The organism is Corallococcus sp. Z5C101001, from assembly GCF_007352635.1.
Lineage (GTDB): Bacteria > Myxococcota > Myxococcia > Myxococcales > Myxococcaceae > Corallococcus > Corallococcus silvisoli.
This window is the reverse complement of the sequence record NZ_VKLU01000010.1, coordinates 344,928-402,309: the sequence shown is the minus strand read 5'-3', so window position 1 is coordinate 402,309 and position 57,382 is coordinate 344,928. Positions and strand designations below refer to the sequence as shown.

General features: G+C 71.1%; 47 protein-coding genes (2 of these 47 only partly in view). 21 read left to right on the top strand and 26 right to left on the bottom strand.

Translation table 11 applies throughout. The features are described 5' to 3' along the window. The 5 genes from FOF48_RS24000 to FOF48_RS23980 form a co-directional block, all read right to left on the bottom strand. Positions 1–836, bottom strand: partial view of an ABC transporter permease gene (locus tag FOF48_RS24000; protein WP_235685835.1) — the 5' portion only. The gene continues 325 nt to the left of window position 1, outside the view; only the first 836 of its 1,161 coding nucleotides appear in the window; its start codon is at positions 834–836; its stop codon lies off the left edge, out of view. A gap of 74 nt (positions 837–910) precedes the next feature. Next, entirely contained in the window at positions 911–1,669 is a 759-nt protein-coding gene (locus FOF48_RS23995) for an ABC transporter ATP-binding protein (RefSeq protein ID WP_143905093.1), read from the bottom strand. Next, entirely contained in the window at positions 1,666–2,919 is a 1,254-nt protein-coding gene (locus FOF48_RS23990) for an efflux RND transporter periplasmic adaptor subunit (protein ID WP_143905092.1), read from the bottom strand. The genes FOF48_RS23995 and FOF48_RS23990 overlap by 4 nt, the downstream gene beginning before the upstream one ends. Beyond that, positions 2,916–4,241 carry a TolC family protein gene (locus tag FOF48_RS23985; protein ID WP_143905091.1) on the bottom strand — a complete coding sequence of 442 codons (1,326 nt, stop codon included), beginning with the start codon at positions 4,239–4,241 and terminating at the stop codon, positions 2,916–2,918. Before FOF48_RS23985 ends, FOF48_RS23990 begins: the two co-directional genes overlap by 4 nt. After that, the gene (locus FOF48_RS23980) at positions 4,238–4,936 is read right to left on the bottom strand and encodes a YIP1 family protein (RefSeq protein ID WP_143905090.1); all 699 of its coding nucleotides are present in this window, start codon (positions 4,934–4,936) and stop codon (positions 4,238–4,240) included. Before FOF48_RS23980 ends, FOF48_RS23985 begins: the two co-directional genes overlap by 4 nt. Positions 4,937–5,152: 216 nt before the next feature. On the opposite strand from FOF48_RS23980, the gene FOF48_RS23975 reads away from it, so the two are divergent. Further along, entirely contained in the window at positions 5,153–7,723 is a 2,571-nt protein-coding gene (locus tag FOF48_RS23975) for an AAA family ATPase (RefSeq protein WP_143905089.1), read from the top strand. Continuing rightward, on the top strand, positions 7,720–8,667 hold the full coding sequence (locus FOF48_RS23970; RefSeq protein ID WP_255442595.1) for a Rossmann-like and DUF2520 domain-containing protein: 948 nt from the start codon (positions 7,720–7,722) through the stop codon (positions 8,665–8,667). Before FOF48_RS23975 ends, FOF48_RS23970 begins: the two co-directional genes overlap by 4 nt. A gap of 46 nt (positions 8,668–8,713) precedes the next feature. Here the strand turns inward: FOF48_RS23970 and FOF48_RS23965 are convergent, their stop codons facing one another. Then, on the bottom strand, positions 8,714–10,036 hold the full coding sequence (locus FOF48_RS23965) for a hypothetical protein (protein WP_143905087.1): 1,323 nt from the start codon (positions 10,034–10,036) through the stop codon (positions 8,714–8,716). A 218-nt stretch (positions 10,037–10,254) separates the two neighbouring features. On the opposite strand from FOF48_RS23965, the gene FOF48_RS23960 reads away from it, so the two are divergent. Further along, the gene (locus FOF48_RS23960) at positions 10,255–13,434 is read left to right on the top strand and encodes a hypothetical protein (protein ID WP_255442590.1); all 3,180 of its coding nucleotides are present in this window, start codon (positions 10,255–10,257) and stop codon (positions 13,432–13,434) included. Here FOF48_RS23960 and nadD read toward each other — a convergent pair. From nadD to FOF48_RS23935, 5 genes are all read right to left on the bottom strand, one after another. Further along, the gene (gene nadD / locus FOF48_RS23955) at positions 13,431–14,003 is read right to left on the bottom strand and encodes a nicotinate (nicotinamide) nucleotide adenylyltransferase (protein WP_143905085.1); all 573 of its coding nucleotides are present in this window, start codon (positions 14,001–14,003) and stop codon (positions 13,431–13,433) included. The two genes, FOF48_RS23960 and nadD, sit on opposite strands and share 4 nt — an antisense overlap. A 10-nt stretch (positions 14,004–14,013) precedes the next feature. Then, the gene (locus FOF48_RS23950; RefSeq protein ID WP_143905084.1) at positions 14,014–14,688 is read right to left on the bottom strand and encodes a hypothetical protein; all 675 of its coding nucleotides are present in this window, start codon (positions 14,686–14,688) and stop codon (positions 14,014–14,016) included. 7 nt (positions 14,689–14,695) lie between these two features. Further along, complete coding sequence (locus FOF48_RS23945; RefSeq protein ID WP_143905083.1) at positions 14,696–15,886, bottom strand: exo-beta-N-acetylmuramidase NamZ domain-containing protein; 1,191 nt, start codon at positions 15,884–15,886, stop codon at positions 14,696–14,698. Positions 15,887–15,928: 42 nt separating this feature from the next. After that, positions 15,929–17,254, bottom strand: a complete 1,326-nt coding sequence (locus tag FOF48_RS23940; RefSeq protein ID WP_143905082.1) for an adenylate/guanylate cyclase domain-containing protein — start codon at positions 17,252–17,254, stop codon at positions 15,929–15,931. A gap of 67 nt (positions 17,255–17,321) precedes the next feature. After that, positions 17,322–18,050, bottom strand: coding sequence for a lipopolysaccharide assembly protein LapB (locus tag FOF48_RS23935; protein WP_143905081.1), 729 nt, complete (start codon positions 18,048–18,050; stop codon positions 17,322–17,324). A 75-nt stretch (positions 18,051–18,125) separates the two neighbouring features. Between FOF48_RS23935 and FOF48_RS23930 the strand changes: the two genes are divergently transcribed. The 3 genes from FOF48_RS23930 (at position 18,126) to FOF48_RS23920 (ending at position 26,669) form a co-directional block, all read left to right on the top strand. Then, positions 18,126–20,531, top strand: coding sequence for an endonuclease MutS2 (locus tag FOF48_RS23930; protein ID WP_143905131.1), 2,406 nt, complete (start codon positions 18,126–18,128; stop codon positions 20,529–20,531). Positions 20,532–20,605: 74 nt separating this feature from the next. Next, positions 20,606–22,810: a putative metal-binding motif-containing protein gene (locus FOF48_RS23925; RefSeq protein ID WP_143905080.1), complete on the top strand. Its 2,205-nt coding sequence runs from the start codon at positions 20,606–20,608 to the stop codon at positions 22,808–22,810. A gap of 481 nt (positions 22,811–23,291) precedes the next feature. Further along, a complete protein-coding gene (locus FOF48_RS23920; protein ID WP_143905079.1) occupies positions 23,292–26,669 on the top strand; it encodes an ATP-binding protein in 3,378 nt (1,125 codons plus the stop codon). A gap of 429 nt (positions 26,670–27,098) precedes the next feature. Here the strand turns inward: FOF48_RS23920 and FOF48_RS37225 are convergent, their stop codons facing one another. After that, positions 27,099–27,230, bottom strand: a complete 132-nt coding sequence (locus tag FOF48_RS37225; protein WP_255442588.1) for a hypothetical protein — start codon at positions 27,228–27,230, stop codon at positions 27,099–27,101. A 271-nt stretch (positions 27,231–27,501) separates the two neighbouring features. On the opposite strand from FOF48_RS37225, the gene FOF48_RS23910 reads away from it, so the two are divergent. From FOF48_RS23910 to FOF48_RS23895, 4 genes are all read left to right on the top strand, one after another. After that, a complete protein-coding gene (locus tag FOF48_RS23910) occupies positions 27,502–28,182 on the top strand; it encodes a class I SAM-dependent methyltransferase (protein WP_255442587.1) in 681 nt (226 codons plus the stop codon). Between the two features lie 14 nt (positions 28,183–28,196). Continuing rightward, positions 28,197–28,655, top strand: coding sequence for a YdeI/OmpD-associated family protein (locus FOF48_RS23905; RefSeq protein ID WP_143905077.1), 459 nt, complete (start codon positions 28,197–28,199; stop codon positions 28,653–28,655). Positions 28,656–28,717: 62 nt separating this feature from the next. After that, positions 28,718–29,179 carry a hypothetical protein gene (locus FOF48_RS23900; RefSeq protein WP_143905076.1) on the top strand — a complete coding sequence of 154 codons (462 nt, stop codon included), beginning with the start codon at positions 28,718–28,720 and terminating at the stop codon, positions 29,177–29,179. Positions 29,180–29,207: 28 nt separating this feature from the next. Then, positions 29,208–29,726 carry a hypothetical protein gene (locus tag FOF48_RS23895; RefSeq protein ID WP_143905075.1) on the top strand — a complete coding sequence of 173 codons (519 nt, stop codon included), beginning with the start codon at positions 29,208–29,210 and terminating at the stop codon, positions 29,724–29,726. Between the two features lies 1 nt (position 29,727). Here the strand turns inward: FOF48_RS23895 and FOF48_RS23890 are convergent, their stop codons facing one another. Further along, positions 29,728–30,681 (bottom strand): bifunctional 2-polyprenyl-6-hydroxyphenol methylase/3-demethylubiquinol 3-O-methyltransferase UbiG, encoded by a 954-nt coding sequence (locus tag FOF48_RS23890; RefSeq protein WP_143905074.1) that lies wholly within the window; start codon positions 30,679–30,681, stop codon positions 29,728–29,730. A 34-nt stretch (positions 30,682–30,715) separates the two neighbouring features. Then, a complete protein-coding gene (locus FOF48_RS23885; RefSeq protein WP_143905073.1) occupies positions 30,716–31,729 on the bottom strand; it encodes an NAD(P)-dependent alcohol dehydrogenase in 1,014 nt (337 codons plus the stop codon). Positions 31,730–31,854: 125 nt separating this feature from the next. Between FOF48_RS23885 and FOF48_RS23880 the strand changes: the two genes are divergently transcribed. Then, positions 31,855–32,766 (top strand): LysR family transcriptional regulator, encoded by a 912-nt coding sequence (locus FOF48_RS23880; protein WP_143905072.1) that lies wholly within the window; start codon positions 31,855–31,857, stop codon positions 32,764–32,766. A gap of 12 nt (positions 32,767–32,778) precedes the next feature. On the opposite strand, the gene FOF48_RS23875 is transcribed toward FOF48_RS23880, so the two are convergent. Then, positions 32,779–33,999: an MFS transporter gene (locus FOF48_RS23875; protein ID WP_143905071.1), complete on the bottom strand. Its 1,221-nt coding sequence runs from the start codon at positions 33,997–33,999 to the stop codon at positions 32,779–32,781. Between the two features lie 77 nt (positions 34,000–34,076). Between FOF48_RS23875 and FOF48_RS23870 the strand changes: the two genes are divergently transcribed. Then, positions 34,077–34,970 carry a LysR substrate-binding domain-containing protein gene (locus tag FOF48_RS23870; protein WP_161665930.1) on the top strand — a complete coding sequence of 298 codons (894 nt, stop codon included), beginning with the start codon at positions 34,077–34,079 and terminating at the stop codon, positions 34,968–34,970. A gap of 3 nt (positions 34,971–34,973) precedes the next feature. Here FOF48_RS23870 and FOF48_RS23865 read toward each other — a convergent pair whose 3' ends face one another. Next, positions 34,974–35,852 carry a sigma-70 family RNA polymerase sigma factor gene (locus tag FOF48_RS23865; protein ID WP_143905069.1) on the bottom strand — a complete coding sequence of 293 codons (879 nt, stop codon included), beginning with the start codon at positions 35,850–35,852 and terminating at the stop codon, positions 34,974–34,976. After that, positions 35,839–36,300, bottom strand: coding sequence for a carboxymuconolactone decarboxylase family protein (locus FOF48_RS23860; RefSeq protein ID WP_143905068.1), 462 nt, complete (start codon positions 36,298–36,300; stop codon positions 35,839–35,841). Before FOF48_RS23860 ends, FOF48_RS23865 begins: the two co-directional genes overlap by 14 nt. Positions 36,301–36,420: 120 nt before the next feature. Between FOF48_RS23860 and FOF48_RS23855 the strand changes: the two genes are divergently transcribed. Continuing rightward, a complete protein-coding gene (locus FOF48_RS23855) occupies positions 36,421–37,032 on the top strand; it encodes a pyridoxamine 5'-phosphate oxidase family protein (protein WP_143905067.1) in 612 nt (203 codons plus the stop codon). Positions 37,033–37,035: 3 nt separating this feature from the next. Here the strand turns inward: FOF48_RS23855 and FOF48_RS23850 are convergent, their stop codons facing one another. From FOF48_RS23850 to FOF48_RS23840, 3 genes are read right to left on the bottom strand one after another with little or no spacing between them, the layout of a single operon-like run. After that, a complete protein-coding gene (locus FOF48_RS23850) occupies positions 37,036–38,076 on the bottom strand; it encodes an ABC transporter ATP-binding protein (protein ID WP_186002050.1) in 1,041 nt (346 codons plus the stop codon). Further along, the gene (locus FOF48_RS23845; protein WP_143905065.1) at positions 38,076–39,746 is read right to left on the bottom strand and encodes an iron ABC transporter permease; all 1,671 of its coding nucleotides are present in this window, start codon (positions 39,744–39,746) and stop codon (positions 38,076–38,078) included. Before FOF48_RS23845 ends, FOF48_RS23850 begins: the two co-directional genes overlap by 1 nt. Continuing rightward, positions 39,743–40,783 carry an ABC transporter substrate-binding protein gene (locus tag FOF48_RS23840; protein ID WP_143905064.1) on the bottom strand — a complete coding sequence of 347 codons (1,041 nt, stop codon included), beginning with the start codon at positions 40,781–40,783 and terminating at the stop codon, positions 39,743–39,745. The genes FOF48_RS23845 and FOF48_RS23840 overlap by 4 nt, the downstream gene beginning before the upstream one ends. Before the next feature lie 161 nt (positions 40,784–40,944). Here FOF48_RS23840 and FOF48_RS23835 point away from each other — a divergent pair, with 161 nt between their 5' ends. Continuing rightward, complete coding sequence (locus tag FOF48_RS23835) at positions 40,945–42,303, top strand: family 16 glycosylhydrolase (RefSeq protein ID WP_143905063.1); 1,359 nt, start codon at positions 40,945–40,947, stop codon at positions 42,301–42,303. Positions 42,304–42,364: 61 nt separating this feature from the next. Here the strand turns inward: FOF48_RS23835 and FOF48_RS23830 are convergent, their stop codons facing one another. Beyond that, positions 42,365–43,483 (bottom strand): polysaccharide deacetylase family protein, encoded by a 1,119-nt coding sequence (locus tag FOF48_RS23830; protein WP_255442585.1) that lies wholly within the window; start codon positions 43,481–43,483, stop codon positions 42,365–42,367. A 204-nt stretch (positions 43,484–43,687) separates the two neighbouring features. Here FOF48_RS23830 and FOF48_RS23825 point away from each other — a divergent pair, with 204 nt between their 5' ends. From FOF48_RS23825 to FOF48_RS23810, 4 genes are all read left to right on the top strand, one after another. Then, positions 43,688–44,557 carry an ABC transporter substrate-binding protein gene (locus FOF48_RS23825; protein WP_143905061.1) on the top strand — a complete coding sequence of 290 codons (870 nt, stop codon included), beginning with the start codon at positions 43,688–43,690 and terminating at the stop codon, positions 44,555–44,557. Beyond that, positions 44,554–45,348, top strand: coding sequence for an ABC transporter ATP-binding protein (locus FOF48_RS23820; protein WP_143905060.1), 795 nt, complete (start codon positions 44,554–44,556; stop codon positions 45,346–45,348). The genes FOF48_RS23825 and FOF48_RS23820 overlap by 4 nt, the downstream gene beginning before the upstream one ends. Further along, positions 45,345–46,283 carry an iron ABC transporter permease gene (locus FOF48_RS23815; protein ID WP_143905059.1) on the top strand — a complete coding sequence of 313 codons (939 nt, stop codon included), beginning with the start codon at positions 45,345–45,347 and terminating at the stop codon, positions 46,281–46,283. Before FOF48_RS23820 ends, FOF48_RS23815 begins: the two co-directional genes overlap by 4 nt. A 143-nt stretch (positions 46,284–46,426) precedes the next feature. Continuing rightward, positions 46,427–47,260 carry a tetratricopeptide repeat protein gene (locus FOF48_RS23810; RefSeq protein WP_143905058.1) on the top strand — a complete coding sequence of 278 codons (834 nt, stop codon included), beginning with the start codon at positions 46,427–46,429 and terminating at the stop codon, positions 47,258–47,260. 26 nt (positions 47,261–47,286) lie between these two features. Here the strand turns inward: FOF48_RS23810 and FOF48_RS23805 are convergent, their stop codons facing one another. From FOF48_RS23805 to FOF48_RS23795, 3 genes are all read right to left on the bottom strand, one after another. Then, positions 47,287–47,505, bottom strand: a complete 219-nt coding sequence (locus FOF48_RS23805) for a DUF3185 family protein (protein ID WP_186002049.1) — start codon at positions 47,503–47,505, stop codon at positions 47,287–47,289. A 51-nt stretch (positions 47,506–47,556) separates the two neighbouring features. Beyond that, positions 47,557–50,982, bottom strand: coding sequence for a ribonuclease R (gene rnr, locus FOF48_RS23800; RefSeq protein ID WP_143905057.1), 3,426 nt, complete (start codon positions 50,980–50,982; stop codon positions 47,557–47,559). Between the two features lie 127 nt (positions 50,983–51,109). After that, the gene (locus FOF48_RS23795) at positions 51,110–52,516 is read right to left on the bottom strand and encodes a protease inhibitor I42 family protein (RefSeq protein ID WP_143905056.1); all 1,407 of its coding nucleotides are present in this window, start codon (positions 52,514–52,516) and stop codon (positions 51,110–51,112) included. A gap of 197 nt (positions 52,517–52,713) precedes the next feature. On the opposite strand from FOF48_RS23795, the gene glp reads away from it, so the two are divergent. From glp to FOF48_RS23780, 3 genes are all read left to right on the top strand, one after another. Then, on the top strand, positions 52,714–53,943 hold the full coding sequence (gene glp, locus FOF48_RS23790) for a gephyrin-like molybdotransferase Glp (RefSeq protein WP_143905055.1): 1,230 nt from the start codon (positions 52,714–52,716) through the stop codon (positions 53,941–53,943). Between the two features lie 122 nt (positions 53,944–54,065). Then, positions 54,066–54,740, top strand: coding sequence for a GTP cyclohydrolase II (gene ribA / locus FOF48_RS23785; RefSeq protein ID WP_143905054.1), 675 nt, complete (start codon positions 54,066–54,068; stop codon positions 54,738–54,740). Positions 54,741–54,774: 34 nt separating this feature from the next. After that, positions 54,775–55,596 carry an MBL fold metallo-hydrolase gene (locus FOF48_RS23780; RefSeq protein WP_143905053.1) on the top strand — a complete coding sequence of 274 codons (822 nt, stop codon included), beginning with the start codon at positions 54,775–54,777 and terminating at the stop codon, positions 55,594–55,596. A 6-nt stretch (positions 55,597–55,602) separates the two neighbouring features. Here the strand turns inward: FOF48_RS23780 and lipB are convergent, their stop codons facing one another. Both lipB and FOF48_RS23770 read right to left on the bottom strand, forming a co-directional pair. Then, complete coding sequence (gene lipB / locus FOF48_RS23775; RefSeq protein WP_143905052.1) at positions 55,603–56,688, bottom strand: lipoyl(octanoyl) transferase LipB; 1,086 nt, start codon at positions 56,686–56,688, stop codon at positions 55,603–55,605. Next, positions 56,685–57,382: the 3' portion of a ClpX C4-type zinc finger protein gene (locus FOF48_RS23770; RefSeq protein ID WP_143905051.1), read on the bottom strand. It continues 958 nt past the right edge of the window; 698 of the gene's 1,656 nt are visible here — the last part of the coding sequence; its start codon lies beyond the right edge, outside the window; the stop codon is at positions 56,685–56,687. Before FOF48_RS23770 ends, lipB begins: the two co-directional genes overlap by 4 nt.

Genomic DNA, 57,382 nt, shown 5'->3' with positions numbered 1-57,382 from the left:
ATGCCGATGCCGCCCACGAGCAAGGTGATCAACCCCACGCCCGTGGCCACCGCGTAGAGCGCTCCGGTGAGCTGCTCATAGGTCGCCGCGAGCGTGTCCGGCCGGTTGATGGAGAAGTCGTCCGGCTGGCCCGGCGGCGTCGCGCGGATGCGCCGGAGGATGCCCACCAGCTGGTCCTCCGCCTTCTGGACCTGCCCGGCGTCCGCCACGGCGATGGCGATCTGCATGGGCCGGCCCTTGCCGAAGCTGGAGTTGAAGGTCTTGAAGGGCATGAACACGGACAGGTCCATGTTCTCCGCCACGACCTTGCCCTTGCGGCCCAGGGTGCCCACCACCTGGAAGGGCCGCCCGTCGATGCGCACCGTCTGCCCCAGGGGGCTGATGCTGGGAAAGAGCGTGGCGGCCACGTCCGCGCCCAGCACCGTCACCGCCCGGTTCACCTCTTCATCCGCGCGGGTGAGGAAGCGCCCCGACACCACCTCGTAGTTGCCGATGGCGAGGTAGTCGCTCCACACGCCGTTGACGCGCACGTTGGACACCTGGAAGGCGCCGTGCGCCACGTCCGACGTGCGCATCACCGCTGGCGAGATGGCGGTGATGAAGTCCGCCTGCCCGCGCAGCTGTGACACCTGCTCCAGCGTGAGGTTCTTCCGGTTGCGGAACGCCCACCAGTTGCCCTTGATCATCCAGGGGAACTTGGACACGTAGAGGGTGTTGGCCCCCAGCGAGTCCAGCTGCTTGTGGAACGACGTGTTGAGCCCCTGGATGATGCCCACGATGGCCAGGAGCGTCGCCACGCCGATGCCGATGCCCAGGGTGGTGAGCACCGTGCGCATCCGGTTCGCCCGGAGGGAGAACACCGCGATGCGGGCTCCCTCCAGCACGTCCACGCGGAAGCCCTTCTGAAACTTCACGCGGTCCCCGCCTGGGGCACCAGCCCCGACCCCGCGAGCGCGACCTCGGGACCGGGACCATCCGCGACGATCTCTCCGTCGCTCAAGCGGATGGCGCGCGGACAGCGAGCGGCCAGCTTGGGCTCGTGCGTGACGAGCACCAGCGTGTGTCCCGCCTTGTGCAGCTGCTCGAAGAGCTTGACGATCTCCTCGCCCGTGGCCGAGTCCAGGTTGCCCGTGGGCTCGTCCGCCAGCAGCATGGACGGCTCCGACACCAGCGCCCGCGCGATGGCCACGCGCTGGCGCTGACCGCCCGACAGCTCATTGGGCCGGTGGTGCATGCGGTGCGTGAGCTGCACCTTGTCGAGCGCCGCCTTCGCGCGCTCGCGCCGCTCCTTCGCGCCCATCCCCCGGTACACCAGCGGCAGCTCCACGTTGGCGAGCGCCGTCTCCCGGGGCAGCAGCTGGAACGTCTGGAAGATGAAGCCGATCTCCACGTTGCGGATGACGGCGAGGTCGTCGTCGTCCATGCGCGACACGTCCTTGCCGTTGAGCATGTAGCGGCCGCTCGTGGGCGTATCCAGGCACCCCAGCACGTTCATCAGCGTGCTCTTGCCGGAGCCCGACTGGCCGATGATCGCCACCCACTCACCCCGGTGGATGCCGAAGGACACGCCGCGCAGCGCGCGCACCTCCTCACCGCCCACGAAGAAGGCCCGCGTGAGGCCCTCCACCTGGATGAGGGGGGCCGAGCCCGGTGCAGGGGACGTCGTCACGACTTGCCCTTCGCCGAGGCCTTCTCCGGCTCGCGCACCGCGTCCCCGTTGGACAGCTCCTTGGACAGCGTGCGGTAGGGGCCCTCCACCACGCGGTCGCCCGGCTGGAGTCCCTCCAGCACTTCCAGCTCCGTGTCGGACGCGATGCCGGTCCGCACGCGGCGCACCTGCGCCTTGTTGTCGTTGTCCACGACGAAGACGACCTTGGCCAGCGTCTCCGTGCGGCGCTTGGCGGTGAGGGACGTGCCCTCCACCGGCGCCTGGTAGTCCGGCAGCGTGCGCTCGGAGCGCACCGTGACGGCCTGGATGGGCACGAGTACCGCGTCGTTGTGCGTCTCCGCGCTGATGCGCGCCTCGGCGCTCATGCCGGGCAGCACGCCCGGGGGACGCGCCTCCAGGGCGACCGTGATGGGGAAGCTGGTCACCTCCGCCTCCGTGCCCGGGTTCTTGATGGTGGCCTTCTGGGCGATCTCCACCACGGTGCCGTTGAAGGACTGCCCCTCCAGCGCGTCCAGCGTCACCTCCGCGGGCTGGCCGTACTTCAGGTGCACGACCTCGTGCTCACCCACCTCGAACTTCACCTCCATCTGGTTGAGCGCGGCGATGGTCATCACCACGTCCTCGGAGAAGTCGGAGCCACGCACGCGCTCGCCCACTTCACGTGACAGCTCGATGACGTTGCCGTCGATGGGCGACAGCAGCGTGGTGCGCGACAGGTCCGTCGTCGCCTGGTCCAGCACGGCGCTGCTCTGGGCCACGCGCTGCTTGGCGGCGGCGAGGCGCGCCTCGGACGTGTCCGTCACGGCCTTGGCCTGCTCCACCTCCGCGGCGGAGGCGAGCCCCTTCTCCGCCAGCCCCTTCACCCGGACGAGCTCCGCGCGCTGGCGCACGACGTCCACGTCGGACACCTGCACCTCGGCGCGGGCCGCGTCGCGGGACGCGGTGGCCTGCTTCACGGCCGCCTCGTAGTAGCGCTTGTCGATCTGCCCCAGCACCTGCCCCTTGGTGACAGGGTCTCCGTCCTTCACCTTGAGGGCGACGAGGTCGCCGGACAGGTTGGAGGAGATCTTCACCGTGGTGGCCGCCTGCACCTTGCCCGCGCCCGTGATGGTGCGGGTGATGGTGCCCTTGCGGGCCTTGGCCAACTGGACTTCCTGCGTCGGGGGCGGCCGGTCGCGCAGACCGCCCACGGTGATGGCCGCCGCGCCGAGCAACAGCGCGCCGGCGATTGCCGCCTTCCACCACGTCATTGTGAGTCTCCCGGGTTCAGCGTGCCCATGGCCCGGTACAGGGCATAGCGGGCGATTTCGACATCGATGCGGCTCTGGAGCAACACCAGCTCCGACTGGGTCAACTTGAGCTGTGCGTCACGGACATCCAGCGTGGAGCCGGCCCCCGCGCGGAAGCGCTCCTCCGCCAGTTGCAGGCCCTGCTGGGCGACCGCGCGGTTCGCGGTCGACAGCTTCGCGGCGGCGATCTGCCCTTCCAGCACCGCGTGGGCTCGGCGCACCTCCGCCTCCAGCTCTCGCGCCGTCTGGGCGAACGTCAGCTCCGCCTTGCGGATGTTGACCTCGGCCCGCGCGGACTGCGCGTCGGTGGCGAACCCGTTGAACAGGTCCCAGGTCAAGGTGATGCCGCCGTTGAACGTGTTGCCGTAGCGGGCCTCGCTGAAGAACGGCCCCAGGTCCTGGCTGGTGTGCGAGTACCGAGCGGACAGCCCCACGCGCGGGATGTAGTCCCCCTGCACGATGGCCCGCTGGAGCTCCGCCACACGGACACGCTGCTGGAGCGCCTTCAACAGGGCGCGGTGCTCGCGGGCCTGCTTGAGCGCGTCATCCAGGGCGGGCGCGGGAGGCGGCTCCTGCTGGAGGACGCCGGGGTCCACCGCCTGGAGCAGCTCGGTGCCGGGGCGGGCCAGCCACACGGCCAGCTGCACCTGATCCGCCACCAGCTGGTTCTGCCGCTGCACGACGTTGATGCGATCGTTGCCCAGGTTGACCTGCGCGGCGATCTCCTCGGTCTTGCCCACGCGGCCCGCCATGAAGAGGGCGTGCGCGCGCTCCAGCTGCTCCTCGCTGCGCTTCGCGGTGGCGTTGAGCACGTCCAGCGAGGCCTGTGACAGGAAGAGCGTGAAGAAGCGCCGGATGGCCTCCAGCTCGGAGGTGTCCGCCTCCTCCAGCGACTGGTTGCGCGTGGCGTCCAGCGTGACGCCCGCCTGCTCCAGCTGCTTCCAGAGGCCCCGGTTGTAGATGACCTGCGTCAGGCCCAGGGACGCGAAGTAGCTGTCCGCCGTGTTGGAGGAGCCCACCACTTCGCGCGTGAGGACCTCCGAGTCGGAGATGGGGATGGTGACGACCTGCCGACGGCGGCCCAGATAGTCGAGGCTGGGGCCCAGGTTGAGCTGGACCTGGGGCAGGAGGCCGGAGCGCGCCACCCGCCGGTCTTCCTGCGCCACGGCGACGTCCAGCGCGGCCTGGAGGGCCTGGGTGTTCTGGCGGCCCAGCGCGCGCGTCTCCTCCAGCGTGATGGGCGTGGCGGTGAGGAGCGTCGCGACGACGAGGAAGGCGCTCACTGGCCACCCCCGGCGGGGATGCCGATGAAGAAGATTCCGACGAACATGGCGTAGAGCACCAGTGTGAGCAGCAGCGAGCGGCCCAGGCGCATCCCGGTGGCGGTGGAGAAGCCCACGCCCAGGAGGCCCACGCTCCAGAGGTTGAAGAAGTCCACGCCCTTCAGGACGCGCTGCATCTTCGGCGTCAGCCCGTCCAGGAGGGCGAGGCTGGAGGGCACGAGCCGCTCCGAGCGCAGGTCGGTGAGCGAGTGCTGATAGCCCGCGCACACCGCGTAGATGAGGTGGTACAGCGCGATGGGCAGCAGCGCCACCGCGGCGGCCGCCATCAACTGCCCGAAGGCCGCCGGCTTGTTGAAGAGCCAGGCCACCACCCAGAGGGCGCAGGCCAGGAGCAGCACCATCAGGGGCATGGCGAACAGCCCCTTGGCGATGCCGCCCACCAGCGCCTTGCGTGAGGCGGTCTGGATCTGCTCGGCGATGTCGGACTCGGACACGCTGGGCGCGCCCGGCTCCGTCGGCAGGGCCCCCACGATGGAGGCGGTGGCATCCCAGCGCAGTGCGTAAACGGTGCCGGAAGCGGCGACACAGAAGGCGAGGATGAGGAGCGGCCACAGCCAGCGCCGGGCCTCGACGGCGCTGCGCGTGGCCCCGAGGGGGTCCACGAAGACGCGAGCCGGTTGTGCAAGGGAGGTCATAGGGATGGGGTCTCTGGGCGAATTACGCAGCCCTCCCGGAGTGATTGCCCGGTCCCTTGAATTGAGTCGGTAAAGGGGCAGGCAGCCAATCGAAATCCGGCCGCGACCCGTGGTTTATCGCGCCTTGCACCCATCCTGTAGCGGTCTGTAGCCTAAATTTTGCGGTGGGGCGCCGGACGGTGTATTCCGCTCGGCTGCACGCTTGCCGGAGCATGAATGGTCGACAGCACGGATCTCGCCCAGGTTCTCCATGAGGCGCATGACATCGCCCGCAGCGTCGCCCAGAAGCCCACGTCGGCCCATGTGCTGCTCGCGCTCTTCACGGTGGAGAACCGCGCCCAGCTCCTCCTGAAGGAGAAGGGGGTGGACGAGGACGCGCTGCTGCAGCTCATCACGGAGGCCCCCGCGGAGACGGGCAACGTGGTGCAGGAGTTGACCGCGCGCGCACGGGAGCTGGCCAGCACCTTCCGTGCGGGCGAGGCGGACTGCCTGCATCTGCTCATCGCCATCATCCGCAAGCGCTGCGCCGCGAGCGACCTGCTGGGGCGGACGGGGCTGGACCTCATCTCCCTGTCCAACACGGCCCTCGCCTACTCCACGAGCGGCGGGCTGCCGCGGAGGCTCCAGCCCGGCTATGGCCAGGCGGTGGCCACGCGCGCCCCGGTGAGCCGCCCGGTGGGCGCGCCGCCGTCGCCCCTCCCCTCCTCCACGTTCGCGCTGAGCGTGCCGCGCCCGGCGCCCGTGGCGACGCCCCCGGTGACGGTGCCGCCGCCGGCCGCGCGCATGACGCCCGCGCTGTCGCCGCGCGACCTCATCGACGTGGACGAGGACCTGAATGCGCCGGAGGCCCCCTCCGAGCCTGAAGTCCCGCCGATGCCCCGGATGGCGCCGCCCGCCCCCGCGGCCCCGGTCGCCCGAGCGGTGCCGCCCCCCGCCACGCCGCCCGCGCCCGTGGCCCGGCCCGCGGCGCCGCCCCCCGCGCAAGCCAAGGGACAGGGCCTGGCGCTGGATCCCAAGGCGTATCCGATGCTCACGTCGCTGGGGCGCAACCTCAGCCAGGCGGCGCGAGAGGGGAAGCTGGACCCGGTGGTGGGCCGCGCGCGCGAGGTCGAGGAGGTCATCGACATCCTGGGCAAGCGCCGCACCAACAACCCGTGCCTCCTGGGCGAGCCCGGCGTGGGCAAGACGGCGGTGGTGGAGGGCGTGGCGCAGCGGCTGCTGGGCCTCCGGGGGACGCTGGCGGAGAAGATCCTCGTCGAGCTGGACATGGCCACGCTGGTGGCGGGCACGCAGCTGCGCGGCTCCTTCTCCGAGAAGCTCAACGCCCTGAAGGACGAGGTGCGGCGGGCCGAGGGCCGCGTGGTGGTGTTCATCGATGAGATCCACACGCTGGTGGGCGCGGGCTCCACGGGCGACGGGCCGCAGGACGCGGCCAACGAGCTGAAGACGGCGATGGCGCGCGGCGAGTTCCCCTGCATCGGGGCGACGACGCATGACGAGTACCGCAAGTTCATCGCCGCGGATCCCGCGCTGGAGCGCCGCTTCACGGCGGTGGTGGTGAACGAGCCGTCGGTGCCGGAGACGGTGCAGATCCTCCAGGGCATCATCGGGCGCTACGAGGAGCACCACGCGCTGCGCTACCTGCCGGAGGCGCTGGAGGCGGCCGCGTCACTGGCGAGCCGCTACGTGACGGACCGGTTCATGCCGGACAAGGCCATCAGCGTGGTGGACCTGGCGGGCAGCCGCTGCCACCGCGAGGGCAAGCACCGGGTGGACGCGGCGGATGTGGCGCGCGTGGTGGCGAAGCTGGCGGGCGTGCCGGAAGAGCGCCTGTTGATGAACGACTCCGCGCGGCTGCTCCGGCTGGAGAATGACCTCGCGGAGCGCGTGATTGGGCACGCGGACGCGGTGGGCCGCATCGCGCGGGTCATCCGCCGCAACTACGCGGGCTTCAGTTCGCGCCGGCCCATGGGCAGCTTCCTCTTCCTGGGCCCCACGGGCGTGGGCAAGACGGAGATGGCGCGGGCGCTGGCGGAGGTGCTGTTCGGCAACCGGGACGCGCTGGTGCGGCTGGACATGAGCGAGATGTCCGAGTCCCACGGTGTGTCGCGCCTCATTGGTTCGCCCGCGGGCTACGTGGGCTTCGGCGAGGGTGGTCAGCTCACGGAGCCGGTGCGCCGGCGGCCGTCGTCCGTGGTGGTGCTGGACGAGATCGAGAAGGCGCACCGCGAGGTGCAGATGCTGCTGCTCCAGGTCCTGGAGGAGGGCCGGCTGACGGACGGCAAGGGCCGGCACATCGACTTCTCCAACACGGTCATCGTGATGACCACGAACCTGGGCGCGGAGGCGTTCTCGCGCACGGGCCGAGCGGTGGGCTTCGGCGCTGCGGATGCGGCGGCGGGGAACGCGCTGGACCTGGCGGCGGACACGGCCCGCAAGGCGCTGCCCCCGGAGCTGTGGAACCGCATCGACGAGCGGCTGCCGTTCCGTCCTCTGGCGGAGCAGGAGGTGGCGAAGATCGCCACGCTCATCCTGGCGGAGAGCAGCAAGCGGCTCGCGACGGAGCGCGGCATCGTCTACACGGCGGGCACGGACGTGGTGGGCCACCTGCTGAAGTCCGGCGGTTTCGACCCGCTGCTGGGCGCGCGGCCGATGCGCCAGGTGGTCCAGCGGCTGGTGGAAGGCCCCCTGGCGGAGCGCATCCTCTCCGGCGAGTTTGGCGCGGGTGACCGCGTGCGCATCGCCGTGCAGGCCGGACAGCTTCAGTTCGCTCGGGACGCCGCCTGACGGCGGCGCGGCGAGGCCGGGGCGCACCGAGCGGGGGCAAGCGCTCCGTACCGCGCTCGAAGGGGGCTCCGCGCAGCGAGTCCAGGCGGAGCACTCCGGCTTCGCCCGCGAAGGCGCGGCGTGCCCGGGTCGTCATCGTCGGCGCGGGACGTCTGGGCGGCGCGCTCGCCCTGGCGCTCCAGGCGAAGCGCTGGCCCGTGCGCGTGTACTCGCGCGACGACGCGGGCCGGGAGCGCACTCGGACCCTGGGGCTGAAGCCCGCGACCCTGGCGGACCTGGAGAAGGCCCGCGTCTGCGTGCTGTGCGTTCCGGACGCGGTGGTGCCCTCCGTCTCCCAGGCGCTGTCCCAGGGGCTGCCGCGCTCGGTGGCGCTGGTGCACACCGCGGGCGCCCTGCCCCTCTCCGCCCTCGAGACACAGCGAGGCCGAGCGGTGGGCTCCTTCCACCCGCTCTGCGCCGTGTCCTCCGCGCGGGATTCGCTCGCGGGCCACACGGCCGCCATCAGCACGCGCTCCCCTGCCCTGCGCGCCCTGCTCCAGCGCATGGCGGAGGACGTGGGCTTCGCGATGTTCGACGTCCCGGAGCGACACCGGGCCGCCTACCACGCGGGCGCGGTGCTCAGCGCCGGTGGACTCGTGGCGCTGGCGGACGCGGCGGTGGGCGCGCTGGGCGCCGCGGGAATCGAACCAGAGGCGGCATTGAAGGCGCTGCTGCCCCTGATGCGCTCAGCCCTCCGAGGCATCGAGGCGCGCGGCCTCTCAGGCGGACTCACCGGCCCCATCGTCCGGGGCGACGCGGGCGTCGTGGCGGCGCACCTGGCGGCGCTGCCCGCGGACATCGCTCCGCTCTACGCACGGCTCTCGCGGCGGGCCCTGCGGCTCGCGGCGGACCGACTGCGTCCGGAGCCGCGCGCCGCGCTGGAAGCCCTGCTCGAAGAGCAGTGACGGCGCGCGTCCCGGGGGACCCCGGACGCGCGCCCCTCCCACCCGACTAGGTGAGGATGATGCGCGGGCTCTGGAGGGCGCGGCGCACGATGGCCAGGGCCTGCTCGGACGCGGCCTCGGCCTCGGTGAGGCGGCGCAGGCAGACGTCGCCCGGCACCGACACGGAGCGCTTCAGGTCCGCCAGCAGCGTCAGCGCCGCCTGGAGCATCTCCTTGCCCTGCGGGGACTCCGCGGCCGGCTGGCCCGCCGCCTGGGCCACGTGCGCGGTGAAGCGCTGCACCGCGTCCATGGTCGCGTTCGGGTCGTACTTCTCCAGCAGCGGCTTCAGCCGGTCCGGGTTGATGCGGATGAGGCGCAGCGCGCCGACCTTCTGGAAGGCCGGGTGCACCAGGCCGATCTCCGACATCTCGAACGCGCCCAGCAGCCCCTCATCCGGCGCGCGGTGCGAGTGCGGCACCACGTCCACGAAGAGCGCCAGCGGATCCGCGCCCTGCTTGAACGCCTCCAGCTCCTCGTCGTCCAGCGGCGGGAAGCTCGCGGGCGTGCCGATGAAGAGCAGCGGCAGCACCACGTCGTGCCAGAACTCCTCCGGCGCGGAGCCCGTGCCCCCCACCGTGGCCACCAGGTGCGTCATCAGCTCCGCGAGCCGGGGCGCGCGCTCGGCCTGCTCCGCCAGCGTCTTGCCCTGCTCCATGCGCTGCAGCGACGTGACGATCTGCCCCTCGAACTGCTGGCGCGCTTCCGGCGGCAGCGGCGGCTGGGTGCGGCCCAGCGCGTCACGCACGTCGCGGGCGAGCGCGTCCGTCTTCGACTCCAGCGTCTGCTTCGCCTTGGCCGAATCCACCACGATGAACTGGAGGAAGCCCGGGTCGAACAGGCGCTGGTAGTCCTGCGGCGCCAGCTGCTGCGGCTGCCCGCCCAGGGCCTGCGCGGGGTTGGTGCCAAAGCGCACCTGCCCCAGCGAACGGCGGATGTCGCTGGCCAGGTCGTCCAGGCGCGTCAACTTGCCCTGCGCCAGCGCGTCCATCACCGCCCCGAACGGGGACAGCATGATGATCGCCTGGGGGAAGCCCAGCGAGGCGCCCTCGGGCGAGTCCCGGTTGGGGAACCAGAATGCCTGGTGCTCCGTGATGAGACGCAGCGCGAAGCCACCCGCGAGCCCCAACGCCGCGCCCTGGTGGTTCGGGTTGTTCGGGTCGAACTTGCCGCCCAGCAGCTGGATGACCGACTTCTCCACGTCCGCCCACGGCGCCTTCACCAGGTCGACCGGCTTGCCTTCGGCCTTCTCCAGCGCGGCGGCGATCTGGAGCTGCGCGTTGTGGACATGCTGCGGGACGGGAAGCGCCTGGGGCTCGGCGGGTTCGGACATGTGAAAGGTTCCTGTGAGAAAGCGACGCGATCCCTTACCGTGAAAATCGCGTTCGTGACTACGAATTGTGGTCGGTAGGATGCTCCGCCATGTCAGCCTCTCGCGGGCCTGCCCGCCAGCCCGCCATCCTCGCTTGTCTCCTCCTGCTGACATCCGGGTGTGCTTTCGTCGCACCCCGTTTTCCGCAAAACGTCCAGGCCTCGTTCGCCCGCGACGAGATGCACAAGCTGACGACCCGGTCGATGGAGCTGTACTACCCGGTCCACCTGCGCACGACGGCGCTGCGGGTGGCGGCCCGGATGGAGTCCTGCGTGGACCGGCTGCGCTCCGACGCGTGGAGCCAGACCGAGCGCAAGCGGGTCCTCGTCTACCTGACGAGCGCGGACTTCAACAACGCGTACGTCCAGTCGGAGTTCGCCAGCACGCCGCAGCAGATGGTGCTGCCGCAGCACATGACGCTGGAGCAGTTCAACCTCCTGGGGTTGGGTGAGACGGACATCGGCGACGTCGCATGTCACGAGTCCGTCCACTACGTGCAGATGCAGCAGGTGGGCGGGGTGTGGAGCGCGCTCAACCTGGTGACGGGCGGCCTCTTCCAGCCCAACATCTTCACCGAGTCCTGGTTCCTGGAAGGCCTGGCCACCTACTACGAGGGCCGGCTGGGCAAGGCCACCGGCAGGCCCCACAGCCCGGTGTGGCGCGGCTGGTGGGAAGGGGCGGTGCAGGCCAAGCGCGGCGAGCTCAACGCGGGCTACCTGTCTCCGGAGAACCGCGCGCTGGATCCGTTTGGCGGCAACTACCTGAGCGGCATGCACTTCGTGGAGTATCTGGCCCGGACATACGGCGAGAAGCGCCTGTGGAAGCTGGTGGACGAACAGGGCAGCTCGCTCTTCCCGCCCATCGCGGTGACGCTGCGGTTCAAGCGCGTATACGGCAAGGACATCGGGTCGCTGTTCAGCGAGTACGAGGAGAGCCTCCAGAAGAACCTCCAGGTGCGGGAGCGCCCCGCGACGCAAGCGGTGCTCGTGCCGGACGCGGGCTACTTCGCGAGGCTCGCGGCCAACCCCCAGGACGGCAGCACGGCGCTGCTGAGCGTGGGGCGCGAACAGATCACCCGGCTCACCGTGCGCGACCGCGACGGGCGCGAGCGCTTCAGCCGCGCGCTGGTGCAGCTGTTCCCAGGGCGCCGGTGGGTGGTGGCCAGCCCCTCGCTCGTCAGCGGCATGACGTTCAGCCGCGACGGCGCGTGGCTGTACCTGGTCAGCGCGGACGTGGACTCGGTGGGCAGCTACACGGCGAAGCTGTGGCGGGTGGACGCGCGCACCGGTGACGTCGTGCGGCTGTGGGACGGGCTGGAGGGCATGGGCGGCGATGTCACCGAGGACGGCCGGGGCTACGTGTTCGTGGAGGTGCGCGGCGACGTGGCGAACCTCGTGCGGCTGGACCTGGAGTCCGGCCAGCGCGAGCGGCTGACGGACTTCCGGGCGCACACGGCCTTGGGCCCCCCCGCGTCCTCGCCGGATGGCGGGCAGTGGGTGTTCCCGATGGAGGGCACGGAGGGCTGGGACCTGGTGCTGCGCGAGCCGGACGGCTCCCTGCGCTGGCTCACGCGCGACGGGCTCTTCAACTACTCGCCCCGGTGGCTGGACGCGGACCACCTGGCCTTCCTGCGCGAGTCCGAGGGCCGGCTCCAGGTCCACGTGATGACCGTGTCCACCCGGCGCATCGAGCGCGTCACCGACGCACCCCACCTGACGCTGGACGTGGCGTCCGTGGGAGGGGACTCGGTGGTCTTCCTCAACCGCGACGGCACGAGCTTCACCGTGGATCGCGCGCCCCTCACCGAGGCCCTGGCCGCGTTGCGCGCGCCGCCCGTCACGGCCGTCGCGGCGACGGGGACACCGGGTGCCGACTCCGCCTCCGTGAGGCCCGTCTCCCCTCCCCTCGATGCGGCCCTCTCCGCTCCAGGCGACTCCGTCGCGGGTGCGCCTGTCGGCATGGCTTCCGGAACAGGCGCGCGGGCAGCCATCGCCAACGCGGACGCGGGAGCACCGGGGGCGGTGCCACCGGAAGCGACGTCATCGCCCTCCAGCCCGTATGCGCAGGGCACGGCCTCTCCGCCTCCGGACGCGCAGGACGACTTCGCCACCTTCCCCGGTCAGCCCCCGGCTCCGGCGGATGCCTCCACTCAGGGTCCGCAGGTCGCGACTCCCATCCCGGAGCCGGTCGCGCCACCTCCGCTCCCGGTGGATCCCGCCCACGATCTGGAAGCCCCCGTGGCTTCCCCGCCCAGCGCCTCCCGCGAGGTGGAGGTCCTTTCGGACAAGCCCTACTCGCCGCTGGAGGGCTTCTTCATCCCGAACTACCGGGTGCCCTATTTCTACACGGTCCCCAACGACGTCGATAACGAGGACCCGTACCTCGCGGCGGGCGTCTCCATCGCGGGCCAGGACCGGCTGGGCTTCCACGCCTACGCCCTGACGCTCACCTACGACACGAAGGAGAAACAGCCCAGCGTGTCGTTCGCCTACGGCAACGCGCAGCTCTCGCCCTTCTACATCCAGGTCTCCGCGGCGCGGCTCCGCGAGTCGGACCGCACCGACCTTCAGGCCACGGCGTTCGCCACGCGCGCCTTCTGGACGACGCCCGTGTCGTTCGGCCTGCTCGCGCTGGACCGCCGGTTCGACGCGACGGATCGCCGTCCGGCCATCACCACGCGTCTGATTGGCCCGGAGGTCGCGGCCTCGTACTTCGCGGGCGAGGGCACCTCCTACGGCGGCACGCAGCGCGGCCTGGGGTTGTCCGTGAGCGGGGGCCTCTTCCCGCAGGCCTTCGCGGGCGATGCCACCGTGGGCGACGTACGGCTGGGCGTGGATGGCTACCTGGGAGGTCTGCCCTTCACCGGCAAGGACAACCTCATGCTCTCCGTCACGGGGCGCGCCCTCCCCGGAGCACCCGACGGGCTGCTGGAGGTGGGCGGGCTGCTCCCGGGACAGGCCTTCTTCATCAACCGCGACAGCACGAGCGACGGCGGCCTCCCCCTGCGCCTCCAGCCGGGCCTCGCCTTCAGCGAATACCTGCGCGGTTACGAGGACCACACCTTCCGCGCGCGCAACGTGCTCATCGCCAACGCGCGCTACCGGTACCGCTTCATCATCGACTACGGCTGGGCCTCCACGCTGTGGGTCCTGCCGTCCCTCTTCATCAGCCAGTTCGAGCTGGAAGGCTTCGGCGCCATCGCGCGCACGGACAACCGGGCCAACCACGGAGCCGTGGGCGGCTCGGCCACGCTGCGGCTCACCATGGGCCAGGCGTACGCGCTCGCCTTCTTCTACCAGTACGCGCACCGCTTCGAGAGCGGCTTCGGCGACCTGCACATCGTGGGCATGACCTTCTAGTCCGCCTGGGCGCGAGGGACGCGCAGGCCGAACAGGCCCGCCTCGCGCGCCACCGCGAGCACCGCGGACGGCACCAGCTCCGACGGCTCGATGCCGCGCGCCAGCTGCTCCCGCACCTGCGTGGAGGACACCTCCGCCAGCGGCGGCCCCACCGTGTCCGGCGCCGGGTAGCCCGCGCGGTAGAGCACCAGCACCCGCGCCATCCGCTGGATGCGGTCGAAGTCCTTCCAGTGCGGCAGGTCCCTCAGGATGTCGCTGCCGATGATCAGCGAGAACTGGATGTCCGGGTGGCGCTCCACCAGGAACGCCAGCGTGTCCACCGTGCGCCCGCCACCGCCCACCTCGCGCTCCACCAGGCTCGTCTGGAGCCAGCCAGACGTCTCCTGGCACAGCGCGTCGCACATGCGCACGCGCTGCTCGAAGGACTCCAGCTGCTTGCCGAACGGATGGTGGAACGTGGGCATCAGCCACACCGCGTCCACGCCCTGCGTCGCATGGACGTAGGAGGCCGCCATCAGGTGGCCCACGTGCGGCGGGTTGAACGAGCCTCCGAGCAGCGCGACCTTCACGGCGGGCCTCTTATTTGACGGTGAGCTTCGTCGAGCGCGAATCGACCTGGATCACCCGGGGCGGCAGCACCAGGTGTCCATCCAAGCGGAACGCGGAGAAGCTCAGGTTGCGATCCACCTTCTCCAGCAGGCCGCACGTCTGCTCCGCGGCCCCCACCAGCCGGCCTGGCGTGACGAAGTAGCGCGGACCAATCTGCACCACCGCGGGGTCCGGCTCCTTGCCGTGGATGAACACCAGCGCGTTGAGCAGGTCGTCGCGCACCAGGTCGTTCTTGTCGTGCACCACGCAGCAGAGCGTGTCCCCCACCAGGTCCATGGCCTTGTTCGCCACGGTGGGGTCCCGGTAGGCCAGCGAGTCGCGCTCCGGCACGCGCACGAAGCGCTCCATCACCAGCCGCCGGTCATCCTCCGACGCCAGGTCCGCGGGGGCTTCGCGGGTCACGGGCGTGCGCGGACGGCCCTCCTGGGGCGCCACCAGCCACTGGGTGACGTCCGCCAGGAAGTCCGCGTCGGAGTACTCGCGTCCCCCCCGGCTCTTCTGCCTGCGCCACAGCACCCACTCATCCAGGTCCGTGTAGCGCGCGCCGGTGAAGAGGAAGCGCCGGGCGCCCTTCGCCCGCAACAGCTCATAGGCCGCGTCGAAGGCGCCCAGGTCGCCGTGCGTATCGGAGAAGACGCCAATCACGTGGAGGTCACCGGCCCGGAGCGTACAGCAGGGCGGGCTCGCGGTGCTTGCGGAAGGCCTCCGTCTGCACCTCGAAGCCCTCCAGCATCCGCTCCAGGCTCCACCCCTGCTCGATGCCCCGGCGCACCTGGTCCGTGCCGCACAGCAGGTCGAACGCGGGCACGTCCTCCACGAACTCGTACGCGTCCGCCCGCCAGTCGAAGTGCCCCGGCCCGATGTCGTGCAGCGCCTGGAAGATGGCGATGCCGGTGCGCAGCGGCTGGAACGCGCGCCGGTCCGTGACGTGGATGAACGCCCCGCTGCACGACTGCCCCTGGTACTTGTCGAACGTGGGGGTGAAGCCCACGGGCCGGAAGGCCACGCCCGGCAGGCGCTCCCGCTCCAAGCGGGCCAGGAGCTTGTCGGTGTCCACCCACGGCGCGCCGAACTGCTCGAAGGGGCGGCAGGTGCCGCGGCCCTCCGACACGTTGGTGCCCTCGCCCAGGCACATGCCCGGGTACACGAGCGCCGTGTCCGCGGTGGGCATGTTGGGCGACGGCGGCAGGAACGGCAGGCCCGTGTCGCTCCAGTGCATGTCGCGCGTCCAGCCCTCGCACGGCACCACCGTCAGCTCACAGCCGAAGCCCTCCTGCGCGTTGAACAGCCGCGCCAGCTCCCCCGCCGTCATGCCGTGGCGGTTGGGCAACGCGTACAGTCCCACGAAGGAGCGGAAGCGATCCCCCACGAGGTTGCCCTCCAGCGACACCCCATCCAGCGGGTTGGGCCGGTCCAGCACGTAGAACGGCACGCGGGCCTGGGCGGCGGCCTTCATCGCCAGCGCCATCGTGTAGACGTAGGTGTAGTAGCGGCTGCCCACGTCCTGGATGTCGAACACCAGCGCGTCCAGCCCCTTCAGCCACTCCTGGCGCGGGGAGAGCGACTCGAAGGTGGAGCCGTAGAGGCTGTGCACGGGGACGCCCGTCCTGCGGTCGCGCGCCTCGTCCACGGCCACCATGTACTGGGCCTCGCCCCGGATGCCGTGCTCCGGCCCGAAGAGCGCCGCCAGCGTCACGCCCTCCGTCCCCGCCAGCAGGTCCGCCAGGTGGCGGAAGCGCGAGTCCACGCTGGTGGGGTTGACGATGGCGCCCACGCGCTTGCCCTTGAGAGCGGAGAAGCCCTGCGCGGCCCACACATCCAGTCCCGTCTTCACCTTCGTCACGTTCGCTCGCCTCTCCCCGTGGCCCACGACATGCGCGGGAGGTCAGTTCGCGGCCAGGCGCTTGAGCGCGCTCGTGGCCGCCTTCTTCGAGTCACAGGTGCTCAGGCCCAGGATGCCGCTGGAGCTCCCGTCGTTCGGACCGCCGTCGTCCGCCAGCGACTCCAGCGCCCTGCGAGCCGCCTCCAGGCGCAGGCTGGCCACGACCTCCGCCGCGGACGAGCGCACGCCGCACTGCTCGTGCTTCAGCAGGGAGATGAGCCGGGACGTCGAGTCCCCGTTGCTCACGTCCTTGCGCAGCGCCTGGGAGTAGAAGCTCATCGCGCCGCCCCAGTTGCCCTGCGCCTCCTCCAGCCGGCCGCTGAGATACAGGCGCTGGGCCGGATCCTTCTCGTCCTTGATGAGCCGCCGCGCCTCGCCCACGCGGGTGGACTTCTCCGCGCCGGATGTGCCCTCCACCGCGCGGATGGCGCGCAGGGTCGCGCCGTCCCCGGCCGCGAGCAGCCACACGCCCACCAGCACCAGGACCAGCGCCGCGCTCACCGCCCACCCGGCCACCGTCGACGACAGCTTCGAAGTGATGGCGGGCGGCAGCCGGGCGTACATGCGAGACCAGAGCGCATCCGTCGCGGAGCGCGCCTGCTTCCCCAGCACCGTGGCCCGCTGCCCCACCGCCACCGCGCCCATCGCCGCCCGCTGCCCCACCGCCACCGCGCCCACCGCCGCGCGCTGCCCCAGGGCGCCCAGGTCCAGCCCCGGGTCGGCCACGCGCGACAGGGCCAGGTTGCCGAACGGCGGCATCGCGGACTCGTCCACGGGCGACACCACCGCGTCCGGCGAGGGGGCCTCCACCCGGTAGGGCGCGCGCGGCACGCGGAAGACGCGGATCTTCCCCGGGATGCCCTTGAGCTCGAAGGCGCCCACCTCCTGCGATGGCACCTCCGCCTTGTTCATGGAGAGGTAGACGGCCTCCGTGAAGAAGACCTCGCCCGCGTCGGTGATGCCCTCCACGCGGGCCGCGATGTTCACCGGCTCGCCGAAGATGTCGTTGTTCTCCACCCGCACCTCGCCCACGTTGACGGCGACGCGCACGTGGATCTGGTCCTGCTCCAGCAGCGCCCGGTTGTGGTGCCAGAGGCGATCCTGGATGGCGATGCCGCTGAGCACCGCCTGGGTGGGCGATTCGAAGGTGACGAGGAACGCGTCGCCAATGGATTTGATGATGCGTCCACCGAAGGCCCGGAACAGCGGCGCGAGCAACGCCTCATGCACCTGGAGCAGCCGCTGGTTCTCCTCCAGCGTCTGCCGACTGGTGCGTTCGGTGAAGCCCTTGATGTCGGTGAAGACGATGGCGAGGTTGGCGGTCTTCAAGGCCGGCGCAGTGTATGCAGCGCGTCGCGCGAAGCAATCGCTCCCGACCGCGCCTTCCCGCTCGCTGTCAACGCTTCGAAGGTTTGAGCACCCGCATGGAGCGCTTCTCCGGCGCGGCGAGCTGGGCCCTCACCTTCGCGGCGAGCTGGGGCCTGGCCGTCCGGTCGTAGAAGGCCGCCAGGGTCCTCAGGACACCCGGGCTGTCGGGCTGGGCGTCGCGCGCGGCCAGGAACTCCCGCTCCGCGTCCAGCGTCCGCCCCTGCTTCTCCAGCACCGCCGCCAGCTGCATGCGCACCTGCACCCACGCGGGCCGGGACTTGGACAGCGGGCGGTAGTGCAGCTCCGCCTTGAGCCAGTCCCCGGCCTGGGCCCAGAGCCCCGCGAGCCGGAAGCGCGCGTCGTCGTAGGACGGGCGCAGCTCCACCGCCTTCTCATAGGCACGGATGGCGTCGAAGGTGGCCCCCCGCTCCTCCAGGAGCTGGCCGCGGAGGAACTGGACCCGGGGGTTGTCCGGGGCCTCGCGCAGGGCCGCATCCAGATGGACCCCGGCGCGCTCCAGCTCCGGGGCGCTGCCTCCCTTGAGCAGCAGCCGCGCGGCCTCCATCCGAGGCAGCTCCCACCGGGGCTGGGTGAGCACCAGCCGCTCCAGGGCGGCCAGGGCCCCGGCGTCATTCCCCGCGGACTCCAGGGCGAGTGCGTCCGCCAGCGGGCTGGGGGCCGCCTGCGCCGTCAGGACCGGAGGAGACGGTGCGTCGGAGGCGCCCGCCAGCAACGCCACCACGAGAACCCACATCATGGATGGCAGATAGCAGAGCCAGGTGGGGCACCTCAATACTTCCCCTTGACGGGCACCCGGCCTCGCATGAAACCCATGATCGTGCAGATTTCCCAAAGGACGTTGGAAGACCTTGGTTACTCGGAAGTGCTCCGCGCGCTGACGCAGCGCTGCCGCACGGAGCCAGGCAAGGAGCGAGTGCTCGCCCGCCCCTTCCACGACACCGAGGCGGAAGTGGCCGAAGCGCTGGCGCTCGTGGACGAGGCGCGCTTCCTGTCACAGCAGCAGTTCTCCCTGCCCCTGGGCGGCGTGACGGACCTGCGCACCGCGGTAGGCCACGCCGAGAAGGGCGGCGTGCTGGAGCCCCGGCAGCTCATCGACGCGGCCCAGCTGCTCTTCGCCTTCGCGCGCACCCGCGAGGCGCTGGACGAGCGCAAGGAGCGAGTCCCCCGGCTGGTGGAGATCTCCAAGCGCCTGCCCTTCCTGGAGGCGATGGCGCGCCGGTTGGATCAGTGCTTCGAGCCGGACGGGGAGATCTCCGACCGCGCGAGCCCCGAGCTGAAGGAGGCGCGCGACCGGGCCCGCGGCCTGCACCGGCGCATCAAGACGCGCCTGGACGAGCTGCTCCACGACGAGTCCTTCACCCCCAAGCTGCGCGAGAACTACTACACGCTGCGCAACGGGCGGTACGTGGTGCCGGTGGTGTCCAACTACCGCTCGGAGGTGGACGGAATCGTCCACAACGCCAGCCAGACGGGGCAGACGCTCTTCATGGAGCCCCAGGCGATGGTGGGGCTGGGCAACGACCTGGCCATCGCGCAGTCGGAGGTCGCGGAGGAGGAGCTCAAGGTGCTCCAGGAGCTGAGCAAGCTCGTGGGCCGCGAGTCCTCGCGCATCCTGGAGGGCCTGGAGGCGGTCGCGGAGCTGGACGAGGTGGAGGCCATCGCCATCCTCTCCGCGGACCTGGACGCCACGACGCCCACGTTCGTGGACGTGAAGGAGCTGCAGCTGCGCGCGCTGCGCCACCCGCGCCTGGTGCTCAAGGGCTCGGAGGTGGTGTCCAACGACGTGACGCTCACCGACAGCGCCCGGGCCCTGGTGGTCTCCGGCCCCAACGCGGGCGGAAAGACGGTGACGCTGACGGGCGTGGGCCTGTGCGCGCTGATGCTGCGCGCGGGGCTGCCCATCCCGGTGGGCGAAGGGTCGCGGATGCCGCTGTACCGCTCCGTGCATTCGACCGTGGGTGACACGCAGGACCTGACGCAGGGCCTGTCCTCGTTCAGCGGCCACGTCACCCTGCTGCGCGACATCCTGGCGGTGGTGGGCGCGGACTCGCTGGTGCTCATCGACGAGATCGCCGCGGACACCGATCCGCGCGAGGGCGCGGCCATCGCCATCGCGGTGCTGGAAGAGCTGCTGGGCAAGGGGGCGTACGTCCTGGTGACGACGCACCTGGAGGAGCTCAAGGCCCTGGCGCACATGGATCCGCGCTTCCTCAACGCGCGGGTGGGCTTCGACTCCAAGCGGATGGCGCCCACGTACCGGCTGCAGATGGGCGCCGCCGGCCAGTCGTCCGCCATCGACGTGGCGGCGCGGGTGGGCCTGCCCTCGAACGTGTGCGAGCGCGCGCGGGAGCTATCGCTCAACGCGGGCGGTCCCCTCACCAAGGCGCTGGCGGCGGCGGAGGATGACCGGCGCAAGCTCTACGAGGAGCTGGAGAAGGCGCGGCTCGCGGCGAAGGAAGCGGAGGCGCTGCGGGCGGACCTGGAGAAGCAGAAGGTCGCCTTCGAGCGCGAGCGCAAGGGCCGGATGATGCAGTTCAACGAGGACGTGCACCTGGCCAGCGAGCACGCCGCCCAGGAGGTGCGCGACCTGCTCGTGAAGCTGCGCTCGGAGCAGAGCGAGAAGGCGCTCTCCGAGGCCCGCCTGCAGCTCCAGCAGCGCGCGGAGGAGGCGCAGAAGCGCGCGGCGGCGGCCAAGGCGGAGCTGTTCCAGGTGGAGGCCCCGGGGCCCGCGAACCTCAAGGTGGGTGCGTGGGTGCACCACTCCGGCCTGGGCCGGGACGTGGAGATCCTGGAGCTGACCGAGGGCCAGGCGGTGGTGTCCGCGGGCGGCGCGCTGAAGATGCGGGTGCCCACGACGGAGCTGTCCGGCTCGCGCACCCGCAAGCCGCAGCAGACGAAGTTCCCGGAGCAGCGGAAGGGCGAGGCGGCCCTGAAGCGCGCGGCCTCCGCGGCCCCCGCCCAGGTGGACGCCACGAACTTCCGCTGCGACGTGCGCGGCATGCGCGCCGACGACGCGCTGGCGGAGCTGGAGACGTTCCTGGACCAGGGCCTGCGCAAGGGCGAGGAGGCCGCGCTCATCATCCACGGCCACGGCACCGGCGCCCTCAAGCAGGCCATCCGAGACCACCTGGCCGCGTCGCCCTACATCCGCATGTTCCGCCCGGGTGAAAGCCACGAGGGTGGAGACGGCGTCACCGTGGTGTCCCTGCGCGGCTGATGCCACGGGATGGAGGCGGGGTCTGGACGGCCCCCCTCCCTCCTTTCGAGCCGGGTTGAGTACAGTGCGGCGCCATGTATCGGCTCTGCCTGCTGGGATGTGTGGTGCTGCTGGCTTCCTGCGGGGAGAAGGCTCCCGACGAGGGAGCGATCCGCGTGGCCGTGGCGTACGGCTCGTTCAAACCCGCGTGCGTGCGCGTGGAGGTGAAGGACGCGAACGGCCACCAGGACGGGACGGACATCCCCTCCACCCAGTTCAAGAACGCCGACAAGCCCGAGATCCTGGTCGCGGTGCGCCGCAAGCCGGAGTGGGACACCGCCCTGAGCGTGACGGTGTCGTCGTACGCGGAGGCCGCCGGGAACCGGTGCACGGGCGACGCGGTGGAGGGCCACACCAGCGGCTCGCCCGTGGTCGTGCCCGCGAAGGCGTTCGCCCGCTGGGACGTCCGGCTCGCCGCGGAGGACGCGGACCAGGACGGCCACCTCGTGGGTGCCATGTGGGACCGGGAGCCGGACTGCGACGACTCGAACGCGGCCATCCATCCGGGCGCCGTCGAGACCTGTAGCTCCACCGTCGACCTCAACTGCAATCAACGCGTGGGCTGCCAGGAGGCCAACTGCGGGGGCTCGCTGTGCGACGACGGCAATGCGTGCACGACGGGGGATCACTGCGAGGGAGTAGGCCTCGCGGCGAAGTGCATGCCGTCCAGCACGGTGTCGTGCCCCCAGCCGAGCGGAGTCTGCGACGCGCGACAGGAGTGCAAGCCCGCCACGGGGCGGTGCGAGGCCGTCGAGTCGACCGAGGGCAGGCCGTGTGACGACGACAACGGGTGCACGAACAACGACCTGTGCGGGAACGACGGGGCATGCCGTGGCACTCCGCGGACGTGCGAGTCCGCCGAACAGTGCAAGGAGACTCAGGGCACCTGTGAGCCGGCCACCGGGCTCTGCTCTTTCGCTCCCCTTCCGAATACGGCCTCTTGCCAGGACGGGCTGACGTGCACCACTCCCGACCTCTGCGACGGACAAGGCCACTGCGTGGGCACGCCCACGGCCTGTATTCCGTCTCCGTGCTACCGGGTCAAGCAGGTGTGCACGACGAGCGCTGAGTGCGCTTACGAGGTGGACGTCAACGCGGCGTGCACCACCTCCGGGGGTGTCCCGGGTGTGTGCCTGGCGACCGCCGAGTGCAGCCCGTTCCCCTACCGGCCCCTCAACTTCGACCCGAATGCCATCGCGGCCGCGGACATTGGTGAGCTCAAGACCAGTGGGAACGTGACGTTCGACACCACCGACTCCAGTTGGACTCCCGCCAGCTCCGTCCCGACCCGGGCCACGCTCAAGATCGTGACGCTGCAGCAAGGTGCTGGAAATCCGCCTGCCCTGCTCATCCCGGTGCGCACCCTCGAGCTGAATGGGACACTGCAGATCAAGGGCCCCCTGCCCGTCATCCTGGCCGTCTACGGCGACGCGACCGTGAGCCAGTCCATCCTCGCCACGGGCAGCATCCTGAATGGAAACGCGGAGTGTGGTGCGTCCGCTGGCGGCGCTGGCACCTTCGGAGGAAAGACGGGCGGAGGCGGAGGTGGGGCGGCCAATGGCACCACGGGCGTCGAAGGCGGCAGGGGCTATAACAACGGCCAGAGCCAGGGCCTCGGGGGCGCCAGCCGCTCCGCGCTGGCGGAACCGCTGCTGGGCGGCTGCCCGGGTGGCAATGGCGGAGGCGCGACGCCCCAGCCGGAGGCAGGCAAGGGCGGAGCTGGCGGCGGTGCCATCCAACTCTCGGTCGCACGCACCCTGACCATCTCCAAGGTCATCTCCACCAGCGGTGACGGCGGTACGGGTGGCAAGGCGGGCGGCAGTAAGGGCGGTGGCGGTGGAGGCGGCGGCAGCGGTGGCCGTGTGGTGTTGGAAGCCTTCCAGCTGTCGCTCACCTCCGCGGCTCGCATCACCGCCAATGGCGGCGGCGGTGGAAAGGCGGGCACCAGTAACAACAATGCCGGCAGCAACGGAGCCAATGGATCGCAGGACACGGCCGCTCCCGCCGGTGGAGGTACACAGGGAAACACGACGGGAGGCGAGGGCGGCGGCGGCGGTGCGTTGTCAGCCGCGCCTGGCCGAGGTGTCGACGGGATCAAGGATTTCGCAAGCACCGAGGGCGGCGGCGGTGGAGGTGGCGGCAGCGTGGGCTACATACACCTGCGCAGCGTCAAGAATTGCACGCAGGAAACAGGCGCCATCCTCAGCCCCAACGCCACGGGAGGCTGTGTCACCCCCTGAACAAGGTGTCTCGCATGCCACTCCATGCGAGCAAACATGCCCAGGAGGAATGACAGGAAATCAATAACAAACAAACGAAGCATCACGACACGACACCGGGCCTGGATTTGGCCAGCCCCTCCAATGCCTTCGTGTCCTGGAGCCTGCGCCCTACGTTTTGGCACCTCATCGCTGATCCAGCGCACCAGCACCGCCGGTGGCATTGGCCGTGGCCTGTCCATCGACAACCCGCAGGTCAACAATCCATGATGCGCACAGGCCACTGACGCTCCAGCATCCCCGCCATTTCGTGGCCCCCGGGCCGCCCCCCTTCCTCGGCGGCGGCCCTTCTTCTTCGCCCGGGCGGGCGACCTGCCGTTCATCGATGCACGTTTCAGAACCGCCCCCCGCCAAGGCACTGGTCATCCCAGGCAGGAGCCACGAAGTTCCATCGCCTGGGCTGGCCTTCCACCAGGGAAGGCGCATCCGAGCGTGGAGACGCATGAGCGCGGTGGACGACGTCCTTCGGGGCGGAGGCGCCTGTGGCGCCCTGATGCGACAGGTGGACTGGGCGAACACGGCCCTGGGGCCGGTGGAGACGTGGCCCCAGTCACTGCGAACCACCATCGGCATCCTGCTCGCGTCGGACTACCCCCTCTACCTCGCGTGGGGCCCGAAGTACGTCCAGCTCTACAACGACGCGTACCGCCCCATCTGCGGCCGCACCAAGCACCCCTCGGCCCTGGGACAGGAGGCCGCCGTCACCTGGCCGGAGGTCTGGCACATGCTGGGCCCAGACTGGGAGCGCATCCGCCAGACGGGCGAGGCCATCTTCGTCGAGAACTTGATGATGCCGCTCGACCGGAACGGCTTCGTCGAGGAGTGCTACTTCACCTACAGCCACTCGCCCGTGCGCGACGAGTCCGGCGGCGTGGGCGGCATCTTCGCCGCGCTCACGGAGACCACCGATCAAGTGGTGGGCACCCGGCGGCTCGACACCCTGCGCGAGCTGGGCGCGACCACCACGGAGCAGGCGACCACGGACGAAGCCTGCCGCGAAGCGCTTCGAGTCATCGCCACCAACCCGCACGACGTGCCCTTCGCCCTGCTCTATCGGGTGGACGACTCCACCGGCGCGGTCCACCTCGCGGGAACCAGCGGACTCGCCCGGGGCGGCGCGCTGGCCCCGGAGACCCTCGCCCTCCCGGAAGACCTCCCGGCGACGGACCTCCCATGGCCTCTCGGCCCCGTCCCCCGCACCGGCGCCGCCTTCCTCTGGGAGAAGCTGCCCGGGGAGTCGAGCACCGTGGCCGCGGGGCCGTGGCCAGAGGGGACGGCCTCCGCGTGGGTGCAAGCCCTGCCTCGCGCCGGCCATGCGCGGCCCGCGGGCTTCCTGGTGACGGGCCTGAGCCCCCGGCTGGCGCTCGACGCGAAGTACCGCGGCTTCCTGGAGCTGCTGGCCCGAGGCGTGACGACGGCGATCTCCGGCGCCCAGGCGCGCGAGGAGGAGCGCCGCCGCGCGGAAGCCCTGGCCGCGCTGGACCGCGCGAAGACGGACTTCTTCAGCAATGTGAGCCACGAGTTCCGCACGCCCCTGGCGCTGATGCTGGGGCCCGTGGAGGACGGCCTCCAGGACGCACTGGAGCCGCTGGGGCCCCGTCAGCTCGAACGGCAGCGGACGGTGCACCGCAACGGCCTGCGGCTGCTCAAGCTCGTCAACACACTGCTGGACTTCTCCCGCATCGAAGCGGGCCGCATCCACACGAGCGAGGTGCCCACGGACCTCGCCACGCTCACCGGAGGGCTGGCCAGCGGCTTCCGTTCCACGGTGGAGCGCGCGGGCCTGTCGCTCGTCGTGGACTGTCCCCCGCTGCCACACGCCGTGAGCGTGGACCCGGAGCAGTGGGAGAAGATCGTCCTCAACCTCATCTCCAACGCGTTCAAGTTCACCCACCACGGCGGCATCCACGTGAGCCTGCGGTGGGAGGGCTCCCAGGTGGCGCTGCGCGTGGCGGACACCGGCACAGGCATCCCTCCCGAGGAGCTGCCGCGCATCTTCGACCGCTTCCACCGGGTAGAGGGCGCGCACGGGCGCAGCTACGAGGGCAGCGGCATCGGACTCGCCCTGGTGCGGGAGCTGGTGCGGCAGCACGGAGGCGACGTCCACGTGGAGAGCGTCTCCGGCCAGGGCAGCACCTTCACCGTCACGCTCCCCACCCACGAAGCGTCAGCTCCCCATCCTTCCCTGGGAACCGGGAAGGCGCCCGGGCCGACGCGGGCCTCGCCGAGAACGACCGCGGCGGCGTTCCTGGAGGAAGCCTCCGGATGGCTGGGACCGGAGACCCGCCCCGAACCGGACACGTCCGTCCCCTCGCCCACCACGAGGAGGACGGGCGGCCACATCCTGTTCGTGGATGACAACGCGGACATGCGCGCGTACGTGGGCAGGCTGCTGGCGGAGCGCTTCGAGGTGACGGTCGCGGACAACGGACTGGAGGCGCTGGAGGCGTGCCAGGTCCGCGTGCCGGACCTCATCCTGAGCGACGTGATGATGCCGGGGCTGGATGGCTTCGGGTTCATTCGCCAGCTGCGCGAAACCCCGAGGACCCAACACGTGCCCGTCATCCTCCTGTCGGCGCGCGCCGGGGAGGAAGCCACGGTGGAGGGGCTGCGCATGGGCGCCACCGACTACCTGGTCAAGCCGTTCTCCGCGCGCGAGCTGCTGGCGCGCGTGGAGGGCAACCTCGCCGCGGCGCGGGCCCGGCAGGAGCAACGCCGGGCGGAGCAGGAGCGCGAGAAGCTGACCGCCGTGGTGGAGCAGTCCTCGGACTTCATGGGCATCGCCAACCCGGACGGACACGCGGTGTACGTCAACGAGGCGGGCCAGCGGATGGTGGGACTGGACGGGCTGGAAGCCGTGCGGAAGACGCAGGTGCTCGACTACTTCCAGGAGGAAGACCGGCCCTTCGTGCGCGACGTCATCATGCCGCGCCTGCGCGAGGAGGGACGCTGGGAGGGAGAGTTCCGCTTCCGGAACTTCCGCACCGGCGCCACCGTGCCCGTGCACTACAACCTCTTCACGCTGCGCGACGCCAGGACGGGGGAGGACATCGGCGTCGCCACGGCGAGCCGCGACATCACCGAGCTTCACCGCCGCGAGGCGGAGGCACGGGAGCGCGCGGAGTTCGAAAAGCAGCTCATCGGCATCGTCAGCCACGACCTCCGCAACCCGCTCAACGCCATCCTCCTGTCCGCGCACGCCCTGCTCCAGCGCGACGACCTGGGCGAGCGCGCGACGAAGAACGCGGGCCGCATCATCAGCAGCGCCGAGCGCGCGAACCGCCTCATCCGCGACCTGCTGGACGTGACGCAATCACGGCTGGGCGGAGGGCTCCCCGTGCACCGCAGGCCCATGGACTTCCACGAGGCCGCCCGCCAGTCGCTGGAGGAGGTCCAGCTGGCGTTCCCGGAGCGACAGGTGGTGCTGGAGCAGCAGGGCGACGGCCGAGGCGAATGGGACGAAGAGCGCCTGGGACAGGTGGTGCAGAACCTGGTCACCAACGCCCTCCGCTATGGCGATCCCAACGCCCCGGTCCGCGTGGCCACGCGAGAGGACGGCGCGGACCTGATGCTGGAGGTCCACAACCGGGGCCGCCCCATCCCACCGGACATGCTGCCCAGCCTCTTCCAGGCCATGCGGCGCGGCCCCCACGAACAGGGACGGGCTTCCCGAGGCGTCGGGCTGGGGCTCTACATCGTGCAGCAGGTGGCGCGCGCGCACGGAGGCCACGTGAGCGCGACGTCCAGCGCGGAGGACGGCACGACCTTCACGGTCCGCCTGCCCAGGGTCGCGCCCCCGGCCTACGACACCGCGCCATGAGCCCGCACCCGGGCTTCACTCATCGCTGCGCAGCGCGATGGCCAGCGACACGCGCAGCGCGCGGCGGGCGGGAAGCCAGCAGGGCCACCATGCCCAGCAACAGCGGCACACCGCTGAACGTCATGGCGTCGAACGTGCTCACGCCGGACAGGCCGCGCGAGGCCCACCGCCCCCACCGCGACGCCCATCGCCCGGCGGCAGGAGGCCCGGGGTCGTGAGCCCCGCGCGCACGCGCTGTGCCGGTCCCCCACCGGTCAGCGTGAAGTCCATCGCCGTGACACCTTCGATACCTTGGAAGGCACTGGAGTGCTCGCGCCACGCGCGGAGGTACGACACGGACACCCCGCCACGCTCGCGCTGAGGCGTGGACTGGTACAGGTGAACCAGCTCCTCCGGTTCAGGGTACGGAAGGGGCCGGAGCAGCACCTGCTACATCAGGCTGAAGACCGCCGTGGTGGCACCGATGGCGAGCGCGAGCGTGGCCGCGACCACCGTCGTGAACGCGGGCTCGCGGCGCATCCGGCGCAACGACAGACGGACGTCTTGGAGGAGTTGGGACATGGCGTCAATTCCTGTCGGGCTGCAACTCTAGCGCCACCGGCCCTCCGCCCGGACAGGGCGCGGTCTCCCCCGCCATCAGTGTCCGCTCATGGCACGGCGCGTCCCGGGAGCGGACAGCCGCCCGGCTTTTTTCGGGAGTAAAGGCGGCGGCCGGACGTATATGGCGCCCATGCGCTACGCACTGATGACGGCTTCGTTCCTGTGGCTTACGGGATGTTCCCACTCGACGTCGGCGACCCCGACGTCGCCCTCTCAATCCCAGACGGCGCCCGTGTCGGCGCAGGCACTGGTGGACGCACCGGACCGCACGGAGGCGGACCGCAAGCTGGACGCGGGCCGTCACCCCGCGGCCCTCATTGAATTCGTGGGCGCGAAGCCCGGCATGCGCGTGGCGGAGCTGATGGCGGGCGGTGGCTACACCACGGAGCTGCTGGCGCGCGCGGTGGGGCCCACGGGCAAGGTGTACGGCGAGAACCCGAAGGTGGTGCTGGAGCGGTTCGCGGGGAAGCCGTGGCAGGAGCGGCTGGCGCGGCCGGTGAACCAGAACATGGTGCGCCTGGATCAGGAGCTGGACGCGCAGTTCCCTCCCGAAGCGAGCAACCTGGACGTGGTGGTGAGCAACATCATCTACCACGACACCCCGTGGCTCGGCGTGGACCGGGCGAAGATGAACGCGGCGGTGTTCCAGGCGCTCAAGCCCGGCGGTGTCTACGTCGTCCTCGACTCGAGCGCGAAGCCGGGCTCGGGCATCACGGACGGCTCGACGCTGCACCGCATCGATGAGCAGGTGGTCCGCGACGAGGTGCTGGCCGCGGGTTTCCAGCTCCAGGAGGAGAGCAACGCCTGGCGCAACCCGGAGGACACGCGCGACTGGAACTCCAGTCCGAGCGCGGCGGGCGAGCGCCGCGGCACCAGCGACCGGTTCGCGCTGAAGTTCGTCAAGCCCCAGTAAGGAGCGACCCGCACGTGGCGACCCAGACGTTCAAGGCGAAGCTCGAAGTGGCCAACGACATGGGCGGCCGCTTCGTCCAATGCCCCTTCGACGGGCGCGAGACCTACGGCGAGGCACGGCCCGCAGTGGTCGGCACGGTCAACGGGCATCCCTTCCGGAGCCGGTTGATGGTGTACGGCGGCAAGACCTACCTGGGCTTCACCAAGCAGGTGCGCGAAGCCGCGGACATCCAGGACGGCATGATGTTGAAGATCGTGCTGGAGCGGGACACGGCGCCTCGTAAGGTCGAGGTCCCGGACGACCTCCAGCGCGCGCTCGACGCGGAGCCCGCGCTGCGGGACGTGTTCACGAAGCTCTCCTTCACGAACCGGAAGGAGATCGCGCAGGCGCTCACGGAGGCGAAGCGCGAGGAGACCCGCGCGCGTCGCCTGACCCAGACCCTGGAGAAGCTGCGCGCCCGCGCGATGGAGTAGAGTCGGGCGCTCGCATGGCGCCCTCCCAGCCCGCTCCTCGTGTCCGAAGTACGCCGTCACACATGCGGACGCGGCTCGCCGCCTCGGCGGCCGCGTCCGTGCTGTTCCTCCTGGCCTGCGCGACGCCCGCGATGACGGTGCTCACCTCCAGCGGCCAGAGAGAAGAGGAGATGTGGGGGGCGGTCCTGCTGCTCATGGGCTGGCTCGGTGCGTTCACGTTCCAGTTGGGCTGGTACGCCAATCCCCTGCTCGTCCTCACCCTGATCCTGCTGCTGATGGGCAAGGACCGGGGAGCGATCTGGACCGGCGTCGCCGCGAGCCTCCTGGGACTGTCCTCGCTGAGCTGGTACTTCAATCCCGTGCCCGCCAACGAGGGCGGGGGCCAGGACCTCAACCTGCTCTACCCGTCGATCGGCTTCTACCTTTGGATGTTCAGCCTCTTGCTGGGCCCCATCACCGCGTACGAGCTGTCACAGCGGGATGCCGCCACCCGAGCCGCTGTCGCTCCACCCACCGCCGCGTGACCGCCTCGGTTTGGAGGATCCGGCAGACATGGCCACCACATGGCTTCGGCGCGAGGAGAAGTCGACACGCTGGCGATTGATGCCGTTCCTGGCGCCGCTCTTGTTGTTGGGGGCGGTGCTGTTGTTCGCCCCGTTCCCCCAAGCCCTGCGTGGATATCAGGGCAGCCCGTTCGTCTCCGTCGCGGGAGTGGCCCTCTTGCTCTCCGGGGTCGCCATCCGATCGCGCTCGCTCCAGGCGGCCCGGCTCCTGTCCGCGCTCTCGCTCATCCTCGCCGTTCCGGTGTTCCTCTTCTTCCATTCGGAGACGGCCCAACTCCGCGGGCTGTACCGCCTGCACGCCGTGGCGACCGAGGCCTGCCAGTCCGCGCGCGAGGATCCCTCGCTTTCATCCGAGGCCGTCTTCGAGAAGGCAGCGCGGCTCGCGGGGCTGGACCCAAAGGGGTCCTCGCACCTTGTCCTCAAGTGCGAGGACCCATGGTCTCGGACCTACACCACCGACGGCTTCGACCCGCGATGGGGGCTCTCCGCGGACGGTGTGCTGCACTGACTCATGAGGCCGCGTCGTCGTCCGGTCCCCGCACCGCCGTGAGCAGCAGGTCGTACTTGCCTCCCAGGTACGTGCGGAAGCCGTGCTGGTGCAGATAGCGGCGGTAGAACGACAGGTCCTTCACCAGCAGCGACAGGTCCGGCTCGCGCAGGTTGCGCACGCGCGCGCCGTACACGACCTCACCGTCGCGGAAGCGTGAGTTGGGGAAACCCAGCACCAGCGAGGCCCGGGGCTCCAGGTGCTCCTGCACCAGCCTGCGCAAGAGCGCGTGATCATCCACTCCCGGGCTCTGCAGCGTGCCCACCGACACCACCGCGTCGAAGCGCCCCAGGTCCGCGGGCAGCGCGTTCAGGTCCGCCTGCACGAAGGCATGACGTGCGTCCGGGAACGCCGCCCGTGCCTCCGCGAGCGCGCTCGCGCTGTGGTCCACGCCCACGAAGCGGACGCCTTCCACCGCCTCGAAAGCGGCCAGCTCATCTCCTCGGTTGACGCCCAGGTCCAGCACCCGCGCGCCCGGTGGCAGGGCCAGCCGCCCCACCGCGTCCAGCCACGGCAGCAGGAAGCCCGCGTCCTCGAACTTCCGCACCCGGGCGAAGTCGGACGCGGAGCCATAACGCTCCCGCGGTGACTCCGTACGCTCCCCTCCTCCTGCGTGCCACGGGGCCTCCGCGCCCAACGGCTCGAACGTGAGCCTCACATGCGTGGCGTCCACGCCTCGTGGCGTGCGCAGACGGCACGACAGTCCCTCCGCCAGATCGCACCAACTCCGCAGCGGCCGGTGCACGAGCCCTCCCTCCACGCGCTCTCCTGGATAGCGCCCGGGGCCCAGGTCCGGATCCGGCACTTCGATGGACGCGGGACCCGACACCAACGCCGCCTCCAGGTGGCGCAGCACGACGACCAGGGGCTCGGAGTGGAAGCGACGGGGGCTTTCAGCAGGGGGGCGCGACGACATGCCCCCCACCCTATCCAGAAGTCCGGCGCGTGGCTCAGGGGGACTCCACCACGATCTTCCCGAACGCCCCCCGGCCCAGGTGCTCCAGGGCGGCGGGCAGCGCCTCCAACAGATAGCGCGCGTCGATGACCGGCTTGAGCCCCATGGAGTCCACCGCGCGGACCAGCGCCTCCAGCGCCCGCCGGTGCCCCACGTTGATCCCCCGGATGGTCGGCTCCTTCAGCAGGAGCGGTCCGGAGGGGCCCGTCACCGAGAAGCCTTCGAACACGCCAATCACGGAGATGGTGCCATGCAGCGCCACCGCTTCGATGGAGCGCCCCAGGTTCGCGCCACCCGCCAGCTCCAGGATGTGGTCCACGCCCCGATCCGCGGTGAGGCGGTACACAGCCTCCACCCAGTCCTCACGCGTCCGGTGGATGACGTGCGTCGCGCCCAGCGCCTTCGCGCGCGCCAGCTTCTCGTCGCTCCCCGACGTCACGATGACCTCCGCCCCCTGCGCGCGCGCCAACTGCAAGCCGAACAACGCGACGCCGCCCGTGCCCTGCACCAGCACCGTCTGCCCCGGACGAACCGGGCCGTATTCGACGAGCGCGGTCCACGCCGTCAGCCCCGCGCACGGCAAGGTGCTGGCCTCGCCCGCGTCCAGCGTGGCCGGAGCCTTCACGAACCAGTCCTCCGGAAACGCGACGTACTCCGCGAGGACCCCCGGATATGCACCGCCCAGCGTCTTGTACGGAGGCACGCGCGCCGTCCCCAGGGCCGGTCCATCCAGGCGCCCCGGCGAGAACGTGGAGATCACCCGCGTCCCCACCTCGAAGCGCGTCGCCCCAGAGCCCACGGCCGTCACCACGCCCGCCAGGTCCGAGGCCGGCGTGAAGGGGAAGGTCAGCGGCAGGCCCATTCCGGATTCGATGACGCGCAGGTCGCGGTAGTTCAGCGACACCGCCGCCACCTTCACCAACACCTCACCCGGTCCCGGTTCCGGAATCTCCACCGTCCGCGGCCGCAACCGGTCGCGCCCCAGCGCATCCAGCTCCCAACGCCTCATCGTCGCAGTCCCCACGCGCCACTCCCTTGCAGCAGGTTCGCGAAGGAAGATATTGGCGACGTGCCTTCGCCGGTGGCGACAAGAACTCCCCTCACTGTCGCCGCCAGGGCGACAATGGACGAACCGTGAGCGATCCCCTTCAGGGTGTGTCCGTCTTCGTGGAGGCGGTGGAGGCCGGAGGCTTCTCCGCCGCCGCCGTGAAGCTCCACCTGTCGCGCTCCGCCGTGGGCAAGACGGTGGCCCGGCTGGAAGAGCGGCTGGGCGTGCGCCTCTTCCACCGCACCACGCGCGCGCAGAGCCTGACCCAGGATGGACAGGTCTTCTACGAGCGGTGCCTGCGCGCGATGAACGAGCTGCGCGCGGGCCAGGCCCTGCTGGAGTCCGGCAAGCAGGAGGTCTCCGGGAGGCTGCGGGTCAGCGCGCCCGTCCTCTTCGGCCGTCGCTGCGTGGCGCCCATCCTGCGCGACCTCGCCCGCGCGCACCCGAAGCTCGAGCTGGACCTGTCGTTCAATGACCGCCTCGTGGACCTGCTGGAGGACGGCTTCGACCTCGCGATCCGCAATGGCGGGACGCGCGGAATCGTCGCGGGCGACGGCCTCACCAGCCGCCGCGTCAGCTTCCAGCGCATGAGCGTGTGCGCATCCCCCAGCTACCTGCGCAAGCACGGCACGCCCCGCACGCTGGAGGCGCTGGCCCGCCACGAAGCCCTCGCCTACGTCCGCGCCGGGAAGACGCGCACCTGGCTGTTTCCCCAAGAAGATGGCTCGAACGTGGAGGTCGTCCCGCGGGCACGCCTGCGCTTCGACGACCTGGAGGCCATCGCCGACGCGGCCGTCGCGGGCATGGGGTTGGCGTGGCTGCCCTGCTGGCTCATCCGCGATGACGTGCGCGACAAGAAGCTGGTGCGCGTCCTGACCGGCCACCCCGGCCTCTGCTTCGACGTCCATGCGCTCTGGCCCACGACGCCCCACCTCCCCGTGCGCGTGCGGGTCGCCATCGACGCGCTCGCGGAGGGCCTGCCAGCGTTCGTCAAGTGAGCGTCGCCGCGCTCACACGGGCGCGGGAACGCGGCGTGCCTGGAGCTGCTCCCAGGCGAAGGCGAGGAGCAGGAACCCGCCGCCCACGCCACACACGCCCCACCAGCCGGCGTGGTCCCACGCGATGGCGGAGAGCGCCGAACCGCAGGCACCGCCCGCGAAATAGAAGATCTTGTAGAGCGTGTTGAGGCGCGTCTGCGCGGACGGATGCAGCCGGTACAGCTCCGTCTGGTTGGAGACCGTGGCGGCCTGGGCCCCCAGGTCCAGCAGCACCACGCCAGAGATCAGCCCGGCCCACAGCGTCCCGAACGCGGCGAAGACCCCGAAGGCCGCGAGCATCGTGAGGATGCACGCCCGGACGATCCTTCGCGCACCGACGCGCTGCGCATGACGCCCCGCCACGTTCGCGGCGAGCGCCCCCACCGTCCCGATGAGGCCGAACATCCCAGCCGTGCCGGGCCCCTGGTGGTACGCGTCACTGCTCAAGAAGAACGCCAGCGACGCCCAGAAGGCGGAGAGCGCGGCGTACATCAGGGCCCCCGTGAGCGCGATGGCCCGGAGCCCGGGAAGATCCCTCAGCAGCTCCCACAGCGAGCGCAACAGGCGCGGATAGGTCAGCCGCGTGGAGGACTCGTAGCGGGGCAGCGACAGCCGGAGCGTCATCCCCAGCCCCAGCATCGTCGCGCCGGCCGCGAAGTACATCCCACGCCAGCCCAGGTGCGTCGCGACGAAGCCGCTGAGCGTGCGGGAGAGCAGCACGCCCACCAGCGCGGCGCTGAGCACGAGGCCCAGGTTCCGGCCCCGCTCCTCCGCCGAGCTGAGCGCCGCGACGAAGGGGATGAGGATCTGCACCAGCACGGAGGACAGGCCGATGGCGACACAGGCGACCAGGAACAGCGGAAACGTCGGCGCCAGCCCCGCCGCGAAGAGCGCCACGGCCGCGAACCCGAGCATCGTCACCAGCAGGCGGCGCTTCTCCAGCGCGTCGCCCAGCGGCGTCAGGAACAACAGCCCCGTCACGTAGCCCAGCTGCGACACCATGGGCACGGAGCCCACCGCGGAGGCGGACCGGTCGAAGGTGCGCGCGATGACGCCCAGCAACGGCTGGCTGTAATAGATGTTGCCCACCGCGAGGACGGTCGCCGTGGTCATCGTCCACAGCAACCGGCGGTCCATCTGCTCGGCCTGGACGTGAGGCACGGCGGCGATGACGGCGCTGGACGGGCTCTCCATGCACCATGCCTAGCGCGCCCCCACCCATACTTCCAATATATCCTGGGTCTGGAACCCAGACCTGGAGGGTATGGACCATGGAGCTTCGCCACCTGCGGTACTTCGTCGCGGTCGCGGAGGAGCTCGGCTTCACCCGCGCCGCGCGGCGGCTGCACATCGCCCAGCCGCCGCTCAGTCAACAGATCCGCAAGTTCGAGGCCGAGCTGGGCGGCGCGCTCTTCGAGCGGATGGGCCGCACGGTGGTCCTCACGAAGCTCGGGCGCGACCTGCTGCCAGAGGCGCGCCAGCTGCTGGAGAGCGCCATGCGGTTCCAGGAGCGCGCGGCGCGGCAGGCTCGGGGGGAACAGGGCGCGCTGATGCTCGCGCTCATCTCCTCGTTCGCGACGCCCCGCTTCACCGCGATGCTCCGCGCCTTCCAGAAGAAGGCGCCGGACGTCCACATCGAGCTCAGCAACCACCCTTCCGCGTGGCAGCTGGAGGCGCTGGAGCGGGGAACCCTGGACGTCGGCATCCTGCGTCCTCGCGAGCGGATGCCTCCGAACGTGGTGTTCCAGCTCCTCCGGCGGGAACGGCTCCGGCTGGCGGTGCCCTCGCGGCATCCGTTCGCGAAGCGGAAGTCGGTCCCCTGGACGGAGCTGCGGGGCGAACCGCTCATCCTCGTGGAGGCGGGCGTGGCCCCTCCGGACTACTACGCGGCGTTCTTCGAGCGCCTTCGCGACGCGGGAGTCGAGCCCTCCGTGCGGCAATCCGTGCAGAACGTCGCGACGAAGATCTGGTTCGTCTCCGCGGGCCTGGGCATCGCGCCCCTGCCGCACACGCCCGACACCGAACACCACTCCGGCGTGGTGTTCATCGACCTGCCAGCCGATGCGCCGGTGACGGACACCGTCATCGCGTGGAGGAAGTCGGGCGGCACGCCCGCCCTGCTCCGGTTCGTCGAGTTCGCGCGCGAATCGTTCGCCGCGCGCTGAGCGCTACGACACGTCCTCGCCCACCGCGCGCCGGATGTTCGACAGCTTGTCCGGATTGCGCGTGATGTAGATGGCCACGATGCGGCCGTCCTCGATTCCGAACGCCGTCGTCTGGAAGACGCCGTCCGCTTCCAACGTGACGAACGCAGGCAGGCCGTCGATGACGCCCTCGTGGATGAGCCGGGACGCGTTCACGCCCGTGCGGCGCACCAGCCCCTCGAACAGGCGCACGCTCTTCTCCATGCCATGGATGGGGTTGAGGGCCGCCTTCGCCTTGCCGCCGCTGTCGGAGTACACGACGACATCCTGGGCGAGCAGCGCCTGGAGCGCGTGCGTGTCGCCGCTCCGGGACGCGGCATAGAACGCCGAGGCCAGCTCCCGGCCCTGGCCCTCCGTCACGGGGAAGCGCGGCCGGGCCTCGCGCACGTGGGTCCGCGCCCGGCTGGCGAGCTGGCGGCAGGCCGCGGGGTCCCGGTCGATGGCCTTCGCCACCTCCTCGAAGTCCATGCCGAACACGTCGTGCAGGAGGAACGCGGCGCGCTCCAGCGGGGACAGGCGCTCCAGGGCCATCATCAGGGTCAGCGTCAAGTCGTCACCCTCCACTGTCTCGATGATGGGCTCTGGCAGCCAGGTGCCCACGTACTCCTCGCGCCGGACGCGCGCGGACTTCAGGACGTCAAGGCACAGGCGCGTCACCGTGCGGACGAGCACGGCCTCGGCGTCCCGCACGGCGGCGCGGTCCGCCTGATGCCAGCGCAGGTACGCCTCCTGGACCACGTCCTCCGCCTCCGCGACGATGCCCAGCATCCGGTACGCGATGCGGAGCAGGCGGGGGCGGAGCGGGTCGAAGGCGTCCGCGGGGCTCGCGTCAGGCGGCTTCACTGCGCGTGGCCACCGGGTGCAGGGCACGGAAGCCGATGGCGATCCGGTTCCAGGTGTTGATCTGTCCAATCAGCAGGGTGAGCTTCACGATCTCCTCTTCGGTGAAGTGCGGCTTGAGCGCAGCGTAGTCGGCGTCCGGCGCGTGCGTCTGGGAAACGAGCGTCAGGGCCTCGGTCCAGCCCAGCGCCGCCCGCTCGCGCTCGGTGTAGAGCGGCGACTCGCGCCAGGCGTCCAGCAGGTAGATGCGCTCCTCGGTCTCCCCGCGCGCCCGGGCGTCACGGGTGTGCATGTGGATGCAGTAGGCGCAGCCGTTGAGCTGCGAGGCGCGGATCTTGACCAACTCCATGAGGCGCGACTCCAGCCCCAGTCCAGCGACCTTCTCGCTGAACTCGAGCATGACCTTCAATGCCTCCGGCGCGACCGCCATGGGATTCATCCTGACCTTCATGGGTGGCTCCTCTTTTCCGAGCAGGGGGAATCGCCTGCTCCACCCCCAGGACGACGCAGCGGGGGCGGCGTGTGACATCGCCCTTCAAAAAGTGAAAATGCTCCTCAGGAGGCGCACCCGATGAAGACGGTGACGGATGTGGAGACGCTTGAAGGCCTGTACGGGTTTCCCACAAGGCCCTCCGTCCTCAAGGAGGTGGACCACCTCCACCCGGCGTACCGGCCCTTCATTGAACGCTCGCCGTTCGCGGTGCTCGCCACGTCAGGGCCGGACGGCCTGGACGTGTCCCCCCGGGGCGACCCCGCGGGCTTCGTCGTCATCGACGACGTGCACACGCTGCTGCTCCCCGACCGGCGCGGCAACAACCGCGCCGACTCGTTGCGCAACATCCTGACGAATCCGCACGTCGCGTTGCTCTTCTTCGTCCCCGGCGTCAACGAAACCCTGCGCGTCAACGGCCGGGCGAGCATCGTCATCGAACCGTCGATGCTGGAGCGCTTCACCTTCGAGGGAAAGCAGCCACGCTCCGTGCTGCGCGTCACGGTGGAGGCCGTCTTCTTCCAGTGCAGTCGCGCGCTGATCCGCTCCGAGCTCTGGAATCCGGCCCGGCACGTGGCCCGCCACGAACTCCCGAGCAACGGAGCCATCCTCGCGGCCCTCAGCGAGGACACCTTCGACGGCGACGAGTACGACCGCGAGCTCCCGAAGCGCGTGAAGTCGACGCTGTACTGAGCCTCAAGCGCTGGCGTCGAAGAGGGTGGCCTTGCGCACGCGCACCCGCAGCGGTTGCCCGGCGCGCACGCCGTCCAGCGCGGGACCGACGACGCGCAGGAACGCATCCCCCACCGGGAAGCGGTACTCCGCCGAGTGCCCCAGGAACAGGCGCGCGGAGAGGACGAGCGGCGTGCCGGACTCCCCCAACTCCAGGTCCTCCGGCCGCACCACCAACGTCCCAGGCCCGGAGCGCGCCCCCACTTCCGTGGGCAGCTCGAACGAGACCTCCGCCCCCGCGCAGTGAAAGACCCCGGCGCGAGTGTCACCCCGCAGCACGTTCGCGCCCCCGACGAAGCCCGCGACGAAGGGAGTCGCCGGCTGGCGATACAGCCGCTCCGGCGTGTCCACCTGTTCGATGACGCCGCGGTTCATCACCGCGATGCGGTCCGACAAAGCCAGGGCCTCGCCCTGGTCGTGCGTGACGAAGACGAGCGTCGTCCCCAGTCGGGCGCGCAGCGCGGCGATCTCGGCGCGCAACTCCTCGCGCAGGGCCGCGTCCAGGTTCGACAGGGGCTCATCCAGCAGCAGCACGCGCGGGTCCGCGACCAGCGCCCGCGCGAGCGCCACGCGCTGCAACTGTCCGCCGGACAGCTCATGCGGCATGCGCGCCGCGAACGCCTCCAGCCGCACCCACCGGAGGGCTTCGCGCACGCGCGCCGCCACCTCGTGCCGGGGCACCTTCCGAAGCACCAGGGGATAGGCGACGTTCGCTTCCACGCTGCGGTGAGGCCAGATGGCGTAGCTCTGGAACACCATGCCCAGGCCGCGACGCTCGGGGGGAACACGCACGCCGGGGCCGGCCACCAGCTCGTCACCCAGGCGGATGGTGCCGGCGTCCGGATGCTCCAGCCCGGCGAGCATCCGCAGCGTCGTCGTCTTCCCGCACCCCGAGGGGCCCAGCAGGGAGACCAGCTCGCCCTGCCCGACCGTCAGGCTCAAGCCCCGCACCACGGGGGGCCCGCCGTACGCCTTGACCAGCTCCTCCAGGACGATGGCCGCCATCACCGCACCTCCGGCACGCGGCGCCGCGCCCACGCGAGCACGGCCTGTCCCGCCACCACCAGCACCACGAACGCGCACGCCAGCACCGCCGCGGCGGCGGGATCCGCGTAGCTCTGCAACTCGAACAGCAGCGTGCCCAGCACCTCGGAGCCAGCGGGCACCAGCAGCACCGACAGGGTGATCTCCGTGGCGCACGCGAGGAACGCCAGCACGAACGCCACCGTGAGCGCGGGCCGGAGCAGCGGCAACGTCGCGTCCAGGAACGCCCGCGTCGGCCCCGCGCCGCCCACCCGCGCCGCCTCCGCCAGGGAGGGGTCCACCTGAGCCAGGGCCTCGGTGCCGTTGCGCTCGCCCAGGGCCAGGTACTTGCCCACGTAGCCCACGAGCAACAGCCACGGGGTGTTCGCCAGGGCCAGCACGAACGCCACCCGCTCCAGCACCACCAGCCGCCAGTCCCGCGAGAACGCCACCAGCAGCGCCAGCGCCAGCACCGTGCCCGGCACCGCGTAGGGCCACACGGCCATCGCCTCCACCACCGCGCCGCCCCTCCGGAAGGACCGCCGCAGCAGCGCCCCCGCGAGCCCCAACCCCACGATGAGTCCCCCCGCCCCCGCCGCGAGCAGCACGCTGCGCCCCGTGGCGCGCAAGGTGCGCGCGTCCCACAGCACACCGGACCAGTGAGACAAGGTCAGCGTGTCCCAGGCCAGCGAGGCGCCAAAGCTGCGTTGCAGCGAGGTGAGCAGGATGGCGGCCAACGGCAGCACCACCAGCGCGCCCCCCAATGCGCCCACGCCCAGGAGCGCCCAGCGCCGCCATGCCCCCAGCGCCAGCGCGCGCGGAGACACGCCCTTGCCCGCGCTCAACCGCACCCGGCCGCTCCGGCCCAGCGCCCACGTGAGGCCCAGCGCCAGCGGCGTCAGCAGCAACAGGAACGACGCGAGCACGGACGCGCGAGGCAGGCCCTCCTCGCTGCCCAGGAGCACCAGCTCGTAGATGCGCGTGGTGAGGACGCGCGTGGGCGGCGACGCCGAAACGCCGAGCAGGTACGGCACGCCAAAGGAGGACGCGGCCATGAGGAACACCATCACGGCTCCCGAGAGCAGCGACGGCAGGATCAGGGGGAGCGTGGTGCTCACCAGCGCGCGAAGCGGCGTCGCGCCGGACACGCGGGCAGCCTCCTCCAGCGAGGGATCCACGCGCCTCAGCGCCGCGGCGCCCGCGAGCAGCACGAGCGGCAGCCCCGAGAGTCCCTCCACGAACGCGATGCCGCCCGCGCCATAGACGTCGAACACATCCGCGCCCAGCAGCCGGTTCAGGTAGCCCGCGCGCGGGCTCGCGAGTGACAGCCACCCCATGCCCCAGATGAACGCCGGGATGGCGGAGGGCAACGTGAAGAGCACCGTGAACGCGCCGCGAAGGGGCAGGTCCGTGCGGAACAGGAGGAAGGCCAGCGGGGCCCCCAGGCCCAGCGCCCACGCCGTCGCGCCCAGCGAGATGCCCAGCGTGTTCACCAGCGCCAGGGACTCCGCCGCGACCATCCCTCCCATTCCACCCGTCGCCGCCCCCACACCCCGAGCCAACAGCGCCGCGACCGGCCCCCCCGCGAAGAGCAGCAGCGGAACGGCCCAGACAGACAGCGCGAGCCACCGCCCCCAGCCGCGTCCCGTCATCGCGCGAAGGCCCGGCTGAAGGCTTCCTTGATGTCACCACCGTGCAGCAGTCCCTGCTCCAGCAGCACCGGGGTCCACGCCCGCGCGCGGCCCAGCAGGCCCTCCACACCGGGCCCGCCACGCGGTCCGTCCAGCCGCGGATCCACCGCGTTCATGTCGCCCGTCTCCACGATGATGCGCTGCCCCTCCGGCGACAGCAGCACGTCCACCAGCGCCTTCGCCGCCACCGGGTTGCGCGTCGACGCGAACACCGCCACGGGGCCTGGGATGACGACCGCGCCGTCCTCCGGCCAGACGACCTCGATGGGGCTCCCCTTCGCCTTCGCCGCCAGCGCGTTCTCCAGCAGCAACACGCCCGCGTCCGCCTCTCCGCTCTCCACCTTCTGAAGCACCGCCGCGTTGCCTCCGGCCACCACCGCGCCCCTCACCCTCAGGCCCGCGAAGTACGCATCGCCGTGCTGGGCCCGCAGGAACACCGCCCAGGTGAACGCCGTGCCCGACGTGAGCGGATCCCCGATGGCCACCTTCCCCGTCCAGCTGCCATCCGTCAGCGCGGCGAAGGACCTCGGCGCCGTCCCCGCGCCCACGCGGTGCACCAACACCATGGTGGACAGCCGCACCGCCGCGTACCTCGCATCCAGGTCCATCAGCGAGCGAGGGACCCGCAGCGCGTTCACGGAGGCGTAGCGCAGGAAGGCGCCGTCCCTCGCCAGCCGCTCGTACAGGAAGGGATCCGACGTCATCAGCAGATCCGCGCGCACCGCCCCCGCGGCCCGCTCCGCCTCCAGGCGGCTGGCCACCTTCTCACTGCCCGCCTGATACCAATGCACCTGGACCCCGGGCAGCCGCTCCTTCAACAGCGGCTCCAGCGCATCCAGCACGTGCCGGTACATCGACGTGTAGACCCACACCTCGCCCGAAGGCGTCGCGGCCTGCGCCACGGCGGCACCTCCCGACGGCGCGGCGGATTCGATGCGGCACGCGGCCAGGAGGAGCAGCGCGAGGACGGAGCCCACGCGGAGGAGGGGGATGCGCATGCGGGTGTCGATTATGCGGCACCTGCCCTCCTCGCACACCCACCGCGCATCGGGAGCCCCCGCGCTCGGGCCGACACGGTGCTGAAACAATCGCCTCCGCGTCTTCCTGGAAAATCAAGCTAAAACAGGCAAAATGGATGCTCCCCCAACCCGGAGCACTCATGCACCGCCCCCTACGCGCTGGCCTGATCACCACAGGACTCCTCACCCTCCTCTCTGGCTGTTCGCCGGAGCCGGAGGCCACGCCCGTGGAGGCGGAGGCCTACGGCCGGACGCAGCAAGGCGAGCGCGCCTACGATCCGGGTGCGGGGTGGACGTTGTCCTGGCAGGACGACTTCACGGGCACGTCGTTGAACACGGGTGCGTGGACGGTGCTCACGAGCAACTGGGATCCGCTGCTCAACAACTGCAACTTCGGCACGGGCGAGCTGGAGTTCCCGCGTGCGCAGAACGTGTCGGTGAGCAACGGCAAGTTGATCATCACGGCGGAGCGCACGGGGGACAACCCCACGGACTCGCACTGCCCGGGCAACTACCGGTCGTTCTATTCCGGCCGCATCCACACCAAGGGCAAGGTGGAGGGGCGCTACGGAAGGATCGTCGCGAGCATCAAGGTTCCGCCGGGCTACGGCATGTGGCCGGCGTTCTGGACGCTGGGCTCCAACCTCACCAGCGCGGGCTGGCCGGGCGCCGGGGAGATCGACATCCTGGAGTGGAAGTCCACGGAGCCCACGTGGATGAAGTCCGCGCTGCATTGGTACAACGGCGGCAACGCGGACTGGGGCACGGGCGCGAGCCGTGGCGTGGACCTGTCGCAGGACTTCCACACGTATGAGGTGGAGTGGAACGCGAACACCATGGTGTTCCGCCTGGACCGCGACTTCGTCTCCACGGCGACCTTCAACCACAACGAGACGGAGTTCCAGCAGCCGCACTTCCTCATCCTCAACCTCGCGCTGGGCGGCGTCTGGTACGGCAACCCGTCGCCGGACGCCATCGACCTGCCCTGGGGCGCGCGCAAGACGATGGAGGTGGAGTGGGTGCGCTGGTACCAGCCCGGCGGCGCCCAGTCGCTGGGCCTGACCAACGCCGGCTTCGAGCAGGGCATGACGGGCTGGGCGACCTGGAGCCCGGACGGCACGGGCGCGGCGGCGTACTCGGAGACGTACAACGGCGGCCACTCGGGCAGCTACCACCTGACGCACTGGACGGCGAGCTCCCCCTTCGAGGCCTGGACGTACCAGACGAAGTCCGGGCTCGCGGCGGGCACCTACAAGCTGCGCGCGTGGTTCCGCAAGGGCGGCACCTTCGACTTCGCGCGCTTCCAGGTGAAGACCTGCGGCTCGTGCGCGGCGGCCATCACCAACCTGGGCACGTACGGCAACTACACGCTGGTGGAGACGCCCGCCGTCACCGTCCCGGACAACGGCTACCTGGAGTTCGGCTTGCACAGCAAGGCGACCGTCCACGACGCCTCCAGCTTCATCCACATGGATGACGTGGAGCTGATCAAGCTGTAGGCGTCGCATCCCATCCGCGCGCGCCGGAGGCGCAACTGGCGCGCGCGGCTTCGAGGCCGGCTCAGCGGGGAACGAGGATGAAGTCGTCCACGTACAGCGTGCCCTGGTTCGCTCCTGAGTCGTCCATCACGTAGAGGTCATCCACCGTGCCGGACGTCGCGCCCAGCGCGCTCAGCGGAATGGAGACCTTCTGCCACGTCCCCGCCGCGATGGGGTGGCCCAGCGCCGTCGCCAGGTTCATGCTGCCGCGCGGCGTGGAGCCATTGTAGAGCGCCAGCCGCACCTGCTGACCGCCCGTGGTGCCGCCGTGCACCCAGAGGTCGACGGACTGGTACAGCGACAGGTCCAGGCCCGCGTGGTGGAACATCAGCGCCTCCCAGAAGTCCGGCTCGAACCCGATGGCCGTGGCCCCGGAGTGCACCGTGACGGACTGGTCCAGGTCGTGCGTCGCCCAGCTCCAATCCTGGAACCCGCTGCCCATCGCGTCGTCGTAGACGACCGTGCCCACGGAGACCGGTGGCTCCGTGACGCCGTCCGTCAGCGCCAGCCCTTGCGCGACGGTGACGGTGCGGATGCCGGTCGACCGCACGTAGTCGAGGATGCTGGTGAAGTTGGAGGTCTTGTATTGCGTGTCGCGCGTGGGCGTGCCGCTGGTGAACTCATGGAAGAGGATGATGAGCCAGCTCTTCTCCGCGATGGCCTGGTTGATCCATCCCTTCACCGTCGCCACCGTCACCGCGCTCGAGACGTCGTTGGCGCGCAGCTCGTAGATGACCGTGTCGCGGAAGTTCCGGCCCGCGTTGATGGTGCGGTGGCTGGCGTACTCCGGCTTCAGCGCGGCCATCACGGTCGCGTTGTAGGCACCATAGGGTGAAGCGAAGTCCTTGCCACATGCCGGCCCCACGTTCGTGGACAGATACACCCGCGAGTCATGCAGCTCCGACGTGAGCTGCGCGGGCGTCAACGTGGTGAGATCCGGGTGCGTGCGGGTGTGGCTGGCGATCTCATTTCCCTCCGTATGGAGCGTCCGCACCTGCGCGAGGCTCAGGTAGCCACCCCACCCCTGCGCGATGGCGTCGGTGACGAGGTAGTAGGTCGCGGGAATGCCTCGCGAATTGAGCGCGGGCCGCGCCGCCGTGTACTGCGTGCTCCAGCCGTCATCCAACGTGATGGAGACCATCCCTTCCGCGAACGGCGATGCGGCAAGGGCAGACGAAGTGCAAAGCAGCGCCGCGGCGCAGAGCGCGCGGGACGACGGATTCATCCAGGCCATGTCCGATTCCCCCTGTGAGGATTTCTCAGGATAAACGCGCTTCACGCGCAAAACCCAGGCTTCGCTTCCCGGCACTCGAGGACGACCCGCGTGTTAGAAGGCGACCCGCCCATGAGTCTCTTCCGCCTCCCCTCGCTGCTCTGCGTGGTGCTCGCACTCGCGGCTGGTTGCCAACGCTCGGCGCCCCCTGCGTCGGAGTCACAGGCGCGGCGGATCATCTCGCTGTCGCCGTCCCTCACGGAGACGCTGTTCGCGCTGGGCGCCGGCGCGGAGGTGGTGGGCGTGTCCGACTACACCACCCTGCCCGAGGGGGCTCCCGCGCTGCCTCGGGTGGGCACCACCTTCACCCCCAACTTCGAGGCCATCGCGCGGCTCAAGCCGACGCTGCTCGTGGACCAGCAGGTGAAGCAGGCTCCAGCGGAGGCGCTGTCCGCGCTCGCGCCGCTGAAGGTGCTGCCCTGGCTGTCGCTTCCGGAGGTCGTGGCGAGCGTGAAGGAGCTGGGCCGGCTGAGCGGACGCGAGCCCCAGGCCGCGGCGCTGGCGGAGCGGCTCCAGGTGACGCTGTCGCGCCCCGCGCCGAAGGACGCGCCACGCGTGCTGCTGGTGCTGGGCGACGTGGCGGGCACGCTGTCGGAGGTCTGGTACATGAAGCGCGCGTCGCTTCACGGCGCCGCGCTGGAAGCCGCGGGTGGGCGCAACGCCGTCGCGGAGGACAAGCTTGGGCCGCCCAACCTGTCGCTGGAAGGGGTCATCGCGCTCAATCCGGACGCGGTGCTGGTCCTCATCAACGCCCCCGCCCTGGACGCCGAGCAACAGGCGCGCGTGCTCACCCAATGGAAGCAGCTCACCGGACTGCGCGCCGCGCGAGAGGACCGGGTGCGGCTGGTCATCGGCCCCGACGTGCAGTCCACCGGGCCCGCCATCCTCGACGTCGTCGACCGGCTCCACGCCGCCCTGGGCACCCTGCCCTCCGCGCCATGACGGCCGGCCTGACGCTGGAGGCGGTGACGGTGCGAGCGCGCGGGCGGACGCTGCTGGATGGCGTGTCGCTGCGCGTGACACCGGGCGACTTCGTGGCCATCGTCGGGCCCAACGGCGCCGGAAAGTCCACGCTCCTGCGGGTGGCGCTGGGCCTGCTCCAGCCGGACGCGGGCCATGCGCTCGTGGACGGACAGGACGTGGCGAAGCTCGCTCCCCGTGAGCGCGCGGCGCGGCTCGCGTGGCTGCCCCAGCGGCTGGAGGCGGCGGAGCCCATCACCGCGCTGGAGCAGGTCGTCTCCGCGCGCTACCGCTTCCCCGAATCCCGCCGCGCCTCCGAGGCGGCGGCGCACCAGGCGCTCGCGGAGGTGGGGGCCGCGTCGTTCGCCCTGCGGCCCATCACGGAGCTGTCGGGCGGCGAGCGGCAGCGCGTGGCGGTGGCGGGGTTGCTCGCGCAGGAGACGCCGCTGGTGCTGCTGGACGAGCCCGCCAACTTCCTGGACCCCGCGCAGCAGCTGGACCTGTACGCGCGCATGGGTCAGCTCTGGCGCGCGGGGCGCGGCATCCTCTGCGTGACCCATGACGTCAACGTGCTCGCGCACACCCATGCGCCCGGGACGCCCGCGCCGCGCGTGGTCGGGCTCTTCCAGGGCCGCGTGGCGTTCGACTCGCGCCTCGATGCGCCGGACCTGGGCGAACAGCTGGGAGCGTTGTTCGGCGTGAGGATGCACGGCATGCACGTGGAGGGACACCGCGTCTTCGTGGGCCTGCCCCGGAGCGGAGGCACGCCGTGAAGCCCTGGGTCCTCGTGGCGCTGTGCGTGGCCGCTTGCCTCGTGGCGCCGTTCATCGGCCCGGGCTTCTCCGCGGATTCGGCGGACTTCATCTTCTGGCAGCTGCGCGTGCCCCGCACGCTGATGGCCATCCTGGTGGGCGGCACGCTGTCCCTGGTGGGCGCGGTGTATCAGTCCCTCTTCGCGAACCCGCTGGCCGCGCCGAGCACCGTGGGCACCACGGCGGGCGCGACCCTGGGCGCGCTGGTGGCCATCATCCTGGGGGCTCGACTGGCGCCTGGGGGACTGCCGCTCATCACCGCCGCGGCCTTCGTGGGGGCGCTGGGCGTCAGCCTGGTGGTGGCCGCCATCGCGGCGGGCCGGCGCGTGCGGATGAACGACGTGGTGCTCGCGGGCATCGCCTGCTCCATGGCCGCGGGGGCGATCGCCACCGGATTGCAGTTCTCCGCGGACTCCGCGGAGCTGATGGCGGCCACGCTCTGGTCGCTGGGCCACCTGCCCCAGGTGGGCTATTCGGGCGTGCTGCTGCTGACGCCGTTCGCGCTCGTCACCGTCGTGGGCCTGCTCGCCCTCACCCGCGCACTGGAGGTGTTCATCGCCGGCGAGGAGCACGCCGAGTCCCAGGGCGTCCCCGTCCGCCGCGTCCGCACGGTGGCCATCGGCCTGGGGGCGCTGGGCGTCGCCGCGTGCGTCGCCTGGTGCGGCCCCATCGCCTTCGTGGAGCTCATCGTCCCGCACCTCGTGCGCCGCACTCTGGGCGTGAGTCGCCGCGTCCTGCTGCCCGGCTCGGTGGTGGTGGGGGCGGCCTTCCTCGCGTTGTGCGATGCGTCGGCACGGGTGATCCTCCCCGGGCGGGAATTGCCCGTGGGAGTGGTGACGGCCGCCCTGGGCGCGCCCCTGCTCGTCTCCCTGGTCGCGCGCGGCCGCTCCTCCTGAAGTGAAGTGTCCGGCCCTGGCCGCCCGGGGGGAGGCCGGGCCCTCAGGACACGCGGCTCACGAGTCGAGTTCGGGTATATTCCGCGGCACGTGGGGCCCCCGGACGTGGCGTGCCCCCTGGAACTTCACGAAAGGCTTTGAGCATGAAGCGACTGGGTAGCGTGGGTTTGATGCTGGGTGTGCTGACCCTGGGCGGGACCTTCGGCTGTGCGGACGAGAAGGAGGAGAAGGCCAAGGAGCACCGCGTCAAGGGCACCAACTTCCTCGCCGACAAGAACTACGCGGAGGCGGTGAAGGAGTACGAGGAGTCGCTGAAGATCGACCCGAACCAGGAGAAGGTCTGGGAGAAGAAGGCCTTCGCGCACATGCAGGCGGGCCAGACGGACGCCGCCGCGCAGGCCGCGCTGAAGCTGGTGGACTTCGCGAAGACGCCCACCGAGAAGGCCGACGCCTACCGCAACATCGCGGCGATGTACGCGAAGAACGGCCCGCTGGAGAAGGCGGAGCAGTACTTCCAGGAAGCGCTGAAGATCAACCCGAAGGACACCGACGCGCTCAGCTGGATCGCGGAGGTCCACTCGCAGCGCGGCGGGGCTCGCTCCATGGCCGCCCCGGCCGTCCCGGAGGAGTTGGAGAAGGCGCTGAAGACGTATGACGAGGTCCTCGCCATCAACCCGGACTCGCCCAACACGTACCTCAACAAGCGCATCGTGATGGCCAAGTACATGGAGCACGAGAAGGCCCTGCGCGACGCCGCCGAGCAGGAGGCCGTCGAGGCCGCCACGCCGCCCAAGGCGGAGAAGGGCAAGAAGCCCGTCGTGGATCCGCAGGCCGCGGAGCGCGTCGCCGCCGCCAAGGCCAGCGCCGCCGCTCACGCCGCGCGCATCGAGGAGCTCCAGGTCCAGTTCAACGAAATGACCAAGCAGTTCGGCGAGGCGACCAAGCGCGCCAAGGCCGCGCAGGCCACGGCCAAGTAGTCAGTCGGGCCCGGGGACGGGGCGGCCTAGCGCCGGCCTCGTCCCCCTCCGAAGAGGGCCAGGAGCACGCCGCCCACGAGCGCGGCGCCGCCGCCCGCGACGTAGTACGTCGTCTGTTCGGTGTTGCGGCCGGTGATGAGCTCCGTCGCGCGTTCGGTGAGCGAGTCCCGCGCCTTGAGCCCGGTGAACAGCAGCACTCCGCCCGCCACGGCGAGCATCAACCCCACGATTCGCACAGCGCCCACACGGCCTCCTTGAGAGGAACGGCTGCGAGGCCGGCAATCCCGGCCCCGCGTTCAGCGCTTGCGCTTGCCGGGAGCCCCACGCCCCGGCTTCTTGCTCGCGCCCTTGCTGCCCCCGGTCTTCTTCCCCGAGGGGGATTTCTTCGAAGGCTTCGAGCGGGCCGCCGCGCCCGTCGCCGCCTTGCGCACCTTCTTGGACGCGCCCGCGCGCCCAGGAGCCCCGCCCGTGGTGAGCTGGCCCCGTTGCGCGGCCAGCGCGCGGATCCGGTCGAAGCCCGGATGCGGAGACGCGGCCGGGGCGGTGTCGTCACCGAAAGGACTGGCCTCCAGGCCCGGTGCCGCCGACGGCGCGGCCTCCTCGGAGTCCTGTCCCGGGCGCGCGAAATCCTCACTCGGCGACAGCGCTCCCGCGGTGCTGGCGGAGTCCTCGCCGGACGCCGGTCGCGCGGGGCGAATCACCCGGCGCTTGCCCTTCGCCGGAGCGGAGGGCTCCGCCTTCGGCGTGGGCACGTCTTCGGTCTTGGCACGCGGGAAGCGCGAGGTCGTGCGAGCGGGCGCGGCCTCTTCGCGGCGCCCTTCCCGGCTGAACCGTCCGCGCGGGCGCGGCCTGGACGTCGCCTCCTCGGACGCATCGCCACCAAACCCAGCGAACGACGCGGCTTCTTCCGACGCGACGTCCTCGGCCGTCGGAGGCTCCCAGGGCCTCACGCCGAACGGCGTCTCTTCCGCGTCCGGGCTCCACGGCTCGGCCTCCGCGCCAGGACCCGACAGCTTCCGGTGGGACGCCTCACTGGCCGCCGTGGCGGACTTCCACGACGCGGCCCCCGAGCGAGCACCTTGTGGCTTCTGGCGGCCTTCGTCTCCGGCCGCCGTGACGGACTTCCACGACGCGGCCCCCGAGCGAGCACCTCGTGGCTTCTGAAGGGCCTCGTCCGTGGTCCGCGTCCCCGCCTCTTCCTGTTCGGCGAGCGACCTCCACTCCCCGTCCGCGTCGGCACCCGCCGGCTTCTTCCACGGCGTGCGCCCCGCCTTCGCGGCCTCGCGCTCGTGGCGCCCGGGACGGCCCGGACGCTCATGCCGGCCGCCCTGATGGCGCACCGGCGCCTCGTTGACGTACTCGCGCCGGCGCGACGGCGGCCGGGCCCCCGCGGCCCTCGGGAGCGGCGCTTCGTTCTCGAACTGGAGCGCCTCGAAGTCGATCTTCCGCGACGTCGTGTTCGCGGACAGCAACCTCACGCGCAGCTTCTGGCCCACGCGCACGCGCCTGCCGTTCGCGTACACGAGCGAGTGCGTGCGCTTGTCCAGCTTGGAGCCCGGCCCCAGCGTCTCCGCCTTCACCAGGCCTTCGACGTGCACCTCGTCCAGCTCCACGAAGAAGCCGAAGTCGGCGATGCCCGCCACCGTCGCGTCGAACTCCTCGCCCACGCGGTCCTTCATCATCAGCGCCGCGTAGAACGCCACCACCTCGCGCTCCACCGTCATGGCCGCGCGCTCGCGCTCCGAGCACTGCTGCGCCATGCCCTCCAGCCGCTCCTCCTCGCGCTCCAGCTGCGCGTCCGAGGGCCGCTTGCCCTTGCGCGCCCACACCGCCTTGAGGATGCGGTGCACCAGCAGGTCCGGATACCGCCGGATGGGCGACGTGAAGTGCAGGTAGTTCTCCGCCGCGAGCCCGTAGTGGCCCACGCGCGTCGACGTGTAGACGGCCTGCATCATGGAGCGCAGCAGCAGCTGGTTGAGCGCCCGCTGTTCGGGGTGTCCCTCCAGCTGCGTGATGAACGCGTCCAGCTCCTTCGACGACACACCGTCTTCGACTTCCAGGTGGAAGCCGTACGCCTCCGCCAGCACCGCGAACGCCGCCAGCTTCTGCGGATCCGGCTCGCCGTGGAACCGGTACACCGTGGGCAGGCCCTCGTCCTGGAAGTACGTCGCCACCGCCTCGTTGGCGGCGAGCATGCACTCCTCGATGAGCCGGTGGCTGTCCTTGCGCTCGCGCTTCTCCATGCGCAGCGGCAGGCCGTCCTCGCCCAGCAGCACCTTGTGCTCGGGCACGTCGAAGTCGATGGCGCCTCGCGCCTTGCGCATGCCCATCAGCGCGCGGGCCAGCGCCATCAACTCCTCGAACTGGGGCTTGAGGAAGTTCCGGTGCGGCACGTCCGTGCCATCCAGGACGTCCTGCACCTCGTTGTACGTGCAGCGCGCCACGCTGCGCATCACCGCCGGATACAGCTCGTGCGAGCGGCGCTGGCCGTGGCGGTCGAACGTCATGTCCGCGACCATGCACAGCCGGTCCTCGTCCGGACGCAACGAGCAGATGCCGTTGCTCAGCCGCTCCGGCAGCATGGGCAGCACGCGGTCCGGCAGGTACACGGACGTGGCGCGGTTGAGCGCCTCCGCGTCCAGGGCGCTGCGCTCGCGCACGTAGTGGGACACGTCCGCGATGGCCACCACCAGCCGCCAGCCCCCGGCCTTCGGCTCCGCGTAGACCGCGTCGTCGAAGTCGCGCGCGTCCTCACCGTCGATGGTGATGAGCGGCAGGGAGCGCAGGTCGCGGCGGTTTCCCTCCGTGGCCTCCGCTTCGGAGACGCGCACGGCGAACGCATCCGCCTCGTCCATCACCTCCGGCGGGAACTCGTCGGAGAAGCCCTGCGAGAAGGCCGACCCCAGCACCTCGGCGCTCGGCTCACCCGGCCGGCCCAGCGAGCCCGCCACCTCGCCGAACAGCCCCTGTCCCGGATCCAGGAGATCCGCGCCCACGCCCAGCCGCACCTTCACCAGGTCGCCATCGCGCGCCATCTGCGTCGCGGGGACGCGGATGGGGCCCGGGAGGTTCGCGTCCGTGGGCAGCACCACCGAGTGGCGTCCCTGCGCCACGTACGTGCCCACCGCCAGCTCACGGCGGCGGTTGACCACGCGCAACAGCCGGCCCTCGTAGCGGCCCGGCCGGCCCGCCACCTCCACGAGGACGCGGTCGTTGTCGAGCGCCCGCTGCGCCTCGCCCGGCGGCAGGAAGATGTTCTCGCCCTCGCCCGTCACCGGGTGCACGAAGCCGAAGCCGTCCCGGTGCATGTGGAGGATGCCCTCCACCTCGGGGATGCCGGAGTCGGTGAAGCGCTCGTCGCGGGAGCCCCGCTGGAGCGAGCGCCGGAACGGAGCACCGCCGGGACCGTCATCGCGGAAGCCGCCCCGGCGCTCCTCGCGGCCGCTGCCAGGAGCAGGCCCGCGCTTCTTGAAGGGAGGGGCGGAGGGCGCCCGGCGGAGGTCCGCATCCGCGTCCGGGGCACGGGGCACGCGCGGGCCTTCCAGCCGGAAGCGCTTGCCCTCCTTGAGGATGGCGCCGGAGCGCACCAGCTCGCGCAGGGCGCGCTTGAGTTCGGTCTGCTGGCCGGGGTTCAGCCCCGCGACGCGAAGGAGTTCCTTCACGCCCAGCGGGTGGTCGGCTTCAGCGAGCAGCTGTCGGATGTGGTCTTGGGAGAGGCTCACGGTGGGGGTGCGGCGGGGCCGCTCAGGGAACGGGTAAGCCCGAAGGGTGCGGGCGGGAACCCCCCGGCCCCCATTCGCCCTCCCCGGGAGACCTTGCGGTCCAGGGAGGGCCCGTGCGCCCAGACCCTCAGGGCCTGACCGTGACGTTGATCTTGAAGGAGCGCTCCACCACGCCCGGCGTGAACGCCTTGGCGAGGAAGAACTCCACTTCGAAGCTGCCGGGGTTGCGGGGGGTGAAGAAGAACTCGCGGGTGGCGGGGCTGCCGGCGGGACCCGGCTCGAAGTTGGCCTCGCGCAGACCCACGCGCTTGGCCAGCGTGGGCTCGATGGCCCAGGTCGAACCGGGCTGCTCCTGCAGGCGCACCGTGAGGCCGTGGTTGAGCTTCACGTCCACGGACGTGGGCACCTCGCCCTCGATGTGCACCAGCTCCATCTCGTCGCGCGACACCGAGCGCGCCTCGGACGGACGCGGCTCCACCGTCTCCGCGGCGATGCGGCCACCCCAGCCGGACGTCTTGTCCACCACGCCCGTCACCTGGAGCGTCTGCCCCACGTGCTTGCGCAGGCTCTTGACGGCCGCCTTGCCCTCGATGGCGAAGGACACCTGCTGGCGCGTACCCCCGTTGGACACGACGAGCACGAAGTCGTCGCCCATCATCTCCAGGTTGCCCCGGATGCTGGCGAAGCCCTTGATGCCGGAGCCCATGCCCGCGGCGATGGCCATGGAGACCTCGCCGGGCGACAGGTAGCGCAGCTTCGGCTCGGTGTCCGCGGGCGGCGGCGCGACCTCCTCCACTTCCGGCTTCTTGGCGGAGTACTTGCGCACCTCCACCACGCCGCTGTGGTTGGTCGTCTTCTTGATGAGGCCGCTCACGGAGACCTTGTGGTCCACGTAGGCCGGGAGGACCTCCTGGTCCGGGCCCTGGAGCAGGAACGTCAGCTCGCGCTTGTCGCGGCCCACGACCACCAGGTGGGGCAGCTCGCCGCTGAGGATGAGCCGGCCCTTGAGGCTGCCCTCCCCCATCACGCCCCGGCCTTCGCCGGCGGTGAGCAGCTGCTCCATCTCGCGCTTCGTGAGCGGCTCGCCCACGGGGGGAAGCTTGGTCGCGCGCGGGCGCGGCTTCTCCACGGGGGGACCGGAGGGAACGGACGAAGGGGTCTTGCCCCCCGCCTTCCCCGCGGCCTTCTTGCCGGCGGGAGCGCCCTTCGCGGGCGCCGCGGGGGCGGCCTTCGCGGCGGGCGCGGCCTTGCCACCCTTCGCGGGAGGCGCCGCGGGGGCCGCCTTGGCCACCGCCTTCTTGGCGGTCGCGGACGCCTTCTCCGGCTTCTCCGCCACCGCCTTCTTCGCCGCCGCGACCTTCCCCTTCGCCCCCTCGGCCACCGCCTTGACGACCTTCGTCGCGGCCGTCGCCACCTTCTTCGAGGCGTTCCTGATCAGATCCAGGCGGGCCGCGTTGTCCTTCTTCGCGGCAGGCTTCGCACCGGCTTTTGCAGCGGGAGTCGGCTTCTTCGCCCCGGACTTGGGCTTGGCCATCGACGCTGTCTCCTTGGAAATTTCCCGTGTGCTATCAACGGGTTGGCGGGACGCCCCTGCTGTTGGACGCGAGCCTCGCGATCACGATTGCTTGTAACGATGATCAGCTGGGCTGTCAAACTAACACTTGATTTTCCCACGGACTTTCGGTGTGAAAACGCCTCCTGGAAGCCCCCTGGCGCCGCTATAAACCCGGCATGAGCGACACCCCCGCATTGCTGCCGGTGGAGGAGGCCCGCGCGCGGATCCTCGGGCTGTGCGCGCCGCTGCCCACCGAGTGGGTGCCCACGGATGACGCCCTGGGCCGGGCCCTGGCCGAGGACCTCCGCGCCCGCCGCACCCTGCCTCCCTGGGACAACTCCGCGATGGACGGCTACGCGGTGAGCACCCGGGACCTCCAGGGCCCCATGCCCGTGCGCCTCGCCGTCGGGGAGACGGTGTTCGCCGGCAAGCGCCCCACCCGGGAGGTCGTCCCCGGCACCTGCGCGCGGATCATGACCGGCGCCCCCCTGCCCCAGGGCGCGGACGCGGTGGTGATGCGCGAGCGCACCCGCCCCGTCCCGGGCGCGCCGGACGCCGTGGAGATCCTGGAGGCCGTGGGGCCGGGGAACTTCATCCGCGCCCGGGGCGAGGACGCGCGGGAGGGGGACGTGCTGCTGCGTCGCGGCACCCCGCTGGGCATCCCGGAGCTGGGCCTGCTCTGGGCGCAGGGCCTGGGCACGGTGCCGGTGCCCAGGCGGCCCCGCGTGGCGGTGCTGTCCACCGGCGACGAGCTGTGCCGGGTGGACGAGCCCCCCGGGGACGGCATCGTGGACACCAACGCCCCCACCCTGGCCCTGGCGGTGCGGCGCGCGGGCGGGGTGCCCACGCTGCTGGGCATCGCCCGGGACACGCGGGAGGCCGTCCTGGAGGCCCTGTCCCACGTGGACGGCTTCGACGTGGTCCTCACCAGCGCCGGCGTCTCCGTGGGGGACCACGACTTCGTGAAGGACGCCCTGGAGGCCCTGGGCGTGGCGCAGCGGTTCTGGCGCGTGGCCCTCAAGCCCGGCAAGCCGCTCGTCCTGGGCCAGCGCGGCGCCACCCTCTTCCTGGGGCTGCCCGGCAACCCCACCTCGTCACTGGTGACCTTCGAACTCTTCGTCCGCCCTGCCCTGCGCCGGCTCCTGGGCCTGGAGGACGTGGAGCCCCCCCGCGTCTCCGGACGCCTGGAGGGCGCCCTGTCCAAGGCGCCAGGGCTCGCCCACTTCGTCCGGGTCACGGCCACCTGGCGGGCGGGCGAGTTGTGGGCCAAGCCGCTGGGGACTCAAACCTCGGGGGCCCTGCGTTCAGCGACGGCGGCGACCCACCTGCTTCACTTCCCTCGGGAGAGCAACAGCCTGACTGATGGTTCCCATGTCGAGCTGCTCCCCCTCTCCTGGCTCGCCTGAGCAACGAAGTCCACGAAAGCCGCATCCAAGGGGGCGGGTTTCAACACACCCATACGGGTGTCACCTTGACTTGCATCCAGGGGGGCGAGAAGAAACAGCCTTCCACTGGGAGACGACCTACCATGTCCGACACTCGCTCACCCCAGGTCCTGCCGACCCGCAAGCCCTCCCAGCACCTGGAGCGGTATTCGGAAGCGGACGTGCCCACGGCCCGAGGGGTGCTGAAGACCATCGTCTTCCGCGACAAGCGCAACGGGCGCGAGCACGTGGCGTTGGTGGTGGGCGAGCCGGCGGGGATGGAAGGGGTGCCGGTGCGCATCCACTCCGAGTGCCTCACGAGCGAGGTTTTCGGCAGCCTCAAGTGCGACTGCCGCGAGCAGCTGGACCGCGCGCTGGACTTCGTGACCCAGAGCGGCCTGGGCGTGGTGCTCTACCTGCGCCAGGAGGGCCGGGGCATCGGCCTGGGCAACAAGATCAAGGCGTACGCCCTCCAGGCCAAGGGCCTGGACACCTACGAGGCCAACCGGCAGCTGGGCTTCGCGGACGACTTGCGCTCGTATGACATCGCGGCGGAGATGTTGCGCGCCCTGGACGTGCGTTCGGTGGATCTGATCACCAACAACCCGCTGAAGATCGCGGGGCTGGTGGAGGAAGGCGTGGCGGTCCGTCGCCGAATCCCTTCCCGGACCGAGCACAATCCGCATAACGTCGACTATTTGAGGACGAAGCGCGAGCGTACGGGGCACCTGATTGAGCTCTTCGCGGAGGACGACGACACGGAAGCCAAGGCCGGCTAAGCGCCCGGCCCGGCGGAGCTCCCCGCGCTTCGAGGTGCGGTTCTGGGGGGTGCGCGGTTCCATCCCCTCGCCCGGCCCCCAGACGAAGCGCTACGGCGGCAACACGCCGTGCGTGGAGGTCCGCTGCGGAGACGAGCTGCTGATCTTCGACCTGGGCTCCGGAGCACGCGGCCTGGGAGATGCGCTGGCGGCGACGCGCAAGCCCGTCAAGGCGTCCATCTTCATCTCGCACTACCACTACGACCACCTGCAGGGCCTGCCGTTCTTCGCGCCGATGTTCTCTCCGGCGAACGACGTGACGCTGTACGGCTCCCCGCGCGATGGCCGGTCGTTGAAGGAGATCCTCGCCGGGCAGATGGTGCCCCCCTACTTCCCGGTGACGGCGGAGGACGTGTTCCGCACGCGCCTGGTGTACCGGGACGTCGTCGTGGGCCAGGACATCCCGGTGGGCGGGGCCACGGTGCGCACGCTGGAGCTGAACCACCCCGGCGGCAACGTGGGGTACCGGGTGGACTTCGGCGGGCGCTCGCTGGTCTACGCGACGGACGTGGAGCACGGCACCGCGCTGGACCAGGCCCTGTTCGACTTCGCGCGGGGCGCGGACGCGCTCATCTACGACTCCATGTACACGGAGGATGAGTACCGCGGCCGCAAGGGGCCGGCCCGCACGGGCTGGGGCCACTCCACGTGGGAGGCGGCGGTGCGCGCGGCGGATGCCAGCGACGTGAAGCAGCTGGTGCTCTTCCACCATGATCCAGGCCGCGACGACGTGGGCATGGACAAGCTGGTCCGCGAGGTGCGCAAGCACCGTCCGGAGGCCATCGCCGCGAAGGAGGCGATGGTCCTCAAGCTGTAACGGAGCTCAGGGCCCGTGCGCCTTGAGCGCGCGGGCCACCGTCTCCCGCAGGCCCCGGAAGGGCAGCCGCTCCAGCGCCGTGGGCACGTCCACCCACTCGAAGGCGTCGTGCTCCGGCCCCAGGCGGACCTGCGCGTCCGGCGCGGCGTGCACCGCGAAGCCGTGCTCCTCCACCAACTTGGGTGGCAGCACGTCCCCCAGCGCGAACGCGTGGCGGTACTCCAGGTCCCGCACGGGGAGGTCCAGGCCCGTCTCCTCGGAGAGCTCGCGGCGCGCGGCTGAGGCGGGCAACTCGCCCGGCTCCAGGCGCCCCGTCACCGTCTGCCAGAACCCGCCGCGCTCCGGGGTCCGGTGCAGCAGCAGCACCCGGGCGTCCGGCCCATGCCCCCGCACCACGGCGACGCTCACGGTGCGCACGTCCACCGCGCCGTCCACGCGCTGGGCGTCGAAGACCTGGGTGAACTCGCGGGCGAGCGCCTCCTCCACCTCCGGGACGGAGACGGCGTGGCCCAGCTCGCGCTGCATGGACGTCACCCCCGCCTCGCGGATGCCGCACGGGACGATGAGCTGGAAGTGCGCCAGGTTCGTGTTCACGTTGAGCGCGAAGCCGTGCGTCGTGAGCCAGCGCGACAGGTGCACGCCAATGGCGCCAATCTTCCGCGCGTCCGGAGCGCCCTCCTGTCCCAGCCACACGCCCGGCCACTTGGGGATGGGCCCGGCAGTGAGGCCGAACGCCGCGAGCGTCTGGATGAGGCCCCGCTCCACGTCGCGCACGTAGCGGCGCACGTCCCGACGCTCCGGCGGCAACAGGAGGATGGGGTAGCCCACCACCTGCCCCGGGCCGTGGTAGGTGACGTCGCCGCCGCGGTTGGTGTCGAACACCTCCACGCCCTGCTCCGCGAGGTGCGCGTCGGTGGCGGTGATGTTCTCGCGCTTCGCGGCGCGGCCCAGCGTGAGGACCGGGGGATGCTCCAGGAGCAGGAGCGCGTCCCCGATGCGCTCCTGGAGGCGGGCCTCGCCAAACAGGTGCATCAGCTTCAGCCCGTCCTCGTACTCCACGCGGCCCAGCCGGAAGATGGTCAGCGTACTCATGGTGTTCCCTTCCGGCCCCCTCGGTGGAGGGGGGACGGCGCGGCGGGCGTCTGCGCGGACTCCAGGCTCCAGGTCCCCGCATGAACGCGGGCCAGCAGCGCGCGCAGCTCGTGTCCGGCGCGCGGCGAGCGGACCGCTTCGGCCGCGAACGCGCCCAGGACCTCCTCCGACAGCGACACCGCCGGCTGGCGCAGGGACAGGGAGCGCCGGGCCACCTCCACCAGCTCCGGCACCGTCGGCCGGCGCACGGGCAGCAGCACCTGCACGTGCTCCAGGAGCGTCACCGGTACCAGGCCCTGGACCGCTTCGATCATGCCGGCGGTGGTGGGCACCGGCAGGCTGCCCAGCTCGCCTCGAACCCAGAGCCCCATCGACGACACCGCGCCGCGCGCGCTCATCACCACGGCACGCCCCGAGGGGTTCGCGACGAAGGCAGCCAGCACGGCCTGGGCTCCGGGCTCCAGGCGATCCACGTCCTCCACCAACAGCGGTCCAGCGCCCGGGGTGGTGTCCAGCGACTCCACGGACGCGAGCACGCCCTGGCCTCGCCGCTGGAGGGCCTGGAAGAAGATGCTCTTGCCGCAGCCTTCCGGCCCCACGACGAGCAGGCACCGGGCGCCCGCCTGGAGCGTGCGCTCCAGCAGCGACCGCACGTCGTCGTGCCCGACCATCTCCACGCCCGCTCCGCGCGGCT

What these genes read in the sequence shown, in the direction of transcription:
- FOF48_RS23930 (WP_143905131.1), top strand. Translation starts at nt 18,126, where the DNA reads ATGATCGTGCAGATTTCCCAAAGGACGTTGGAAGACCTTGGTTACTCG.
- FOF48_RS23900 (WP_143905076.1), top strand. Translation starts at nt 28,718, where the DNA reads ATGCGGACGCGGCTCGCCGCCTCGGCGGCCGCGTCCGTGCTGTTCCTC.
- FOF48_RS23860 (WP_143905068.1), bottom strand. Translation starts at nt 36,300, where the DNA reads ATGAAGGTCAGGATGAATCCCATGGCGGTCGCGCCGGAGGCATTGAAG.
- FOF48_RS23965 (WP_143905087.1), bottom strand. Translation starts at nt 10,036, where the DNA reads ATGTCCGAACCCGCCGAGCCCCAGGCGCTTCCCGTCCCGCAGCATGTC.
- FOF48_RS23840 (WP_143905064.1), bottom strand. Translation starts at nt 40,783, where the DNA reads ATGCGCATCCCCCTCCTCCGCGTGGGCTCCGTCCTCGCGCTGCTCCTC.
- FOF48_RS37225 (WP_255442588.1), bottom strand. Translation starts at nt 27,230, where the DNA reads ATGTCCCAACTCCTCCAAGACGTCCGTCTGTCGTTGCGCCGGATGCGC.
- FOF48_RS23890 (WP_143905074.1), bottom strand. Translation starts at nt 30,681, where the DNA reads ATGTCGTCGCGCCCCCCTGCTGAAAGCCCCCGTCGCTTCCACTCCGAG.
- FOF48_RS23925 (WP_143905080.1), top strand. Translation starts at nt 20,606, where the DNA reads ATGTATCGGCTCTGCCTGCTGGGATGTGTGGTGCTGCTGGCTTCCTGC.
- FOF48_RS23870 (WP_161665930.1), top strand. Translation starts at nt 34,077, where the DNA reads ATGGAGCTTCGCCACCTGCGGTACTTCGTCGCGGTCGCGGAGGAGCTC.
- FOF48_RS23850 (WP_186002050.1), bottom strand. Translation starts at nt 38,076, where the DNA reads ATGGCGGCCATCGTCCTGGAGGAGCTGGTCAAGGCGTACGGCGGGCCC.
- FOF48_RS23810 (WP_143905058.1), top strand. Translation starts at nt 46,427, where the DNA reads ATGAAGCGACTGGGTAGCGTGGGTTTGATGCTGGGTGTGCTGACCCTG.
- glp (WP_143905055.1), top strand. Translation starts at nt 52,714, where the DNA reads ATGAGCGACACCCCCGCATTGCTGCCGGTGGAGGAGGCCCGCGCGCGG.
- FOF48_RS23895 (WP_143905075.1), top strand. Translation starts at nt 29,208, where the DNA reads ATGGCCACCACATGGCTTCGGCGCGAGGAGAAGTCGACACGCTGGCGA.
- FOF48_RS23845 (WP_143905065.1), bottom strand. Translation starts at nt 39,746, where the DNA reads ATGACGGGACGCGGCTGGGGGCGGTGGCTCGCGCTGTCTGTCTGGGCC.
- FOF48_RS23875 (WP_143905071.1), bottom strand. Translation starts at nt 33,999, where the DNA reads ATGGAGAGCCCGTCCAGCGCCGTCATCGCCGCCGTGCCTCACGTCCAG.
- FOF48_RS23960 (WP_255442590.1), top strand. Translation starts at nt 10,255, where the DNA reads ATGCACAAGCTGACGACCCGGTCGATGGAGCTGTACTACCCGGTCCAC.
- FOF48_RS23885 (WP_143905073.1), bottom strand. Translation starts at nt 31,729, where the DNA reads ATGAGGCGTTGGGAGCTGGATGCGCTGGGGCGCGACCGGTTGCGGCCG.
- FOF48_RS23795 (WP_143905056.1), bottom strand. Translation starts at nt 52,516, where the DNA reads ATGGCCAAGCCCAAGTCCGGGGCGAAGAAGCCGACTCCCGCTGCAAAA.
- FOF48_RS23980 (WP_143905090.1), bottom strand. Translation starts at nt 4,936, where the DNA reads ATGACCTCCCTTGCACAACCGGCTCGCGTCTTCGTGGACCCCCTCGGG.
- FOF48_RS23835 (WP_143905063.1), top strand. Translation starts at nt 40,945, where the DNA reads ATGCACCGCCCCCTACGCGCTGGCCTGATCACCACAGGACTCCTCACC.
- FOF48_RS23855 (WP_143905067.1), top strand. Translation starts at nt 36,421, where the DNA reads ATGAAGACGGTGACGGATGTGGAGACGCTTGAAGGCCTGTACGGGTTT.
- lipB (WP_143905052.1), bottom strand. Translation starts at nt 56,688, where the DNA reads ATGAGTACGCTGACCATCTTCCGGCTGGGCCGCGTGGAGTACGAGGAC.
- FOF48_RS23990 (WP_143905092.1), bottom strand. Translation starts at nt 2,919, where the DNA reads ATGACGTGGTGGAAGGCGGCAATCGCCGGCGCGCTGTTGCTCGGCGCG.
- FOF48_RS23820 (WP_143905060.1), top strand. Translation starts at nt 44,554, where the DNA reads ATGACGGCCGGCCTGACGCTGGAGGCGGTGACGGTGCGAGCGCGCGGG.
- ribA (WP_143905054.1), top strand. Translation starts at nt 54,066, where the DNA reads ATGTCCGACACTCGCTCACCCCAGGTCCTGCCGACCCGCAAGCCCTCC.
- FOF48_RS23825 (WP_143905061.1), top strand. Translation starts at nt 43,688, where the DNA reads ATGAGTCTCTTCCGCCTCCCCTCGCTGCTCTGCGTGGTGCTCGCACTC.
- FOF48_RS23830 (WP_255442585.1), bottom strand. Translation starts at nt 43,483, where the DNA reads ATGGTCTCCATCACGTTGGATGACGGCTGGAGCACGCAGTACACGGCG.
- FOF48_RS23920 (WP_143905079.1), top strand. Translation starts at nt 23,292, where the DNA reads ATGAGCGCGGTGGACGACGTCCTTCGGGGCGGAGGCGCCTGTGGCGCC.
- FOF48_RS23975 (WP_143905089.1), top strand. Translation starts at nt 5,153, where the DNA reads ATGGTCGACAGCACGGATCTCGCCCAGGTTCTCCATGAGGCGCATGAC.
- FOF48_RS23935 (WP_143905081.1), bottom strand. Translation starts at nt 18,050, where the DNA reads ATGATGTGGGTTCTCGTGGTGGCGTTGCTGGCGGGCGCCTCCGACGCA.